The sequence below is a fragment of the Bacteroides ilei genome, assembly GCF_900128495.1.
In the GTDB taxonomy this organism is placed as follows: domain Bacteria; phylum Bacteroidota; class Bacteroidia; order Bacteroidales; family Bacteroidaceae; genus Phocaeicola; species Phocaeicola ilei.
Window position 1 is genome coordinate 2,692,691 of the sequence record NZ_LT635801.1, and the last position, 57,671, is coordinate 2,750,361.

Below are 57,671 nucleotides of genomic sequence, written 5' to 3' on the forward strand. Positions count from 1 at the left end.
TTGTAGAATATCTTTTTCAGACACATACCCGAAGGTATGTACCTTGTTTTGCTCTGTCCAGGATGCCGATTTCTTTACCTTATTATTATAAAGTATTGACGGTTCTTTCATTCAATCACAACCCCAAGGGGTCATGACCTTCTTGTACTACATCTTGTTTGTTTATCTAAAGTCTTTCAAAGATCCTGCTTCCTTTTCGAAAGCGGTTGCAAAGGTAAGGCGGATTTTTCTAACATCCAAATTTTTTCGAAGATTTTTTTCGGAAAAATTTTTCAGCGCGTCTCCATTGTATGTAAACAACAATGGAAATTCAGGCCGCGGATTCCGGGCTTATCCTTTCTCGCTCCCTTGCCTCCATGCAAGGTAAGATACTCGGTGCAGCGCCTTACGTCCGCTCTCCGCTTACACTGTGTCAGTCTCAGATTTGCATCTTTACCGCGTTTCTCTCTCGAAAGCGGTTGCAAAGGTACGCACTTTTCGGAATTCCGCAAGCCTCACGCCGAAAATTTTTCCCGATTTTATGTAACGAGATTGTAACACGCTGGAAGGCAGGAATATAGGGAGGAAGATTTTTCCGGAGGCACTGAAGGGGCCTTTACGGAGTACACATACTTCTATTCGGGCGCACGCATGCGCAATGCGCACGGGCGTGCGGAAAAGAACCTGGAATTTCCTGAAAACACCTTCATCTTCTGCAAAATTCAACTTGGAATCATACACAAAACGACTTCATCTTCTACGGAAAATGAACGCACGTTTCAAACAAAACGACAAGGTGTTTGGAAAACTTGCTTCCCTAAGATATTCCAGCATAGAAAATACCATAACTTACAAAGCCAGTAAATAAAAAGCTTTTCAACAACCCACCGAAATCAAACTACAATTTCTGGCCGTTATTCCTCTTGTAATAAAGAGCCATTATCGGTAGAATGCCCTGTGACATTCCCGGATAAGACAATGTGCACACCGGCAAACAACAACGATTCCAATAAAAAGAAAGTATCCCCTATCCGAATACGGGAATAATTAACCTTCCCGATCAATGAGTAGCCTGATACCAGGATGTATTTACCCAACCGGCAGCTTGGGGATTTGTACTTGGAGCCGAAGTAGTGATTCCCGAAAAGACATGAATCGGCAACGGACCGCTTCTTGCAGAATAAAATTTCTCTGTATGAACCATATAGGGCGTAACTTTGGCCAATTGACGGTCGAAAGCCTGAAGCAAACCCGGATGGCCGGCACATAACTGCCTTACATAATCACCGAAATCATAGAAAATGACCGGATCATATCCATCCATACGCTGCACAGACCCGTTACCAGAATTATCAAATGTACAGATAGAATTGATCTCCTTCATCAAAGCCGCCATAGCATCCAGCTCGGAACAGTCGGTAACACCCAATGTGCCATAAGGATATTGGTAACTGGAATAGAAACGGTAAAATTCATCACAAACAGACCGGTAGTCCGGTTCACCGAGCAAATACTGTAAGAGTAGAATAAGGCATGCCGAAAGCCATCACCTCGGTAGGACAAGCTATCAGATAATCAGTTACATGACGCAGTTCATAAGCTACTTCAATAGACGACATGTAACAATCGTCAAACAAGATAAACTCCATCTTCAGCCCGGCACGTGAAATACTACCTGAAAGTGTCGTGATATCCGTCTGATATACTGGTGTAAGTCCACCGAAATAACGCGTCAACGGCCCGCCGGTATACTCCCAATGAGGTTTGAAAGGAATATCCGACCTGCTGCCTGTTCCATATACCGGAAGCCAACCCATTCCATGACAACCGATGACCATAGCATATTCAGCTGCAGGAGCAAATGATTTCATATCATTAAGGATGGAAGTCAGTCCGTTTTCTGTAGTAAAAGCGGGAGAAGTATATTTTTTCAAGGTTTCGCGGACAGATTTTCCACCTTCATATTTCAGTTCAAACATAACTGCCTCCGAAGCCGAAGTAGAGATAAAAACGATAATCCTTTCATTTTTCAATCCGACCCGGGCTACGGCATTTTCCATATCAGAAATATTATCATAAAAATAAGATGTCAGATTACCCGACCAGGGCATATACATGAAAAGTGTCTTCCGGACAGACGGCGCATCCGGTTCATCATTGCTCTTTCTACAAGAAAAACTGCCCAAAACAACCAGTAAGACAAAAAGGAAATAAGAAAATTTTTTGAGTAGTTCCATAGCAAATGCGAAATTGGTGAACGGCAAATATAAAGAATTTCACATAAATATGCAACGCATGAGATTATGATTCTTTCTACGGAATTTCTTTTCATTATCCGCATCGGAACCGTCATTACCGGAAATGTGTCTAAAAATTATACACCAAGTGTCAAATTATTAGACATAAGTCAAAATAATAAATATATAACTAACTAATATACAACAAATTAAATCTATGGCATACACTTTGCTATATAATCATAAAACCAACCAATTGAAGGAGTTAAAAACAAAATACATTACCGGAGTCACCGATAAGCTTTACCGGGTACTCTAATGCGAAATTCCCTAATCGGAAGTACAGCACTATCGGAAAGCGGCCGGCAATCCGACAGTAGACCCGAATTCGGGACAATTCCATTATGAATAAATAATAACAAATTAATAATTACCATTATGATCAAGATTGAAAACTTATGCAAGACATTCCGTACAACGGAAGTAGAAACCATCGCCCTGAATAAGGTTAACCTCGAAGTAAAAGAGAAGGAATTCGTAGCCATCATGGGACCATCCGGATGTGGAAAATCTACCTTGCTGAATATACTCGGCCTGCTGGACAACCCTACTTCGGGCAACTATTACCTGGACAACAAAGAAGTGGGACATTTGAAAGAAAAAGACCGTACCAACGTCCGGAAAGGCAATATCGGTTTTGTATTCCAAAGTTTCAACCTGATTGACGAGCTGAACGTATTCGAAAACGTGGAACTTCCGCTTACCTACCTCAACATTCCAGCCGACGAACGCAAGAAAAAAGTAAACGAAATACTGCAGCGCATGAACATCAGCCACCGTGCCAAACATTATCCGCAACAGCTTTCGGGAGGTCAGCAACAGCGTGTAGCCATAGCCAGGGCCGTCGTTTCGGGACCGAAAATAATTCTGGCCGACGAACCTACCGGTAACCTGGACTCCAAAAACGGACAGGAAGTGATGGAGTTGCTTACCGAATTGAACAAGGAAGGCACTACCATCGTCATGGTAACCCACAGCCAGCGTGATGCAGGTTTCGCCAGCCGTATCATCAATCTTTTCGACGGACAAATTGTATCTTCCATTGCTGAAATGTAAAATCAACATGTAATGATAAAATATCAAGAAACATGAAACAAGCATTACAGTTCCTTCTCCACCGAGGAAATGCAAATATGATAAAAATACTCTGTCTGGGAGTAGGAATGGCCATTGGCCTTGCAATGTTGGCTGAGGTGATATTTGAAAGGAGCTACGATACCTTTATTCCACAGGCCGAAAATACCTATCGCCTCGGAGAACTATATCAGGCGGAAGTAGGCAAGGAAGTACGCTACGGACAGACAGCCGGAGCTCTCGCCCCCGGACTCAAAAAAGAGAGTCCCTATATTGAGGCAGCAACACGCTTCACTCCCATCGAATCCGGCATGGAATTGCTTACGGAAACGAACAAAGAAATCCAAGCCAACAGCTACTTGTGCGATACCGCCTTCTTTGATGTATTTCCGCGTAAAATTCTGATGGGAGAAGATCCTCACAAAGGGCTTGCCCAGGCTAACAATGCCTATATTTCGGACAAGCTGCTCAAAGTGCTGGGCCATGATATCCTCGGAAAAACATTGACATGGAAAATTTTTCCACAATTCAAGATAACCGTAACAGGAGTTTTCGAGGCACTTCCCGAAAATACCCATCTGCCGCAAATGGATATCCTTGTAGCTATGCCAACCATCGGACAATTGATGTGGGACGGCAGCAACAACTGGGTGGGGAACGACCGCTACTCAAGCTATATCCGGCTCAAACCAGGATACCCGATCGAAGATTTCGACAAACAGGCACAACAGATTTTCATTTCACATTGCCCTCCGGAAAATCTTGCCCAAATCAAAGCTGCACAGATACGCATTTATTCCGAACCGATAAGAAGTATCTTTTCTTCTTCGTCGTATAACCGGATCATGAACATCGTATTCCTCAGTTTTGCCTTGGTCATGCTGGCCGTATCAGTACTGAACTATATCCTGCTCACCATTTCTTCCATGGTGAACCGTGCCAAATCCATCGCCACTTACCGGTGCTATGGAGCCGGATCGGCTAATATCTATAAAATGATTCTGTTCGAATCGGCCTTCCACTGTGTACTTGGACTGATTATAGCCATATTAATTATATTCGGTCTGCAGGATTTCCTGCAGAAACAGACAGGGCACAGCCTATCCGCCCTTTTCCCTCCAGCTACCATACTGATCTGTGCGGGAGTGGTGATACTCGTCCTGCTATTTTGCGGACTGGTACCGGGATATCTCTATACACGTATACCTGTCACCTATGCATACCGCCGCTATACTGAGAGCAAACGCCATTGGAAACTGGCACTGCTATTCTTCCAGTTCCTGCTTACCACCTTCTTCATATCTATCCTGACGGTGATCGGACTGGAATACCATACCCTGACCAATTATAAAACGGGGTTTGCATACAAAGATGTTTTCTATACCTCTGTTTCAGGAATTCCGCAAGTTGAACGTGACCGTTGTGTAGAGGAACTGAAAAAGATTCCTAACGTAAAGGAAGTGACCTGGGGCTATCAGATGCCCAACAACAGTTGCTCGGGAAACAATGTCTATGATAACGAGACCGGTCAGGCTTACATGAACATAGCCGACATGTATGATGTAGGCTCCGACTACCATAAACTATTCGATATTCCGATTATTGAAGGAAATGGGTTCATTCCCGACTGGAAAGATACCGTTACGCAACAAGCCATGGTAAGCCGTCAGTTCGTTGAAAAAATGAACCAGCTGGCCGGATGGAAAGATTCCCCCATAGGTAAGACATTCTTCCTCTCCGGGCATCAGGGACCATCAGTCATCTGTGGCGTATATGAAGATATCCACCTAGGTCCACAGATAGCCGAACAGGTTGAAGAACGCCCTACAGTCATGTTCTATAATCCTCAGCCCTGCTATCAGGTTTTCATCCGCCTGAAAGAAATGACTCCTGAAAAGATTCAGCAGATACAGAATATCGTTACCCGTACCATGCCGAGCCAAGACAAGAAAGTATATAGTCTGGGACTGGAAATGGGGAATATGTACGACTCCATACTTCATGTACGCGATTCCGTACTTTTTGCAGGCATCTGTATCTTGATCATTGCATTGATTGGTCTGACAGCCTATATCCGTGATGAAGTGGCCCGACGCCGTGCAGAAATTGCCATCCGCATTATCCATGGAGCCAGCGTAAGCAAAATACAGCAGCTGTTCCTGAAAGACCTGCTCAGAATTGCGGTTCCGGCAACCCTTATCGGAGCATTGCTTGCTGCCAAAATCGGCTCCCGCATGTTACAGCTGTTTGCTGTCAAAATATCCCTGTCCTGGTATCTGTTTGCAGGCTGTGTCCTTGTCGTACTGATCATAGTTCTGGCTGTATCTTCACTGCTGGTGTTGAAGGCCTCCCGCATGAATCCGACCGAAAACCTGAGGTCGGAATAAACATTAATGGCATACCCGTTCGCAAACGGATATGCCATTACTATAATATTTTTATCTATAGATTATCAAGCCTGACGTCCCATCATTTTCTCGCAACGTACATAAACGGACACACAAACCAGTCCCAGCATAACGACAAAGACACCTACCAAAGCCGGATAACGGTACCCCATTCCGGCATCAATTGGAAGGCCACCTGCATAAGCGCCTAAAGCGTTTCCCAGATTGAATGCGATCTGCACACAAGCCGCCCCCATCATTTCACTCCCACGTGAATTCTGCAGCAACAATAACTGCTGGGGAGGTGAAACCGCAAACAAGGCAGCAGTCCCGACAAACATCAACAATACAGAAAGCACGGGATTCCCGGCAAAGAAATAAGTACCCAGCAATGCCAGAATCATGACCACCTGCGTCATCCTGATAACAGGCGCCAACCCGTAAAGATCGCCAAACTTTCCGCCCACCAGATTACCGATCGTCATTCCCAGACCGGCAAACATCATAATCAGTGTCATATTCTCGGGCGAGAAACCGGCTTCGTGAATCATTTGGGGAGTTACATAACTGAACCAGCAGAATACACCCCCGTTACCGAACATGGTAGTCAGGATAATCAGCCACGGAGCAAGATGAGTCAGAAAACGGAACTGCCCCTTCAACCCACTGTCCGGCAATGCAGGTAAACCGGGTATCCATTTCCAAAGCAGAATATACACCAAAATACCCCATACCGCATTAAACATGAACGGCAGACGCCATGAGAACATATTACTGAACATGGTACCGAAAGGAACCCCGAACAAATTGGCTATAGTCATCCCGGCAGTCATCAACGAAACAGCCTGGGATGCTTTTCCCTTATCGGCAATCTTCTCTGCCACAATGGATCCGACACCGAAAAAGGCTCCGTGAGGCAATCCGCAGACAAAGCGCATGACAAGCAAAGTCCAATAATTGGGAGACAGGGAAGCAAAAAGGTTTCCCAAAACATAGATAGCCGCCAATCCTAAAAGGATCTGTTTCAACGGACGTGTACGCGCCACCAGAACCATCAACGGAGCTCCCACACATACCCCCACGGCATAAGCCGAAATAAAATGTCCTGCCTGTGGAATACTGATACCCAGATCATGGGCGACATTGGGTAAAACACCCATCATCACAAACTCCGCGATACCCAGTCCCAACGTACCGGAAGCCAGTGCCAACAAACTTTTTTTCATTCAATTATATCCTCTTATTCTCTGATTTCTAAAAGTGTTGCAAAAGTAATGCTTCCAATTGAAATGAAAAATCAACACAACCGACTTCCCTTCCTTTCTTTCCAAATTACTTGATTTAAATCAATAGCGAACAGATGATACCGACATCAGAAAGCCGTATGGTAATTACGCAATTCTTTCCGGAGTTGAAGTGCCAATCCGTCGGTCATGTCATTAAGTAACTCCCAAAACTGCGGACCGTGATTCATTTCACGGGTATGAGCCAGTTCATGCAGAATCACATAATCCATCAAATGGGCTGGAACCAGCATCAAATAACAGGACAAATTGATGGTCCGGGAAGCAGTACAGCTTCCCCATCGGCTCCGTGCCGCATTAATGCGCACTTTTTTATAAGGAAGTCCGACACGGTCCGACCACATTTTCAACAATTCAGGTAAATAGGCTTCGGCACTACGTTTCATGGCACGGACAATAGCGCTACGCACCAGTTTCTGTACTCCTTCATTACTGAAATCCGTATCAGACGGACAATATATTTTCATTCCGTCATCAGTCTGCCTGACAGTAAAGCAATGCACTTTACCCGGTTCCAAAGTCAGCCGGAAACATTCGGTCTGAATAGAAAAATCAAAATCGATACAAGGCTTTTCAATCTTCTTATAAGATTCCAGCAGGCGGGAACGGTATTGGCCTATCACCTCCATCACATATTCGGTCTTACTATACGGAGGCACCGTAAGATACAGTCCGTCCGGTTTGACCCTCATCGAAATATTACGGGCCAAACGATGAGTACGAATGATAATCTTACCAAACTCCTTATCCGATATGATACGTTTTGTAGCCATCCAAAAACAAAGATATTAAAATCCCTATAAAAAATCTTCATAAAAACAAGAAAGGATTACTGCTCACGCGGTAATCCTTTCTTATGTATTGAGTTAGTAATTTAAATTTGAGAGAATTGAAACTTCACAGCCTCATCACGTTTTTTATTTATATAAGCACTAACTATTTATATATAAAAGCAAATGAAAATGTTCTAAGTGTTATTTCTCTATAGGAGTCTTCAACGGAACCTTAAGAGGAGCCTTCACCGTATCAGTCTCATACGCCACCTGTGGATCGTCCGTCTTATTATCAAACTGATCGTATACATAAACTACACCGTTTTTCCCATCCCCCATAGAATGTTTTACCACTCCGCCGATAGTAAACAGCAGAGCCATCACAGCCGCAGCCTTGAACAGAGGCATAAAACGGGATTGGAGTGTAAGACGTTTTGCCTTCACTACCGGACGTTCTATCTCGGCAAGGACACGTTCATCAAAATCATCTCCCAGTTTCAGCTCTTTTTCTGCTTCCTGATAAGTAAACAATGACTTATAACGAAGCAGATAGGAAGGGATCTCCTTCTGATGGAAAAAAGCACGGAGAATCTCTTCCTCTTCCAAAGAGGTCTCGCAATTCCAGTACCGCTCCAAAAGTTGTTCAATATACTTATAATCCATAGGTATCAATTTCGTTATATTTCATTTTTATCCGTTGCCGCGCCCGAAAAAGATTCACTTTGACCTGCTCTTCCGTAAGCTGCAACACATCGGCTATTTCTTTGTAACTTTTCCCCTCTATATCCCGAAGCTGGATAATGGTCCTTTGCTTTTCGGGAAGTTCATTAATCAGACGATGAATAATCTTCAGCTGTTCTGTCTGCTCGAACTTTCTGTCGGGAGTCAATGCGTCAGGTACATCCTGCGTTTCCGGAGTCAGCTCCAGATTCTGGGCCTCACCCTTCTGGCTACGGTCAATCGCCAGATTCCTGGCAACCGTAAGGCAATAAGCCTCAACCGAATCAAGCTCTTCCCACTCATCACGCTTATTCCAAACCCGAATCATAGTATCTTGCACAATATCCTCCGCTTCGGCACTATCGAGTGTAATTCTCAATGCCAACCTATAAAGCTTGTCCTTAAGCGGCAATATATCGTTTCGAAAACTAATCTTTCGCATCGCTTTCTATACTAATGACGGGTGAGTAGAACAAAAGTTACACTCACCCGCCTATTTTTTCAATTTATTTTTTGATAATTGTTCCCGCATCCGCGTTAATCGTTGATGCAGAGGTTATTACAACCTGACTGACTCCGGCCTCAACTGCAGAAAAAGAATTTTCCAATTTAGGAATCATTCCTCCTTGAATCACTCCTTCAGCAACATATTGTCTGAAGAGTTCAGGCGTAATGACCGGTATTACACTATCATCGTCATTTTCATCGCGAAGCACACCCTTCTTTTCAAAGCAGTAAACCAACGTCACATCAAAGGCCTGAGCCAATGCCTTGGCTGTTTCTCCGGCAATCGTATCGGCATTGGTATTCAGCATATGTCCTTCTCCATCATGGGTCAAAGGAGCCATCACCGGAACAAATCCCTGACTGATAAGGTTGGCAAGCACTCCGGAATTCACGTATTTTACATCACCGACAAAACCGTAATCCACATCCTTTACGGGACGTTTGACCGACCTAATCACATCCAAATCGGCACCTGTCAGCCCCACAGCATTCACCCCTTTACTCTGCAGACCGGCCACAATATTCTTGTTCACCAACCCACCATAAACCATAGTAACCACTTTCAAGGTTTCCAAATCGGTAATACGCCGGCCATTTACCATCTTACTTTCAATTCCGAGCTGAGCCGCTATTTTTGTGGCCGAGCGTCCGCCGCCATGTACTAAAACCTTATATCCCGGGATAGTCGAAAAATCGGTCAGCAACCGGTTCAATGTCTCAGCCTCTTCTACGATTTTTCCACCTACTTTTATAACAGTCAGTTTTTCTTTCATTGCATCCAAAATTTATACATCATTCCAAATAAGTATATCCATACAATCCTGAACGATAATTGGCAAGGAACTCTTTGCCCTCCTCGAGCGAAATCTTACCTTCCTTCACCGACTTGGTCACCCATGTTTCAAGCGTACGGACCAGTTTCTTTGGATTATACTGTACATAATCCAGCACTTCAGCCACTGTCTCACCGTCAATAACCTGATCAATGGTATATCCATTATCATCCACACTCACATGCACGGCATTCGTATCGCCAAACAGATTATGCATATCACCCAGAATCTCCTGATAGGCTCCTACCAGAAATACTCCTATATAATAAGACTCTTTTCCTTTAATAGTATGTACCGGCAAATCATGAGTTACATTACGGCTCGTTACAAAATTGGCAATTTTACCATCCGAATCACACGTTATGTCTTGCAAAGTAGCCGTACGGTCCGGCCGTTCGTCAAGACGTTGGATAGGCATGATAGGAAAAATCTGATCGATGGCCCATGAATCCGGCAAAGACTGGAACAAGGAAAAGTTACAGAAATACTTATCAGCCAGCAGCTTATCCAAATTACGGAATTCATCCGGGGCATGTTTCAGTCCCGATGCTATACGGTTAATTTCACGACAGACAGACCAAAACAGACGTTCAATCTGTGCACGTGTCTTCAAATCCACGATCCCGTGGCTGAACAGATCCAACGTTTCTTCACGGATCTGCTGTGCATCGTGCCAAGCCTCCAGCATACGGGGCTGGCTCAGATTATCCCAAATATCATATAATTCATGAACCAGTTCATGATCATCCGGTCCTACTTCAAACTCTTCATCCATTTCCGGCAAAGAAGCTGTTTCCAGCACCTCAAAAATCAGAACCGAATGATGTGCCGTAAGTGAACGGCCGCTTTCCGTAATGATATTCGGATGAGGTATATTGTTCTTGTTGCTCGCGTCTACCATAATGGAGATGGAGTCATTGACATATTCCTGGATAGAGTAATTTACACTGCTCTCACTGGTAGACGAACGTGTCCCATCATAATCTACCCCCAAACCGCCACCTATATCGACAAACTCTACAGGAAATCCCAGTTGATGTAACTGTACATAAAATTGGGAAGCCTCACGCAAAGCAGTCTTTATACGGCGAATCTTGGTAACTTGACTTCCTATGTGGAAATGAATCAATTTAAGGCAATCCTTCAACTCCTTCTTTTCGATAAAATCAAGCGCTTCTAGCAATTCGCTCGAAGTCAGGCCGAATTTACTGGCATCACCGCCACTGTCCTCCCATTTCCCACTACCCGAAGAAGCCAGCTTGATACGTATACCAATATTCGGACGGACGTTGAGTTGTTTAGCCATACGTGCGATGAGACGGAGTTCATTCATCTTCTCTACAACCAGAAAGATACGTTTTCCCATCTTTTGGGCCAGCAGAGCCAGTTCAATGTAACTTTCATCCTTATAGCCATTGCAGATAATCAACGAATCAGAATCCGTATTGATTGCTATCACGGCATGAAGTTCAGGCTTCGATCCGGCTTCAAGTCCCAGATTGAATTTCTTCCCGTGGCTGATGATTTCCTCAACCACCGGACGCATCTGATTTACCTTAATGGGATAGATGTTAAAACTCTGTGCCTTATAGCCATATTCTTCGGCAGCCTGTTTAAAACAATTGGAGATCTTTTCGATACGATTGTCCAGAATATCAGGGAAACGTATCAACATGGGAGCAGTGACATCCCTTAACTGAAGCTCATCGACCAGTTCCTTGAGATCGACAGCCACACCATCCTTTCGAGGAGTTACCACCACATGACCTTTGTCATTAATACCAAAGTATGAAACGCCCCACCCTGTAATATTGTAGAGCTCTTCAGAATCTTCAATGCGCCATTTTCTCATTTCACAACATAAAAGTCTAAGTTTATAACTTATTTTTATCTAATAAATTTTTCAAACGTTGTACCGAGTCCTTTATTTCTTCCGAACTTTCCAACAACTCGGCATTAAAGCGATATTTGGCCCGGGCATAAAAAGGCATACGCTGTTCCAGTGCACCGGTTATTACGTTCATCAGTTCATCATCGGTCTTGTCGGCCAAAAGCGGACGCTTTGCTTTAGCTACCTTCAAACGGCGGAACAAGACTTTCGGATCTACATCCAGAAACACCGTATCACCCACACGGTTCATATATTCCATGTTATCAAAAAAACAAGGCGTACCTCCACCCGCCGCAATCAGTACATTCTCGAACTCACCGACTTCATGCAACATTCTTTTTTCCACTTCACGGAATCCGTCCTCTCCCTTCTCGGCAAAAATTTCCCGGACCGTTTTATGGAAACGTTCTTCAATATACCAGTCAAGGTCTATAAACTGCAACTGTTCGGCCTGTGAAAAGGCTTTTCCCAACGTAGTCTTGCCCGACCCCATATAACCGATCAAAAAGATTCGTCTCATTACTTTTTTCTTGTAACGCCCCGCGTCTTACGGGTTTCTGCTTTTTCTTTCTGTAACTCAATAACTTTAAAACAAGCTTCCAGGCTCAAATCGGCCGCTTCTACCTTATCGGGTATCTTGTAATTCTTCTTCTGATAAGAGATATAAGGACCGTAACGTCCGTTCAGAACCTGCATATCCGGATTTTCGGCAAAGACCTTGATTACACGTTTCGCTTCCGCCTCCTGTTTCTCCTGTATCAGTTTGATAGCATCATCCAGTGTCACTGACATCGGATCGGTTCCTTTCGGAATAGAAACAAAACTGTTGTTAAAACGAACATACGGTCCGAAACGTCCGGTTCCTACCGTAACAGTATGGCCTTCATATTCACCCAACGTACGGGGAAGCTTGAACAGATCCAAAGCTTCTTCCAGTGTAACGGTCTCCAATGAATATTCTTTCTTCAACTGGGCGAAACGGGGTTTCTCTTCATCATCGGCTGCACCGATCTGTACAACCGGCCCATAACGGCCTATCTTCACTGAAACCGGCTTGCCGCTCACCGGATCGGTTCCCAGCAAACGTTCACCTACTTTATGTTCCATCTTGGAATTCATCGTCTGTTCTACCTGCGGATGAAAACCTTCATAGAACTGTTTCATCACATTGGTCCATACTTTCTCACCTTCGGCAATTTCATCGAACTCCTTCTCGACACTGGCCGTAAAATTATAGTCCATTATCTTGGGGAAGAACTCTTTCAGGAAATCATTGACCACAATACCTACATCGGTAGGCAACAGTTTGGCTTTCTCACTGCCCACCATTTCTGTTTTCGTACTTTCCTCAATCTTTCCATTCTTCAAACACAGAATCTCATAATTACGTTCTACTCCTTCACGATTTCCTTTCTCCACATATCCACGTTGCTGGATGGTAGATATTGTCGGAGCATAAGTTGACGGACGACCGATACCCAACTCTTCAAGCTTACGCACCAGGCTAGCTTCCGTATAACGGGGAGGACACTGGGTAAAACGTTCCGTTGCTGTAATTTCTTTACAATCCAGCATCTGACCAACTTCCAGGGCCGGGAGCAGACGTCCTTCGCCCTCAGGCTGTTCCACATCGTCATCATGCGATTCCTTATATACACGCAGAAAACCGTCGAACGTCACAACTTCTCCTACAGCAACAAACGTATCTTCATGACCGCTGATAGATATCACTGCCGTAGTCTTTTCCAGTTCGGCATCAGCCATCTGTGAAGCCAGCGTACGCTTCCAGATCAAATCATACAAACGTTTCTCCTGGGCCGTACCTTCAATCGATTCATGTGCCATATAGGTCGGACGGATTGCTTCATGCGCCTCCTGAGCTCCCTTGGTCTTTGTCGTGAAATGACGGGTATGTACATATTTCTCACCCATCAGTGACAAGATTGTTTCACGGCTTGTATTCAGTGCCAGATCCGACAAGTTGACTGAATCGGTACGCATGTAGGTTATCTGTCCGTTTTCATACAGCCGTTGTGCCAACATCATAGTCTGTGCAACCGTATATCCCAACTTACGGGCAGCTTCCTGCTGCAACGTAGAAGTGGTAAACGGAGCAGCAGGTGACTTCTTCATCGGACGGGTATTGATATCTTCAATAGTAAACTCTGCATCCTTACAACTTTCCAGAAAATCCTTGGCCTCTTTCTTTGTTTTAAAACGCCGGCCCAGTTCCGCCCTGACTTCAGATCCCGAAGCATCGGTAAATATAGCGGTAACCTTATAGGAAGCTTCGCTCACAAAAGCCTGGATTTCACGCTCACGCTCCACAATAAGCCGTACGGCAACCGACTGCACACGTCCGGCCGACAACGAGGGTTTGATTTTCTTCCATAATACCGGAGAAAGTTCAAAACCTACAATACGGTCAAGTACACGGCGTGCCTGCTGCGCATTCACCAGATTTACATTAATGTCACGCGGATTTTCAATGGCTTTCAGAATAGCGTTCTTGGTAATTTCATGGAATACAATACGCTTGGTCTTTTTCGGATCCAGCTCCAATACTTCAAACAAATGCCATGAAATAGCTTCTCCTTCACGGTCCTCATCGGATGCCAGCCACACCACATCAGCTTTCTTCGCTTCCTTCTTCAGCTCGGCGACCAGTTTTCTTTTATCTTCCGGAACCTCATAAATCGGAGTAAAATTATTTTTTATGTCGATACTGAATGCTTTCTGCTGCAGGTCTCGAATATGGCCGTAACTTGAAAGCACTTTATAACCATTTCCCAGAAATTTCTCAATGGTCTTTGCCTTCGCCGGAGATTCGACTATTACTAGATTATTTTGCATAATTCGATGTATTCCATTTATAAATTCTCAGCAAATGTATGAAAAAAGACGAAATACACCTTGTAATACAAAACGTTTCTGCTTTTTTTCGTAAATTTTATCCATAAATGCAATAAAAGCTGTAACAAAAGCACACAAAAGGAATGAAAAGACAAAAAAACTGCCATTAATCCCGCATTTTTCATTCATGCGGGACAAATGGCAATCTCCATTCTTCCAACAACAGTTACCCCAACGTCAGAAACGACAGCTGATTCCGGCCATCACATTGAATCCCTGGACCGGATAACCGGTAGAAGTTATATAATCTTTGTTCAACAGGTTATTGAAACGTACAAAGACGTTCAGACGTTCCAAAATGCTGTACGTAGCCGATACCGACAAGTTATTCACCGGATCAAGCCTTTCTGCCCAATCTGTTTTCACACGACCCTCATACTGATAGGCTATACCTGCATGTAAGCCGTCCAGCAATTTGAAATCGGCCGAAGCATCCAATGTAAACTGAGGCTTGAGCATCAGGAAATTATCGGTTCCATCTTCAGGATTCCAGCTGTTATACTGCCCGGCTACCGAAAAATCGAACATTCCTCTGTAACCATATCCGATTCCAGCTCCTACATAAGCAACCCGGGCATCACCCTGCCCCAGCATTGTATACAAAGCGTCCGGCACAGAAGAACCGGTACCTGCAAGATCAGCATAATTATCGCCTACCCCCGGTAAAGCAAATACTTCATCCTTCAAAAACTTATATCCCCCATACAAATCAAATTTCAACCCTGTTACCGGGGAAGCCTTCAAGCCGGCCGTAGCATCCAGATACGTATAGGTGGAACGGAGCGGTTCATACAGCATCCAATAGGGAGTGATTTCATTCAATCCAAAAAAATCATTCAGACGGGCACCGCCCACAGCATGTACAAACACCACATACGAATCGGCAAAGGTATAGTCCAACTTCACGTCCGGAGCCGCCTTTATGCCACTGCCGTTCGCACTTTGCCAGTCCACATGTGCCCCCAACCGTAAATTCAGTTCATCGGTCCGATAGGTATAATAGGGATTCAACTGCAACAGCGTGTAATCTTTCCAATAGGCATCGTACATTACATTGTCCATGACAAAAGCCACATCAATACGCTGGCCATCATTGATGGTCCCTCCTACAAATCCTTGCGTATGGACTGTATGCTGTGAAGTTTCCGGAAGGAACCGGGTATCATGCCTGTATCCAAAGCCACGGAAACCTGTCTGCAAGGCAAAATCAAGCGGGAAAGCATTCTCTTCCGATGCAATCCCTACATAACCTTCACCCATCGAATAACGCTGTGACACAGCCGATGAAAGGACGGAAGACGGTTCCGATGCGCTATAAGGCATATAATTAAAGACCTGTGACCCGAAAGCTCCTCCAAGCATCAGACTGACCTTATCGAACCGGTGCCTGTAACCTAGTGACACATCGGTACGGAAAAAACGTGATTTCCAATCCCATTCTCCTTCGTTCAGGGAAGCCACATTCCCGCTGAATCCATAAAAAGACCCCATGACATCCAGTCTGTCCCTATCGGTCATATTCCAAAGATACGACAGTTTGATATCGGTATTGTTACGGTTTCCATACGACAAACGTACATAACCGGGCAGCGCCTTATCCTGTACCGGACCATTCGAAACAAGCTCCATCGGGGCCGACTGCCATCCCACCAGAGGACGGACAGACATTGCATAATCGATATCCTTCTTTGCGACAGCCGGTTCCTCTATCTTCGGAAGGACATTCACCTTATAGGCATCCATCACTTCTGGATTATATTGATTTTCGACCACTACCGTACGGTTCAACGTCGAGTCTTCCGGCTGGCTTTGAGCAAACAAGACACCCGCAGGCATCATTGCGCATAATAATATAGCTGATATATGTTTCATATCTTTAATCACTTGTTAAGTTTAGAAAGTCGCGTCTCTATCATCTCCGCAATATCGTCATCGGCCTGATAATTCTGTTTCAAGGACAACAGATACTGCTTGGCATCCAGATTACGCCCCAGTTTCATATAAACATCTGACAGCAGGACGAAGCTACGTGCCAGCCAGTATGCATGAGGAGTGCTCACATCGATATAATCAAGTATCTCCTTCTCTGCCTCGGCCGTATTCCCTTCATCAAAATAATACTGTGCCAGCAGGTATTTGGCTTCAGCTCCATAAACGTTACGTGTATCTTTCGCCAGCACTTCCAGATCCTTTACCGCCTCTGTTCCCTTTCCGTCTTTCAACAAAGCTTTTGCCCGGTAATAACGCGCTTCCGTTTCAAGTTCTGGATTCAGCTTGTTCTGCGCCAGGACAGAAGATGCCAGTCCAACGACTTCCTCCGGTTCATTCAGCATCCAGGCACAACGCAAAGCACCGGTCAACGCCTCAATGCGCGCATCTTGGGCTGTCGCCTTATCGGCCATTTGCCTATAAATGTTCAAAGCCTTGGCATAGTCCTTGTCCGTATAGGCCATATCGGCACTCATTGCCATTGCTTCACCGGCATATTTATTGTCGGGATATGCCAGGACCTTATCCAGATGCACGGCCGCCTCCCGGTAATTCTTTTCATTATAATCAATCAGACCCAGATAATAATGGGCATCCACACTGAAAGCACCTTGGGGGAACGACTGCAGATAACGGGTAAAACTACTTTTAGCCTCTGCCAGATTCCCTTTCATATAGACACGTTCGGCTGCGGTATAGGTAAGCGAATCACGTTCATTCACATCAAAGTTGGCGCCACCCGGAATAGAAGAGGCAAACGCCATATAATCATCCACCTTGTTCAGGTCTACATAGATTGATTTCAAGTCACGCTGAGCCATCCGTGCCTCATCGCTGCCCGGATAAGAGGTTATCACCTTCTTATAGGCAGCAATCGCCTCATCATAACGGTCATTCTGATAATACAACAAACCTATTTCACTGGCTGCCTTACGGGCCAGCGGACTATCGGGATAGCGCTGTAACAATGTAGAATAACGTTCTATCGCATCCTTGCTGTCTTCCAACTGAACAAAGGCACGTCCCTGTTCATACAAGGCATCATCGATATACTCCGATGACGGATAGGTTGTAAGCATCCGGTTCAATGCCTGTATCTTTCCGTTATAGTCACGCTGCAACCCCAATACAAAGGCTTCCTGGAACAACGAATAGTCTCCAAACGACGGATCTGCCTCAACGGCCTTGGCGTACAGCCGGCGTGCCTCATCAAACTGACGTGCATAAAAATTACAGTCGCCCATGCGGTTATATGTATCGGCAATTACGGCTTTCTGTTTCGGAACGGACGACTCGGCACAACGGGTAAACCAGGTCAGAGCACCGGCATACTGCTTCTGCTTGAATGCCGTATAGCCCAGATTATAAAGTGCCAATGCATATTCCTCAGTGGTCTTTCCCGTAGCAAATTCCAGATACATGCGTAAATCGGAGGCTGCTCCCTGATATTGTTCCAGACGGTATTTCGATTCACCGCGCCAATAATAGGCATCGGCTTTCGTCTGACGGTTATAACGTCCCAGTTCCAGAGACCGGGTAAAATAATCTATCGCATTTTCAAAAGCAGCCTGTGCAAAAGCCTGGGTACCCATACGGAACAGCAGCTTCTGCTTGGCTTCCAGAATACGGTCGCTCGGATGACTGATCTTGGCAATGGAGTTCAAGGCCGCCTGATAGCTGCGCGTATTCATATAGACTTCAATCAGATAGTCATTCACCTTGTCGGTATATTGTGACCCGGGATATTCATTCAGGAAACGTTCAAAGACTGTGACCGATTCGGCAAACGGAGAATAAGATGTTTCATGGATACTCAATGCGTAATTGTAAAGCGCCTGTTCCTTGATTTCCCTGTCATAATCCATCGTAGACGCCTGTTCGAAAGCCATACGAGCACGATCCCGGTCTTTCAGCTGCAGATAAGCCAGTCCCATATGCAGGTAAGCGTTCTGGGTCAAGGCATCCTGCCCTGCCGCAGCCTCTCCCAGGCATACGGCCGCCTTTGAATAGACATGCGTATAATAATAGCTCATACCCAGGTCATACAATGCCTCCCGTGAAGCACCGGCCCCCACTTCCCGCTGATAAGCCTCCAAAGCATTCGCAGCCTGTGCATACTGTTTCATCTTGAAATAAGCTTCACCCTGGATACGTTTCATTTCAACGGCCTTTTCCTGCCCGGGATAAGTTTCCAGATAAGTGGAAGCCACCTCAAGAGCTTTCCGGGAATTACCTTTCACGAGATTGATTTCCGCAATATAGTACGGCGATAAAGCCGCAAATCCGGGAGAGGCGGAAGCCTCTTCAAAACCCGCCAATGCCGAATCATAACGTTTCTCTACATAATCGATGTATGCCAGATTATAGACGGCATCCATATAATATTTACGACTGACTTCCTTCAGTATATTGAACCACAACGCCGCATCCTTCAACCGGTCCATCCGCAGATAAGCTGTGGCAAGGCGCAATGCACAGGCATTCCGTTCGCTGTCATCCAGCAGTTCGATATCGCAGCCTTTAAAACTGGCCACAGCTTCCGGATACTTTTCCGCAAAGAAATAGGCGGAAGCTATCAGAGACTGGACACGATTAGCATATCTGGACTCAGGATAATCAACCAGATACTGTTCCAGCTGAGCGATACAGTCAGGAGCCTTCAGCTCATAAGCGGTACAGGCCAACATGTATGCGGCCTCGTCCGAAAAGGAGGTCTGAGGTTCCAGTTCAATATACTTTAACAAAGTCTGCTGTGCCGCCGCATAATCATGACGCAGGAACAATGTCTTTCCGTCATCAAACAGCCTACGGGCACCGGTCAGCGGCTCCGTCTGTTGCGCTACCGCCATCATGGGCAGCAGGCACATGGCACCCGCTATCAACGCATGTTTTCTATTCTTCATATCAAGATTTCTTATTGTTTCATTTCTTTTTTATATCCCTCCAGGAAACGGCCCACCCCTTTCCGTATGGAATCCAGTCCGAATTCTTCCGTACAGATCTGCTCCAACGGCATCCAGAAAGAATCGGCCACATCGTCCATTGCCAGCAGACGGCTGTCGTCCTTTACCCGGCAAAGGAAAAACAAATCCAGCGTATGTACCAGAAATCCGGAATACAAATAAGTATTCGGCAATGTGAACAGGTATTTTGCCTCTGTCATTTCCAGACCGGTTTCTTCACGTATTTCCCGAGCAATGCCTTCTTCGGCAGTTTCATACAAGTCAATGAAACCTCCAGGCAGGTCGAGTGTTCCTTCCGCAGGCTCTTTTCCCCGGCGGCAAACCAGCAGTTCACCCTTTCCATTCAAGATAAAGGCCACTACAGCCGCACTTGCATTGAAATAATAGACGAAACCGCAGCTTGCACAAATTTTCGACTTTTCATCGTTCTCCTCAAAATGGGATGACCCACATTTCGGACAATAGTTAAACAATTCCAACGGATGCATAGTTCCAGAATTCATAAGATTCTACAAAGATAAGACAATTGCCGATATTGCAACCGGAATCGGCTGAAAATACAGCTGTTACAAGCTGACGCCGTTAAACGTACATGAATCAAGGATCAGATTACGTACACCGGTCACATTGTTTATTCCCGGATCGGTAATCCCCTTCAAATGACAATTTTCCAATAAGACCGTCCCTACACACGTCCGGTCTTCCAGTCCGTCGACCCAAATACCGTACCTGCTCTTGTCGCAGGTTACATTCTGCAATACGATATTGGTGAAAAAAGGATAATAATCTCCCGAAACCACCTTCTCATATTTCAATTCCAGTTTCAATACAGCCTGTCTGCACTCGGAAATCTTCACGTTACGGATATAAAAGCCGTCGACCACACCTCCCCGAAGCGCATTCGACTTTATCCGGAAAGGCCGGTCCATCCCGGCACTTCCTACCACACAGTCTTCCATCCACACATTATAACAGCTGCCCGATATCTCACTGCCTACAGCTACAGCCGCATGCCCATCCTTCATGATACAGTTGCGGACAATAATATTCCGGCTGGGAACATTCCAGGCACGCCCGTCGTTATTTTTCCCGGATTTGACAGCGATGCAGTCATCACCCGTATTGAAGACACAGTCCTCTATCAGTACATTTTCACAAGATTCCGGATCACAACCGTCATTGTTCGGCCCATGGCTGTCCAGTGTAACCCCCTTCACCACAATATTTTTCGACAACAGCGGATGCAGCAACCAGAACGGAGCATTGTGTAACGTCACGCCTTCTATCAGAATCCTGTCGCATTGGTAAAACTGGATAAACTGCGGACGCAGTTCGTCCTTCTCGTCAAAGATGCGTTTCTCCAACGGTATCCTGTTCTGCTCACAATACTGGAGTTTTTCCTTACCCATCAAACGTCCCAGTTTCTTGTCGGCTTCCGACGTCCGGGCACGTTTTCCCCACCAGTTTTCCTTTGAGGCCTGACCGTCGAGAATGCCCTTCCCGGTTACTGCGATATTGGTCTGCCCCTTGGCATAAATCAAAGGCGACTGTGCCATGCAGTCCACACCTTCCCAGCGGGTCGCTACAGCCGGAAAATAATCGGCCGGATCGGTAGAGAACTTCAGTACGGCTCCTTCTTCCAGATGCAGGTTCACATCCGAAAGCAAATGGATCGGACCGGTATAGAAAACCCCTTCCGGGATGACAACCATACCTCCACCCTGTTCATGACAGTCGGAAATGGCTTTCCGGATTGCCTCGGACACATCTTTTCCATTCTGAGCTCCGTACCGTACAATATCGAACCTTCTGTCCGGAAACGTCGTACGCAATATTGCACCTTCCACCTGTTCTTTCTTCTTCCAGACAGCATCCATATCCGACAACCTCACATCCTCTTTTCCGCCTGTTATGCCACTGCCAGCCATACATACCGACGGAAACACAATGCAGACCCAAAACCATAACATTCTAAACATATCTTTCCTCATTTACAGTCAGCTAAAATTTCTCAAATATATAAAATATAATAAGCCCGGCAGCCAACACATCCATATTTTAAATGAAACCCACATAAATTATGTATATTTGCCAATTAAAAATCCTGATTATATGCTAGAAAGAGACTATATAAAACGACTGATACGCCAGTTTTTCGAAGCAATTGAAAAACTGAAGGAAGAACGCGACAAGAAAAATACCCCCGAACTCCAATTACAGGCCAACAGCATGTACCGTGCTTTCTTCATGCAGCCTGCCAGTTTTTTTTATGAACAGGATGTAGAGTTCATACTCATGCAGCTACAGAACGATTTTCCGGAAAAAGGTTTCCTTCCGAGAGTGGAGATGCTGTCAGAATTATTTTACTTTGACTACACCCTGCAGACCAATCCGGAAACAGGTAATATGCTGTTGAAAAAATCCTATGAACTATTGAGTTACTACGATACTCATTGTGACACATTTTCTTTTGAAAGACGAAAAAAAATTGCAGAAATCAAGCAATTAATCTACTAATAGCTATATTTTCACTCTTTTTTAGAAAAAAAACATAATTACTTAAAAAAGTTTAGCTATATTTGCTTACAGAATGATACTAAAAAAATAAGATTGCTTATCTTTATATGGAAAAAATTGACAACCTAGACAAACAAATTCTTGAGATTATATCTCAGAATGCACGTATACCGTTCAAAGATGTCGCAGCAGACTGCGGTGTATCCCGTGCGGCAATCCATCAGCGCGTACAACGCCTGATTGATTTGGGAGTAATTATCGGTTCCGGGTACCATGTAAACCCGAAAAGCTTGGGGTACAGTACTTGTACCTATGTGGGAATCAAACTTGAAAAAGGTTCGATGTATAAAAGTGTAGTGGCCGAGCTTGAAAAGATTCCGGAAATTGTAGAATGTCATTTCACAACCGGCCCGTATACCATGCTAACTAAACTGTATTCAACAGATAATGAACACTTGATGGAACTGTTGAATTCCAAAATTCAGGAAATTCCGGGTGTAACAGCTACAGAAACCCTGATTTCTCTGGAACAGAGTATCAAGAAAGAAATTCCTATCCGCAAAGAAAACGAAAACAAATAATGGATTGGCTGAACACCTATCACGTGGGAGGTATCGTCATCGGCATCTGTACTTTTCTGATTATCGGATTGTTTCATCCGGTAGTGATAAAAGCCGAATATTATTGGGGAACCCGCTGCTGGTGGATTTTCCTGCTGCTAGGCATTGCAGGCATCACCGGTTCCATACTGATAAGTGATATCCTGATTTCAACACTGCTGGGAGTATTTTCATTCTCTTCCTTCTGGACCATCAAGGAGCTGTTCGAACAGCGGCAACGTGTTCTGAAAGGCTGGTTCCCGATGAATCCGAAGAGGAAAAAAGAATACGAATCATAATTATTCTGATCAGACGGATATATAAAAATCCCTTTATGAGTACCTCCTTTTTCCATAAAAGGCAGGAATCATAAAGGGATTTTCCATTTAACAAGGCGTCTCCGCCATACTGTCTTGAAGTTTTTACAAGGACAACTTGAAATATCCGTCAATATATCAAGACATTTTTCCGGGAAATTCAAGATGTTTCCACAAAAGACCAAGTTCTTTTTCCACACCTGGTTCCAGCCGGCAACACTTGATAGTTATAAGCTAGGAGATTTTGAAACCGGAAGAAAGCTCTTCTGTCTTCTTCTCCTGATCCTCAGGATGGTAGGTCTGCAAGGGAAGTTCTCCGGTAAGGGCACCCACCGCATTCATGGCCAAGGCTCCCATTTCGTCTTCTCCCGGAATCACTACAATAGGAGCAAGTCCTTCTATCCATTCACGGAGCATAGATACACAATATTCATTATAGGCAATGCCACCTGTCAGGATAATGGCATCGGTATGCCCGTGGAGGGCCACATGCATGGCACCTATCTGCTTGGCCACGGTATAGACCATTGCCTCAAGCACCAGTTTATGACGTTTGCCTCCGGCATGGGCCCAGCGGATAATTGTCGGCACATCGGTTGTTCCCAAATGGGCAACCAGTCCTCCCTTCCCGTTCAACATCTTATGGACTTCCTGCCGGGTATACTTACCGCTGAAACACAAGTCAACCAGCTGTCCGGCCGGGAGGGTCCCGGCCCGTTCGGGACTGAAAGGTCCTTCACCGTTGATGGCATTATTTACGTCGACAACCTTTCCATGATGATGGGCGCTTACCGATATTCCTCCACCCAAATGAGCCACGACCAAGTCAAGGTCTTCATATCTGCGCCCTATGCGGGTAGCATATCTACGGGATACTGCACGGCTGTTCAATGCATGAAAAATAGAGACACGGGGTAACTCGGGTACACCGCTGATACGGGCAATATCCCTCAGCTCGTCCGTCACCACAGGATCGGCTATAAAGGCCGGACAACCCGTCTGCTGCGCCAGTTCATCGGCAATCAGAGCCGCCAGATTGGACGCATGTTCTATTCCGGCATGCCACAAATCATGCTTGATGTGCCCGTCAATCCGGTATACACCTCCCGAAGTCGGCTTCAACAATCCCCCACGGGCAATGACCGCATCAAACTGCATCGGGATGCCGGCGTCTTTCAAAGCCTTCAAGATACAGTCCCTGCGATAATCATATTGCTCATTGATGTGGACAAACTGCGACAGCTCCTTTGTCGAATGTGAGATACTGGACTTCCATACCGGCGTATCGTTCTCATAAACAGCCAACTTGGTGGATGTCGACCCCGGATTTATTACTAGAATCTTCATAACTTAATCATTTTGGGTTCCTGCAAGGCAAGCCAATACCAGGCTGAAGAATTTGGAATTTCCTGAATCGCTGCGCGAAGGGACTACGACCGGTGCAATCGTCCCAGTCAACATTCCAGCCGTATCGGCATCGCCGAATAAAGTAATAGTCTTATAGAATACATTCCCGGACTCTATATTCGGGAATATCAGAATATCCGCATTTCCCACTACCGGAGAAGACAAGCCCTTGATTTCACCGCTATGCGCATCGCAAGCAGTCTTCGCATCCATAGGCCCGTCCATAAAGACCGGTCCGAAAGCTCCTTGTGAGGCCTCGTCTCTCAGCTGCATGTAACTCAACGTATGGGGAAACTTTTCACTGACCTTTTCCGAGCAGTGCAACAAAGCGATACGGGGCTCCACACACCCCAGTTTACGGCACAATCCCACATCATTATGGATAATGGCCCGATATTGCTCTAAAGTGGGACGGGGAATAACCGCTGCATCCGAAAAAAAGAGCAGTTTATGGTACAACGGAATCTGTGCCATAGCCACATGACTTAAAATACCTCCCGGCGGAAGCAGACCGTTTTCCTTGTTCAGAACGGCACGAAGCAAGTTATCGGTATTGATCAGTCCTTTCATCAGGATATCCGCCACACCGGTCCTCACCAGCTGCACGGCCAACGCCGCAGCCTCATCAGGCGAACCGGCTTCATAGATATGGACAAAATCGGGAGAAGCACACTGCATATGACGTGCCAGCTCCTGATGTCCTACATCAACAACCAACAGAAACTCGGCGATTTCTTCCCTCAATGCACGGATAATTACATACTCTGTATGCGGATCGTTCGGACAAACAACCGCAACCCGGCGTCTATAGTTGCGTACCCGCAAACTATTAACCATTTGGGTAAGTGAACGGAATGGCTCCATACTATCAGATTTTAAACAAATATGAGAAATAAATCTGATTTAATCTCTATATTTGCCATGTTTCTCTGAAAGATTTAACGTATGAAAACATATACAAGCTTTGACATAGATGCCGATTATAAAAATTTGCATAACAGGTTCCCGAATCATTACGAACGGCCGGTCATCGGAATCACCGGAAATTTCAGTGAAGGTAACTTAATGTTAGCTCCAGGCTATTATACTTCCATTCTGAAAGCTGGAGCCGTCCCGTTTATCATTCCACCCTTCGATGATTATAACATTCTGATAAATCTGTTGGACAGCCTGGACGGACTGTTGCTGACCGGAGGAGGTGATATAAATCCGCTTTTCCTGCATGAAGAGCCCATCAGGGAACTGCATGGGATCAATCCTTACCGCGACCGGCAGGAACTGATGATAACCCGTCTGGCAGCTAACCGGCAGATCCCGATTTTAGGAATATGCCGTGGCATACAAGTCATGAATGCCGCATTCGGAGGAACTCTATACCAGGACATCCACGTACAGATGGAAGGGACACGCATCAAGCACGATCAGGATCTGGACAGGGCCTACGCCTCACATACCGTAAAGATAGAAAAAGACAGCACATTGGCCCGGATCATGAAAACGGATACACTGGCAGTCAATTCATTCCATCATCAGGCTGTGAAAGAACCGGCCCCCGGCTTCCGGATTTCCGCCCGTGCTACGGACGGAGTGGTCGAAGCCATTGAAAGTTCCGAATTCAAATCGATGCTGGGCGTACAGTGGCATCCTGAATGTTTCATTATGAATAACGACGAATGCATGATGCCTTTGTTCGACTGGCTGATACAGGAAGCGAAATCTTTCCGCCAGGCAAAAGCATTCCACCGGACAGTGCTGACTTTGGACTCACATTGCGATACTCCCATGTTCTTCGACCAGAATATCAATTTTGCTACCCGTGATCCGAAAATCAAGGTCGACCTGCATAAAATGAACGAAGGACGCCAGGACGCCACCATCATGGTAGCCTACATTCCACAAAAGGAACGTACTGACGAAGCGTTGCTGGCTGCAACAGCCAAGGCCGACCAACTGCTGAACGAAATAGAAAAAATGGTTGCCTTGAACTGTACGGCTGTCGACATAGCCTATACCCCCGCCGACCTTTACCGTCTGAAGCATGCCGGCAAAAAGGCAATTATGCTGGGAATAGAAAACGGATACGCTATCGGAAAAGACATATCCAATGTGGAACGGTTCCGTAAAAGAGGGGTTGTCTATATGACACTCTGCCACAACGGGAACAACGACATCTGCGGATCGGCACGCTACAATGACGAAAATCTGGGTGTAAGCGAATTCGGTGAGAGCGTTATCAGAGAAATGAACCGGGTAGGCATGATGGTCGACCTGTCACATGGTGGCGAAAAGAGTTTCTATGACGCATTGGAAATCAGCAGAATGCCGATTGTCTGTTCACATTCATCCTGCAGGGCATTATGTGACCATCCCCGCAACCTCACCGACGAACAGCTGAAAGCTATCGCCCGGAAAGGAGGCGTGGTACAGGTCTGCATGTATGAAGGATTCTTACGTAAAGAAGGCAAAGCCACCGTATACGATGCCATCGAACATTTACACCACATGGTAAACATAATGGGAATCGAACACGTAGGTATCGGTACCGACTTTGACGGAGACGGCGGAGTCATCGGCTGCAACGACTCATCCGAGCTCATCAACCTGACCCGTAAGCTACTCTATGAACGCTACAGCGATAAAGATATGCAGCTTATCTGGGGAGGAAACTTCCTGCGCGTAATGGAAGAAGTGCAGAAAGGATCACTCCTTGATACGGATCAGCACATTGGCTAGAATTGCAGTAATGCCACCGGTAGTGATACCCGACGAAAAAATATTCCGTACAGTTTCGGGAAGCTGACAAAGGATATCCGGAACCAGTTCCACACTCAAACCGAACGAAAAGCTCAATGCCATCACGAGGGTAGCTTTACGGTCAATATTCTGAGATGCGATGATACGGATACCGGCAGCCGCTACGGTACCGAACATAAGTAAGGTAGCGCCTCCCAATACAGGTTCAGGCATCAGGGAAAAGACCAGTCCTACGGCAGGAAACAAACCCAGCAAGATCAGGAATCCGGCAATGAAAAAGCCTACATAACGGCTGGCGACGCCCGTCAGTTGGATCATCCCGTTATTCTGCGCAAAGATGGAATTTGGAAATGAATTCAGTATACCGGCCAGCATGGAATTAAATCCATCAGCCAATATACCTCCCGATGCGCGTTTTACGAACGTTTCACCCTGTACAGGTTCACCCGAAATCAAGGAATTGGCGGTAATGTCACCATAAGCCTCTATTGCCGTAATCAGATAGACCAAACCCAGCCCGATAATGGCCGAAATATCAAAAGATATGCCGTATTTGAACGGAATAGGAATATTGAATCCACCGTAATTCTGTACCGAACTGAAATCGACCATACCTGAGATCCACGCTACAGCATATCCGATAACCAGTCCTATCACAATCGAACTCATACGTAGATAACGGTTCGAGCTACGGTTGAAGAATATAATCAATATAAGAACCAGTGCCGCCAGTCCCACATGCTGGAATGCGCCGAAAGTACCGTCGGCCCGGGCTGCTTCCCCTCCTCCGCAGGCCGAAATACCTACCTTGATCAGGCTCATGCCGATCAAAGTGACAACAATCCCCGAAACAAGCGGGGTAATGATCCGGCGTGTATACCTCAACACACGACTGATAAGCATCTCTACCGATGAAGCGGCAATACATGCCCCGAAAATACTTGAGAGCCCTCCGGTAAGCCCTGCTGAAATGATCGGGCCAATAAATGAAAAGCTTGTACCCTGGATACATAACAGTCCGCAACCGACAGGACCTATACGGCGGCATTGGATGAAAGTCGATATACCGGAAGCAAACAAAGCCATCGACACCAGGAAACTGCTGGTCTCCAGATCAAGCTTCAACGCTCCGGCTATAATCAGGGGAGGAGTAATAATCGCTACAAAAATGGCCAACAAATGCTGCAAAGCAGCAAAAATAGTCTCTTTCAAAGGCGGACGGTCATACAAGCCGTAAATCAGTCCGTCACCCGGAACAACCTTCTGTTCTTTTTCCATCGAACTATCCTTATTTCAGATTATAATAATATCAGTCCTTAATCTTAATTTCACAATTATCCAGACTCTCAATAATGGCCAAAGATTCCACATGAATCCCTTCATTACGCAGATAATCACCGCCATGCTGAAAAGATTTCTCAATCAGGAAACCCATGCCAACCAATTCGGCACCTGCCTTACCGACCAGGTCGATAATGCCTTTCGCCGCATTACCGTTAGCCAGGAAATCATCGATAAACAATACTTTATCGCCCGGACACAGATAATCCGCACTCACACAGACATCGTATGAACGGTCCTTGGTAAAAGAATAGACAGAAGTTGTCAACATACGCTCCATCGTACTCGGCTTTTTCTTTTTGGCGAATACTACAGGCAGTTCCAACAAATATCCTACCATAATGGCAGGAGCGATACCGCTTGCTTCAATCGTAAGAATCTTATTGATACTGGTTCCCGCAAAACGGCGTACAAATTCCACCGCCATGGATTTCATCAGAATAGGATCCATCTGATGATTGATAAAATTGTCTACTTTCAGGATCCCTCCCTCAAAACATTTACCGTCCTGTAAGATACGTTCCTTGAGTGCCTTCATATCTAAGAAATTTTTAATTTATTGCAATGATTTGCAAAATTACACCTTTTATCCTATTTGCGAGGCATCCATGCGGAATATTTAGACTGTAAAGATGTTTAAAGGGAGGAAAAATACCCTGGACGAACTATCAAGGCTGGTCCGACTCGTCTTTTATCACGATGTCATCCAGAACAGTACCCGTATTCCAATCGGCTACTTCCCCTACTTTAATGACCAGTCCTTCCTTCTGGACCGTAACCGTATATTGGTAGAGTTTTCCCGATTCAAAATGCTCGGTTACTTCTGTCGAAGCCGTATAAGACTTTTCACCACGCACATAAGACAAGGTCAGACTTACCGCTTCTTCGGCTGTTGACGGATTCAACAGGACAGCCAAAGTATATCCCGATTCCGGAACAACAGCAGAACCGCAATCTACAGTCAGCTCATTCACAGAAGGTTCTCCCTCATCTTTCTGTATCCGGTTCCTGACCATATCATAAGTACATTTACTTACAATGTCGGTACCATTCAGATTCAGTCGGGTCAAAGACAAATCATCGTCATTTCCATTTTTGAAAATCAGTCTGACCAGACTATACTTATGCTGGAAAGCAGACTCACCGGTAAAGCTTACGGTACCGCCCTGGGATGTGGTATAGCTGCACGAAGTACGTGCCACCAGAAAGTCGTATTTACCCAAATCATCCAATTTTCCGGTCTGCCGACTGATATCCGGCATAGGAATTGAATTACGTACCGCAACCGTTCCTTCCTCATAAGGATAAAAGGCATCAAAAACAAACTCACTGACTAGGTCAGGCCAGAACAACTGGGAAGAAGAACTCCAGTTACCACCTTCACGAGTCCATAAAGTAGGCGAATCCACATCAGGCATAAAGAATCCGATCCGGTCTCCATCGACGAAACTTGTCGTCTCTCCCGATATTACAGTTCGTGACAACTGAGGATTCGATACAGATGCCTGTATACCCAACGTCTTTCCTTCCGACGGCTGGTCGGCCGATTCACTCTGTTGGCAGGAAGCCAACATTCCTAAAGCCATAACCATGCATGGCACAAATCTGAAAATGTTCATAGATATTAAATTTTTATTTCTCGTTACACTTTATGAAACGTAAAAAGTCGAAATTTTATAGCCGGTTAATCAATTTTTCTTTTGAAAAAAAGCGGAACACTTCTTTTTTCCATATTTTTGCCGCAAGCGTAAAACAAAAAATATTTTAGTAACATGAAAAAACTTTCATCACTTCTTATCCTTTTTCTGTTGTCGGTAACATTTGCTTATGCACAACAAGCCAAATATGTATTCTATTTTATCGGCGACGGCATGGGGGTAAATCAGGTACAAGGAACGGAACTTTATCTGGGAGAACTGGCAGGTAAGATCGGTATTTCCCCTATCGGCTTTACCCAGTTTCCATATGCAACTGTCGCAACGACTTTCTCCGCAACTAACGGAGTCACCGACTCTGCAGCGTCAGGAACAGCTCTGGCTACAGGTAACAAGACAAAAAACGGAGCAATCGGTATGGAAAAGGATCTGACGACTTCAGTAAACAGTGTAGCGACCTGGGCCAAGGCAAGCGGCAAACGGGTAGGTATAGCAACCAGTGTCAGCATTGACCATGCAACCCCCGCAGCTTTCTATGCACACAATGCAAGCCGCAAGAACTATTACCAGATAGGACTGGACCTGTTCAAAAGTGGCTTTGATTTCTATGCCGGTTCCGATTTTCTGGATCCGGCCGGCAAGGACAATAAATCCGGAGTATCCGAGAATCTATATGACATGATCGAAAAAAACGGTTATGTACTGGCCAGAGGATATAAAGATTATCTGAAGAAATGCAAGAAGGCCGACAAGATGATTCTGTTCCAGACCCAGGAAGCATCCGACATAGACCGCTATTCCATTCCTTATGCCTTAGACCGCAAGAAAGGTGCACTGACCTTGGCCGACATTACACGTTCTGCCGTCAATTTCTTGTCGAAAGACAGCTCAAAAGGTTTCTTCCTGATGGTTGAAGGTGGGAAAATTGACTGGGCCTGCCACAGCAATGACGCCGCAACAGCCTTTAATGAAGTAATTGACCTGGACGAAGCAGTGAAAGTGGCATACGAATTCTATGCCCAACATCCGGATGAAACACTGATTGTAATTACAGCCGACCATGAGACCGGAGGTTTCGTTTTAGGAACCGGTTCCGATAAATTAAACCTACAGGTATTGAAGAACCAGAAGGTAAGTGAAAGCGGTTTCACACAGATTCTGAACAGTCTCCGCAAAAAATATAACAACAAGGTTTCGTGGGAAAATGTACAGAAAGCTTTGAAGGAAAACTTCGGATTCTGGGAAAACGTCAAACTGACAAAGGAACAGGAAGAACAGCTGTATGCCACTTACCAGAAGACATTCCAGGGAGATGCTGTAACCATGGAGAAAAGCGAATACTCACAGGACGAACCGTTGGCAGCCGAAGCAAAACGTATCATTGACGAAATAGCATTGGTAGGATGGACCAGTGGAGGACATTCTGCCGGATATGTACCTGTATTTGCCATAGGTGCAGGAGCAGAACAATTCCAGGGACGCCTCGACAACACTGATATCCCTGTCAAGATAGCTCAAGCAGCCGGCTACACAAAAGAATAACTGCCCTATCAGTCAAACGACAGATAAGGTAATAACCTTTCAAGGTCTTTCTCAGCAAACTCTTCCATCATGGACAACTGGGAAAGACCTTTTATATTTCCTCTTTTCCTGCGGTATTCCAATATTGCCCTGGCCTTATAAAAATCCATATATGGATGTGAGCGCAACTCATCAAGCCCTGCCCTATTGACTCTGAGCTTTTCTAGCTGAGGATTTTTCACCACAAACCAGTGGTTCAGTTCCGCATCCAGATAAGGTATTTCCTGTAATTGCGTGACAGCATAAAATCCTCCCAAGCGTTTCCGGTAATTCACTATCATCCCGGCCAGTCCACGTCCGATACCAGGAATACGTTTCAAAGATGCCGTATCGGCCAGATTCAGATCAATAACAGTACCCTCCGCATATTTGTCACTTCTTACCGGGACAAAATCTGCCGTATCCCTCTCTTCCTTCAAGGAAGTAGAAACAGACGATTGCACGTCAATGACAATATATGGTTTCAACTTCGAAAAAGAAGCTTCAGACAAGCCGTAAATACGGGCAAACGATTCCGGTGTACGGAATATGCCTCCTTTTTCCCGGTAACGGAGGATATTACGCACGACAAAAGATGGAAGTCCTAAAGAACGGAAAGTGGAAGAATCGGCCTTATTCGGATCAAAAGGACGGAGAACGGCTGCCTGAGGGAGTGGACGGATATCATGAAAAACCGATTTTTCTCTATACAACGAATCCTTCATGCTCAGATGCGACAGAAATGACTTTATTTCTTCATCCTCAGTCAGAACCGGCAGAACATGTGCCGGCATAAGATACTTCCTTCCTACAAGAACTATCGACAGCACCAAAGCCACGGCAAGCAGCACAATGATCGCCCTTCGTTCCGATTTTGAATAATAGAAGAAGTCCTTCCACATACATATTTCTAGAACAGACCCAATTCATTCAAGAAAATCGCAGCAATACCAATGGGCGCAATATATTTCAGGATGAATATATAAACCGGATAATAACCGGCCTTCAGACTCCCGTAATTAGTGACCTCATCACGTACAATCTGACGGTTCAATACCCATCCCACAAACAATGCGGTCATCATTCCTCCTATCGGCAACATTATTTTTGCAGTAAGGAAATCAAGCGCATCAAAGAAATTCATGCCTGCTATCTTATAGTCACTCCATACCCCCAAGGCTAAAGAAGCCACTATACCGATAATCAGACTGCCGGCAGTAACCATACGGGCAGCTTTACCGCGGGAGAAATTAAATTTTTCGTGCAGAAATGCCGTAGAGACTTCATGCAGGGAAATGGTGGAAGTCAATGCAGCCAGAGCCAACAGGACATAGAACAGAATGGAACAGACATACGCCAAAACCGGAACTCCGCTGAATGCCTGCTGGAATACATTAGGCAACGTGATGAAAATCAATGACGGACCGGCATCGGGCTGTATACCCACAGAAAATGCAGCAGGAAAAATAATCAGGCCGGCCAATACCGCTACAAAGGTATCAATAACTCCCACACTCATAGCTGTATGTCCCAGCCGGGTATCCTTCCCGAAATAAGATGCATAGGTAGAAAGGCATCCCATACCCAGACTTAACGAAAAGAAAGCCTGCCCCATAGCACCCAGGAATACAGACGGAGTTACCTTACCGAAATCGGGTTTCAACAGGAATTCTATACCTTTTTCCGCTCCGGGAAGCATGATCGAACAGACAGCCAAAAGGAGTATCAAAATGAACAAGACAGGCATCAACACTTTGGATGAACGCTCAATACCCTTCTGGACTCCCTTTACAATAATAAAATGTGTAAGCAGAATAAATACAAATAACCATACTAACGGGCGGAAAGGATTTAACGAAAAATCCTGGAACATGGTTATAAACTCAGAAGAACTCCGTCCGGCAAACCGGTTAGTTACAGCCTGGAATATATACTCCAAAGTCCATCCGGCCACGACTGAATAATATCCGAGAATCAGGAAACCGGTCAGTACACCTAAATATCCGATGTATTTCCAGCATCCCTTAGGAGCCAAAGCCTTAAAAGCCTCTCCAGTACTGGCTCCTGCATGACGGCCTACAGTAAACTCTGCTATCATTATAGGAAGTCCGAACAGAAAGACACATCCCAAATAAATCAAAATAAACGCAGCACCTCCATGATTACCAGTCTCATAAGGGAAACGCCATATATTACCCAATCCGACAGCCGAACCTGCCGCTGCCAGAATCGCACCTAACTTACTTCCAAAATTAACCCGCTCTTTCTGATACATAATAAACCGATAAAATTATAATTTAATATATATAACGGCACAAATATACAAAAATATCGTATTTTTACGGGAAAATTTTTATTCTTATCTATGAAACAGCTTTTAAGAAATTTTCCTGTCACTCTGTTCATCATAATCGTAATTTGCTATCTTTCATTCTTTACCCCTCCCAAAACAGATATGGAAGAGATTCCCTACATCGACAAAATTGTCCACCTTTGCATGTATGGAGGGCTTACAGGTGTAATCTGGTTTGAATATATCTGGCATTACCGGGAAACCAAATGGAAAAGTCTGTACATTGGCGGAATTCTGTTTCCGGTCTGCATGAGCGGAATCATAGAGATACTGCAGGGGACCTGCACAACCGACCGCAGCGGAGACTGGCGTGATTTCATAGCCAACTGTGTAGGTATTGGCCTGGCTTGTATTCTAAGCCGATATCTGGTCATGCCCCTGATCAGAAAAAAACAATCCGATAAATAAAAAAACTCCGGATCCATTTTCCAATGAACCCGAAGTTCTATATATCAACGGAAATCCTTTAAATCTTCCTGAAGCTTCTGTCTGGTAAAATAGATACGGCTTTTTACCGTACCTAACGGTACTCCCAACTTATCGGCTATTTCACGATATTTGAATCCCGACACATACATAGAAAAAGGAATCCGGTAATCTTTAGGCAAATCATTTACGATGCGGTGCATTTCCTTTAAATCATATGAGCCCTCTACCGGATCGATCTCTATGTCTATACCCTGATTCAGATAATAAAGGCTATCCGTCTGGTCAACATATGTCTGGTCACGTACCGCTTTCCGGTAATTATTGATAAAAATATTACGCATAATGGTATAAATCCACCCCTTGAAATTCGTTTCCGCAGTATATTTGTCTTCATTATGCAACGCTTTCAATGATGTTTCCTGCAAAAGGTCATTTGCCTCCTCGTGGTCTGATGTCAGTTTATAGGCAAAATGTAAAAGTTCACCCTGTACGTTCACTAGATTTTGAGTAAAAGTGGCTGCTCCCATATTCATTTTTGAAAAGTTAATATTCTTCTGATCCAATCACAGTGCAATATTACTCTGAAATATGATGACAGACAGCCTGATATCTGTTACACAAAGGGGTAAAAGCTGTCAGATGACAGCTTTTACCCCCTAATATGATAGTTTACAGGTAATCAAATTTTCCACATGACACGAATTACCGGTTCCAGTGGGTATAAGGATTTTTCATCAAGAATGAATTATAGTACTTTACCTGCCCCGTAACCTCTTCACCCAGAAAATCGGGACGTTCAAAATCTTCATTCTCCGAACCAAGTTCAACTTCGGCTACGACCAGCCCCTGATTCTCTCCGTAAAATTCATCCACTTCGAAAACATGCTGGCCGACCCTTACCAGGAAACGGGTCTTGTCAATCATGCCCGGCTCACACAACGACATCAGTTCCTCGGCTTCCTGCAAGGGAATTTCCCGTTCCCATTCATACCGGCTGATACCCGAACTGTCCGATGCACCCTTTATCGTCAGATAGCCTTTCCCGTCTCTGATACGTATGCGCACCGTCCGTCCCCTTGCACTGCAGATATAACCTTGCTTGATATGGCTGCTGCTGAAAGCCTTTTCCCGATAAGAATTATCCTTGACTAGAAATTTACGTTCTATTTCCTGTGCCATTCCGCTATTATGCAAGTGTAAATCCCACAATAATCAAGATAGCCAGAACAATCAGGCCAATACACATGTTTCTGATCAGACGTTTGGCTTTCTCTTCTTCACGCTTACTATATCCGTGCTTACGGTTATTATTATTCTTTCCCATAGTCTTAACATTTTAGGTAAAACATATACCCAAAAATACAATAATATTTAAAGAAAAGCCAAAAACTCTGATTCTTTTTATACTTCACGGTCAGAGAACTCCATCAGATAAGCCTTGATGAAACCGTCTATCTTACCGTCCATCACTCCATTTACATCCGATGTCTGGAAATTAGTACGATGATCCTTTACACGCCGGTCATCGAATACATAACTGCGGATCTGAGATCCCCATTCTATCTTTTTCTTTCCAGCCTCAACCTTGGCCTGCTCTTCCATACGGTGTTTCAGCTCCTTATCATACAGGATAGAGCGCAACTGACGCATGGCATTTTCCTTGTTTTTAGGCTGGTCACGGGTCTCCGTATTCTCAATCAGGATTTCCTCTTCTTCCCCGGTATACGGATCTTTATACTGATAACGCAGACGGACACCGGATTCAACCTTGTTCACATTCTGTCCGCCGGCACCGCCGCTCCGGAAAGTATCCCATGACAACCGGGCAGGTTCTACGACAACCTCAATCGAATCATCGACCAACGGAGTCACAAAAACCGATGCAAAAGAAGTCATACGTTTTCCCTGGGCATTATACGGAGACACGCGCACCAGACGATGCACACCGTTCTCACCTTTCAGGTATCCATAGGCATATGCACCTTCAATATTCATTGTCACAGTCTTGATACCAGCCTCATCACCTTCCTGCAGATTGGCAATAGAAAGTTTATAACCGTTACTTTCGGCCCAACGCATATACATACGCATCAGCATAGACGCCCAGTCCTGACTTTCCGTACCACCGGCTCCGGAATTGATCTTCAGGACACAATCCATCTGGTCGGCTTCCGAACGAAGCATATTTTTCAGTTCCAGCTCTTCTACAGCCTTCACCGCTTTCGAGTAAGCTTCATCCACCTCCGCTTCGGTTACCAGCTCATCCTTATGGAAATCGAAAGCCAGTTCCAGTTCGTCGGCCAAAGTCTTCACTTTCTGATATCCGTCAATCCATCCCTGCAATCCCTTCACCTTCTTCATCTGGGCTTCAGCCTTCTTTGCGTCATCCCAAAAACCGGGAGCCTGGGTACGGAGCTGTTCTTCCTCTACCTGTACTTTCTTGTTCTCGATATCCAGATAATGATAAAGAGCCTGGGTACGTTCCTTTACGTCTTTTAATTGTTCTATTGTAATCATCTTGAATACTTAAATATCTATTTCAAAATGCAAAATTACACATTTTTAGCCAAGTACTGAAAAACGGAGCCCGAAGAATTACTCTTCATACATCTTTTCTATTTCCGCCGCATAATTCTTCATCAAGACAGAACGTTTGATCTTCAGCGTATTGGTTAGCTCCCCTTTCTCCATACTGAAAGGCTCGGGCAACAATACAAACCGCTTGACCTGTTCATAATGGGCAAATTCCTGTTGCAAGGTATCTATACGAGTACGGAAAAGATCTATGATTTCCTGTTTCTGCAACAGGTCCTTACGGTCGGTATAACTGATATGATGATCTTTCGCATACTTCTCAACCTGATGATATTCGGGTACAATCAAAGCCGATACGAATTTACGCTGATCGGCGATAATAGAAATCTGGTCAATATAACGGTCGACAACCAATTTTGTTTCAATAGCCTGGGGAGCGATGTATTTACCGTTTGAGGTTTTGAACAGATCCTTGATACGGCCCGTCAGATACAGGAATCCATCCTTGATATATCCTGCATCTCCGGTGTGGAACCAGCCGTCTTCGGTAAAGGCTTGCTCCGTTATGGCTTCTTTCTTATAATAGCCCTTCGTTATGGTTCCTCCACGCAGCAATATTTCATTATTTTCGCCGATCTTGATGTCTACTCCCTCCAAGACACGGCCAACAGAACCTATACGGAAATCACCGATCCATTCACAGGATACGGTAGCCGTACTCTCAGTTAATCCATAACCGGCAATCATATTGATTCCTACAGCATGTACAAACTCTTCTACCGCAGGAGGGATAGCGGCCCCCGCTGTCGGGAAGAAATTTCCGTTCTCGATACCTATAATCTTCTTCAAAAGGCTGAAGATAGTCTTTTCATAGAATCTATATTTCATACGGAGCATCATCGGCGGGGTAAGCCCATTCATCAGATAAGTGATATTATGTTCCTTACCTACCGCAAGCGCGTCAAGCATCAGGCTCTTCTTCAATCCCGAAGCCTCATTGATCTTCTCCAGAACGCCCGCATACACCTTCTCCCAAAAACGGGGAACACTGCACATGGCAGAAGGACGCACTTCCTTGATTGTCTTCTGGATATCTTGAGGACGAAGATTTATACACAACAGACAGCCTCTATTAATGCAGAAATAAGTCCATGCCCGTTCAAAGATATGCGTAAAAGGCAGAAAATTCATAACTACGTCCGATTCATCCAATCTGACCAGACGCCTTCCATTGGCCTCAAATGCCGCCTCATAGCAGGAATGATGTAACATGACCCCCTTCGAATCGCCAGTGGTACCCGATGTATACAGGATGTTGGCCAAATCCCGGCTTTCCGATTCGGCCGTACGTTTATCAACCTCCTGCTGGAAACTTCCATCGGCTCCTTTAGCCAGAAAATCGTCAAAATAGACGGAATTGGTATCCGAAGCAGCCTTCTCCACTTTCGGATCGAATATAATAATCTGTTTCAAGGTCTTACAAAGGTTTTGTACCCGGAATGCGACATCATATTGATATTGTTCACCCACAAACAGGTAACGGATTGAAGCATCTTCAAGTATATAGTGGACCTGGGCTTCGGAACTGGTCGCATATAAAGGGATTGAAACCACCCGGCTTCCGAATGCCCCGAAATCGACATACAGACACTCGGGCATATTTTGTGAAAATACGCCTATATTTTCCTGCACTTCCACTCCCAAAGCTACCAATGAATTCGAGACACGCTTCACTTTCATAGCAAACTGATTCCATGTAACCGGGATCCAGCTTCCGGTCGTATAATCGCGATACTTTAAGGCAACACGGTCATGATATTTTTCTGCCTGGCGGTAAACCAAAGTAGATAAATAAGAATTAGTCATTTAAATTTTAATTAATTTATTATCGCTGAACGCAAATATAGAGTTTAATTTGGAATAAATAAAGTATCTTTGCCCTACAAAATAAATAATCTTTATGTTTGAAACTGGTTACTATACTTCCGAAGCACTCACTTTGCTTCAGGCACTGATCGGCATCCCGTCTTTAAGCAGAGAAGAAGAAGCTGCTGCCGACTTTCTACAGAACTATATTGAGGAAACTGGAATCATGACAGGACGTTTCGGCAACAACATCTGGTGTATCGGCCCGATGTTTGATGTCAAGAAACCCACCATTCTGCTGAATTCCCATATCGATACTGTCCGTCCGGTAAACGGATGGCGCAAACAGCCGTTCACTCCCAAAATAGACAATGGCAAACTATATGGGCTGGGGAGCAACGATGCCGGAGCCAGCGTAGTATCATTGTTCCAGGCATACCGTTACCTGACTTCCACCGAACAAAGCTACAACCTGATTTTTCTGGCTTCGTGCGAAGAAGAAGTTTCCGGGAAAAACGGGATTGAAAGTGTATTGCCCCAGCTTCCCCCCATCACATTAGGAGTAGTAGGAGAGCCGACGGAAATGTGTCCCGCCATTGCAGAAAAAGGCCTGATGGTACTTGACGTGACAGCCAGAGGAAAAGCCGGACATGCAGCCCGGGACGAAGGAGAAAATGCCATATATAAAGTATTGGACGACATCCAATGGTTCCGTTCATACCGGTTTCCCAAAGAATCTCCACTATTGGGACCTGTAAAAATGAGTGTCACACAAATCAATGCCGGAACCCAGCATAATGTTGTACCCGACTTATGTACCTTCGTTGTTGATATCCGCAGCAACGAATTCTACTCAAACGAAGAATTATTCAAAGAAATCACGGCACACATCAGTTGTGAAGCCAAGGCACGCTCTTTCCGCCTGAATTCATCGCACATTGACATCAACCATCCGTTTGTACAACGGGCCATCGAACTGGGTAAAACACCTTTCGGATCACCCACCCTGTCCGACCAGGCCCTGATGCCTTTCCCCTCCGTAAAAATCGGTCCGGGAAAATCATCACGTTCACATACAGCAGACGAATACATCATGCTGAACGAAATTGAAGATGCCATCACTACCTATATCCGGATTTTGGACGGACTGAAGTTATAATTTGTTTAACACCAAATCGAATCAGAATGAAATTCCCTAAATGTCAATCGGCTGTACTCCCTTTATTGTTGGGAACCGCCCTTTTCATCTCATGCGGAAGCAGCAACAAGAAGAACGTCCAGGAAAATATAGAGGAGGAGACATTCATCAAAGCTCCTGAATTCAATGCCGACAGTGCCTATACCTATGTCGCCGCACAGGTTGCATTCGGTCCGCGCGTCCCCAACACTGCCGCCCACCGCTCATGCGGCGAATATCTGGCAAAAAAGCTGGAACAGTTCGGAGCAAAAGTCTACAACCAACATGCAGACCTCATGGCTTACGACGGTACGATCCTGAAATCACGCAATATCATCGGAGCCTATAAACCGGAAAGCAAGAAGAGAGTTATGCTATGTGCCCATTGGGACAGCCGCCCTTATGCTGATGCTGGCGAAGAGAAATTCCACCATACTCCGATAGACGGAGCCAATGACGGAGCCAGCGGCGTAGGAGTCCTGTTGGAAATCGCCCGTCAGCTCCAGAAACAGTTGCCGGAAATCGGTATTGATATCATATTTTTCGATTCTGAAGATTACGGAACTCCCGATTTCTACCAAGGCCAGCATCAGGCCGACACCTGGTGTCTGGGATCACAATATTGGGGAAGAATCCCTCATGTAACAGACTATAAAGCCAGATTTGGTATCCTGCTGGATATGGTTGGCGGCAAAAACGCCACCTTCTATTATGAAGACTATTCCAAACATACAGCCAATAAAGCCATGAAAAAAATATGGAAGGCAGCCGATACGCTGGGATACGGAAACTTTTTCATCAAAGCAGACGGCGGACCAATCACCGACGACCACATCTATGTACACCAGTTACGTCAGATTCCCTGTGTTGACATCATCGACTTCAATCCGAATACCGAAACCGGGTTCAATGAAGCATGGCATACAGTCAATGACAATATGGAAAGAATTGACAAAGCGACCTTACAGGCCGTAGGACAAACCGTTATGACAGTAATATACAACGAAAAATAAAGATAGGACATAATGAAAACAATTAATGAACTTCAGGATGAAGTAATTGAAGAGTTCAGCGATTTTGATGACTGGATGGATAAATACCAGCTGCTGATTGATCTAGGCAACGAACAGAAACCACTGGACGAAAAATACAAGACAGAACAGAACCTGATCGACGGATGCCAAAGCCGGGTATGGCTGCAGGCAGATCTTGTAGACGGGAAAATTGTATTTCAGGCAGAGAGTGACGCTCTGATTGTAAAGGGCATTATCGCATTGCTGATCAAAGTAGTATCAGGACATACTCCTGATGAAATCCTGAACTCCGATCTTTATTTCATTGAAAAGATCGGCTTGAAGGAACATCTTTCTCCTACCCGGAGCAACGGACTGCTCGCAATGGTAAAACAGATGCGGATGTATGCCCTGGCTTTCAAGGCAAAACAGGAAGAACAGAAATCCTGAGCTACAGCATATAATAAAAGATTGAAGCCTCGGAAGTTATCGCTTCACGAGGCTTTTTACATCAGCCGGTTTATAAAACTTTCCCTAAAAGATTATCCTTCCTCCACGATCATGCTTTCCGGCATTTTATCAGAACCCTGTCACCGCTAACCAAAGTCGTTGCAAACAGATAAAGGTCACCTCCTTCCTTCAGCTTCAGTTTTTTTCTCAACTCGGCTACTGTAGCCGGGAAATTACGGACTGTAAGATTAGCCTTATCCACTCCCTCCAGAAATGCTCTCAACTCTCTCTTTCCAAAACCCGAAACACCGATTACATTAAAACGTCGCCCCGGAAAATCGACCAAAGTTTCCGATGTGTACAGATGGCTATTGGAATGTAATTTTTTGACTGCATATCTTTCGGATAACAGACGGTAAGGTGCGGCCTTCAATAAAGCAACTCCCGGTTCATACAAAAAAGATTCTACACAATCAGCCAGTACACATGTGGCATCCTTTTCCTCCTTCATGGTAAAGCGGAAAGGCGTTGTCAACGAGTTATCAACAATCTGTTCACAACTTATCACCACCTCATTCCCCCTTTCCAATACCTCAGGAAAGACTTTCCGAAGAATAACGACCAACTCTTTGCACTCGTTATTAACAGCTATAACATGTACTTCACAGACATGTTTCAATTCACGCAACGCCGAAAACAGATCCAACATGGGAGACAGCTTGATCATAACCGTACGTCCCTTTTCAACCAATAATGGTTCTAGAGCACAAACGTCCGGTTCACATTCGGAAATAGCTACAGTCTTTCCGCCGTAAATATCCCTGCGGGCCGGATCCAGAAACAGACAATCGACAGGATCCATTCCTTTCAGATATTCAACCCCGTCAGCCTGTCGGATCTGGATATGCCCCAATCCCAACAGTGGGAAATTATGGCGGGCCAATCTGCAAAGGTTGTCCTGCTGTTCCACATAATATACTTTCTGGAACTTTTTTCCTATAAAGGAACAATCCACCCCCAGTCCGGCTGTCAAATCGGTAAAGGTATCCCCATGCACCAATGAAGCCTTATAACATGCTGTTATTTCGGAAGAACATTGTTCCATCGACAAATGTGGAGGATAAATTATACCTTCCGTCCGTGCCCAGGAAGGAATCTTTTTACAGGCTATCTGCCATCCGGCAATCTGGACCACCGCTTCGGAAATATCTACCAAAGGATATTTGCCCGATTGCAATGCCAGCTTCCTGACATCGTCCATACGATGCTCTTTTATAAAATGTAGCGTTTCGGGAGACAATAAATCCATAAAAACATATTTTCTGTAAAGATACGTTTTTTCCGACAAAACATCCCTTTTCACAAAGGGATACAAAAAAAGGGATATGTTTTTCACATACCCCTGCATTCCATTATAAGATTGTCTTAATATTCGTCCTCGTTGAAGAAACTTATCTATATTGGTTATCAATATATTATAAATTAATCAATGAAATTTACACAAACAAACTGCACTATCTGAGACGGGCTGGGGCGATGGAAAGAATAGTTGGACAAACAAAACTATACTTTATGGAAACATAATTATAAAAATTATAGTTCCGTATTAACCTGCAATTTGAACTTTGCCGTCGACTTCTGTGATTTCGTCACTTTTTAGCATCGCTTTATAAACACTCTGAAGAGAGGTTATGATATTCTCTCCTGTACGTTTGAAGCCAAATTCTCGCGCTGTAACAATAAACAAATCATCAGGAGTGATACCATAACTATTAGTTACTATCACCTTCATCGCCAAGGCCAATTCTTCGTCGCAGATATATGCGATTGGACGGATATAATCATCCTCAGGATTTGGAATCCTTACTCTTATATTGTCAAAACCGGCTATCCGCACAAATTCTTTTTTATCAACAGAAATTTTACCTTTCAAGTAATTCTTAAATATAAAACTAACATCATTGCGCACAACAGAGGTAACCTTTTGTCTACCAAATAATGGAGCGACGCGGCGGCATAACTCTTCAAAATGTATTGGCTGTTCTATCGAAATGACATTAAAAATTGTATCATATATTTCAGTGGCACCCTCTTCTCCAAAAGGATTTGCACGTTTATACATGTCAAATCCATACCCGGGCTCCTGACTTTCCGCTGACTCAATGATTTCTTCAATATCAACTGGAGGTATGACAGATTGCCCTATTTGACAACTCTCGACAAGATGGCTACTTATAGTATTAGCCCCCAATGCTTTTTCAATAGCATTAACGAGCTTTTCTTCTTCTGTTGTCTGGTCTTTTATCCAGTCGGTTGACCATATGCGATATATTGTCCATCCCATATCTTCAAGTATGGTCTGACGCAGTCTATCCCTTTCTCGCGCAGTCCTTGAACTATGATAGGTTGCGCCATCACATTCAATTCCAATGACAAATTTACCTGTATTGATTGGGTCTTTGACGGCCATATCTATACGGAAGCCCGAACATCCTACCTGAGTTACCACATTATAACCTTTAGATTGGAGAAAATCGTATACTGCCTCTTCGAATGGAGAATCAAAATCTAAATTATAATTATATGTAAGTTCTTTTTCCAGAGCGATAATGCCTTGTTGCGCAAATTCAATATACGAACGTAGCATCCTCACACCCTCTGAAGATGTTTTGTCAAGATCTATATCATTCGCAGTGATTGAACCAACCAGCTTTACGTTGTACTTGGCTCGGGTGATTGCGACATTCAGACGACGGTATCCGCCTTCACGGCTTAATGGTCCGAAGTTCATATACATAATATCTCTGCTGTCTTTAGCATATCCTATACTAAAGATGATTGTATCACGTTCATCACCCTGGACGTTTTCCAGATTTTTTATAAAGAATGGTTCTTCTTTGTCCTCTATAAAGAATTTGTCAAATCTTGAATCCTGCAGTCGTCTTTGGCGGATAGCAGCATCCACGGCATTCTGTTGAGCTTCGCTAAATGTCACTACGCCTAATGAACGATTCGGATACTTGCGGAAATGTTCAAAAACCAAATCAGCAACTTTTTTAGCTTCAATGATATTATTCTTTTTTCCTCCTCGGTCATATACTCCGTCCTTAACATAAATATATTCCACGCCGGTGTCAGGCGCACTTTCTATCGATGAAGGGAAAGTAATAAGCTGGCTATTGTAAACCTTGACATTCGAGAACGCAATAAGATGTTCATCACGGCTTCTATAATGCCATCTCAAGCTTCGCTCAGGCAAAACAGCTACAGCTTCATCAAGGACTGATTCAAAAGCTCCGGCATCCTCGCTTTCTACAGTCTCATCGGAATCAATATCATAGTCTTCATCATTAAGTGATGCCGAGAAGAAACTTGTAGGTGGAAGCTGCTTTGTATCTCCGACAATAATGGTCTGTTTGCCTCGCATTATGGCTCCAATAGCATCCTCAGTATGAACCTGCGATGCCTCATCAAAGATGACCAAATCAAAGTTGTAACTTTGAGCTTCCAAAAATACACTTACAGATAGAGGAGACATCATAAAGCAAGGACGCAAAGCCGTGATGAGATTTGGAATTGTCATAAAGAGCTTGCGTAATGGCATAAGTCTCCTTTGCTTGTTAAGTTCCCTTTTCAATATTGCAATCTCATCCCTTGCAACATTAATTGAATTGAAGTCCGGAATTCTACTTAATGCACGTTCTCGAACTCGTGCTCGTGCAATTTTGAACTGCCCTTTATCTAACTCACAGAATTCGCTAATAGTTTGTGCTTGTATTCTTCCCCTGAAATCTTGCACGGCAGGAAACTTTGGAAGAATTGCATCAAGCCAAAGACGATAAAATCTTTTAAGATATGCATCCGTAATGTAGTTGGAATCTATTTCCAATCCCTCAACTTGTTTAATAAATGTACCAAGACCAAGTTTATCGCACTTTTCTCTGTTAGAACAGTAATCGACCCACTCTTCCAACAAATACTTTTTATCGCGGCAAAGAGACATCCTTCTGGAAAGATCTAGGATATTTGTCTGATAAAAATCTTCTTCATTGTTAAAAAGAGATGCAAACCAGTCTATATATTCACTTGCTGAATCTATAAGTGCGGATATTTTTCCGCTCGTATCGCCACAATAGGATATAATATTTTTATCATTGCATACAGCTTTAACAAACGAATCAGGTAAACTATACTGTGTCGCAAGTTCTTTTAATCCAGCAGCGTATTTAAGAGCCTCTATCAATTCATCCCAATTCGTCTCAAGTCCGTTATAAAAATCTTTGTAAAATCCTCTGATTTTGTCTTTTTGTCTTGCCAGTTGATTATTCAGACCTTTCAATGAGATTGATAAATCCAAATCAGAAATGGCTGATTCATAATCGCACGGCGTATTGCGAATATTCATTAAGGCATTGTACTCTTCAATGAATTTTTCAGCCAAAGATATAGTCTCAAGTGAGTATGTATTAATCTTATCCCATATGGAAGTTTCGTCGATTTTAACCTTGAGAATCGCTTTCAATATCCTTAATTGCTCATCAATATAACTTGACGAACTTTGCATATTGAATTGCGAAATCTCAGAGGATGGCAACTGTCCGCAGGATGTAATTCTGACGAATTCTGGCGTAACTGAATGCAGTTGATCTAGGACTTTTCTAAATGTGTCTATAGCCGATAAAACGATATCCCACTGAGTGTTAACGCCTTGATAATATTCACCATAAACTTCCTCATATTGATGTTTGTCAGCATCAATTATGGTTTGATTATCTGAAATAAGCTTGAGAGAATTCAAGGTAGATAAAGCATCTTCATAGGACAACTTCCCACCTTGAGACAAATAAGAAGTCAGATGTTTAAGGTCATTGTGGTAACCTTTCTTGAACACTCGCAAAAATGAACTATAATCACCTCTAAATCTTTGTAAAATAGGATAGAAATCCAAAGATAATATTTCATTGTCAAAACGAGATAATATGCTCTGTCGAGCATTGATGAGAGAGTTGTGGCAAGTTTTATGAGCTTCCAAGTCTGACTTTATACGATTGAGGTCATTTGTGTCAAACCATTTTCTCGTAGGCCTGATATTTACAATCTCTCCTATTGCGGACACTGACTTTACAAATGAAATTATTTGATTGATAGTCTTTGGCACCGGTATTCCTAATTTTGGACCAAGTTTCTCCGCAGATGTAAACAGATCGTTAAGCTTAGTTGTCGCCTGTAATAGATCAGAATGTATTCCATCTATGTTTGATGTTAACTGGTTGCCATCTTCGCTATTGATTCTGTTTTGAAGTTGCGACATAAAAGAGGTTAAATTATCTTTGCATTTTGTCGCATCAAAAGACAGTCTCTCTGTGTTATATATTTCCTTCAGTTTTTTTTGAAATACGCTGAATTTCCTCAACGGATTCTTTATATTCACACGCCTTCTTTATTAATGAATCAGCATTGTGATCAAATACCCATTCCTCTGGAATTACTGGGGACTTGGCTGCAAAATTCAGTATTTCAACCAGAGTGGCGTTTCCATTCAAAGACGGATTAACCTGAATTCCTAATTTAGAGCAAGCAGACGAATGCTGTTCGCCCAACTTGTTCAAAAGAGATGTCGCTTGATTGGTCTTTGAATCAATATCGTGACGTAATTCATTTGACAAATATCTTACAGTCGAATTACGCCAAACATTATTTAAATAATCCTCACTTCTTTTGCTGATTGTTTTGGATAATTCACCAAGCACATATATTCTTTCATTCAGAACATCGTTTGTTGTGTCATCAACATTGTCTATCGGGAAAATAACATCAGGGGCATTTCCCAGTTTTGCCAATCTTCCTTGTATTGTGTAGATGGAAACATTTAGGCCGGAAGCAGGCGTATGTAATTCCTCTTGGTATTCATTGAGCACATTTCGCTTCCTTTCTAAAAGTTCAAGTTGCGCCAAGGCTTCTTCTCGAACACGAGTACGGTCTACATTTATAGAATTGGCAAGTTCGTTCAGGATTTCTTTCTTATTGGCTTTATGGCTGTGAAGTGTTAAGCAGAAATCGGCAAGACCTACACTCGCCAAGCGGTTATAAACCACTTGCAAAGCTGCCATTTTCTCTGAAACAAATAGAACTTTCTTTCCATCAGCAATGGCTTCCGCAATAATATTCGTAATAGTCTGGCTCTTTCCTGTTCCTGGAGGGCCTTGTAAAACAAAGCTCACTCCTTTTTTGGAGAGCAAAATAGCGTCTTGTTGGCTTGAATCAGCATCTACTACTTGAAATGTATCTATAGGCCTTACCTGTTTATCGTGGTCAAAATTATTAAGTTCATCAGGTATCTGTTGTATTGTGCTTTGTTCTCCGACGATGGCTGAAATTACGCCATTGTCATTCAGCTTTTCCTCATTTCTCTCCAAGTCTTTATACATATTGATTTTGAGGAATGACAAATTCGCCAAATGAACACTTCTCTCTACACTCCAATCTTGATTCTCTATTTTAGAAAACAATCTTTCCATGTACTCTTCAGGAGAGTCGTGTGCAGAATCAAATTCCGGAACACTAATGCCGAAGTCATTATCCAGTTTGTGTGCTAAAGTAGGATTAATCACGATTTCATCATCGTGCAGTGTAAGTCTGTAAGGAGAAGTAATAGATTCTATTAAAAGTCGTACAGGAACTAGAATAATAGGAGATGAAAATATTTGGGACGATTCAGGCTGTTCCTTCCATTTAAGCATACCAAAAGTGAGGTACAAAGTATTAATGCCTTGCTCCTCAATAGATGTGTTAGCTTTATATCGTAATGATTTTAAGGTCTTCTGCAGTTCACCGATAGGTTTATTGGTTTCGATGTCGCCTTTAATGATTGTGTCGCATATTTCTTCGCCATCGTCAGAGATTTGTACTTTTTTAGCATATGGAAACTCTAACTCTTTTTCATTTATGACAAGCTGATCCCATAACTTGTCAAATGAAGGAGACGTAATTGTAACATTATTACGCTTCCCTTCAAGAAAATTTATAAGTCTGTTTCTTTTACCGAAATCAAGCAGTTGCTTCTTCCAGATCTCTACTCGATTATGCAGTTTTTGTCCCATATTACTATTATTCTCTAATTATCTGATTGTCAATTATAAAACTTTATCACAAAGGTTCAAGCAGAACTATATAATTTAGAATGGAAGATCATCATCCATCTTCCGTTCGATATTATCAAACCTTGTCCAAAGATTATTCAGTACAATTATTTTGCGGTCTTTTGATAGTTGATTCCACCACTCATAAAAGCGTTCAACCTGATTCACCTGAACCACGGCTTTTGTTATATACCTAAAATTTCCAGAGACAAAACATGAAATCAAATCTTTATTGCTTTGCAGGTATGTTTCAAGTATAGATTTTTGTAACAGGTCACTGAGCTTAGCTGTTATTATTTCCAAGTCTTCAACATATTTGGTGTCTTCATACATTTTAGTACAAACGCCTGTAAATGAATCAGCCATATTAGAGTATATGTTTTTTTCATCTTTAGAAAACTTGACTAATAGCGAATTCTCTGAAGTGACATTCCTAACCACTTCTTGGAAAGATGAAATACGATTGTCTGGATTAGGAGGTATCATACTTTCCAACACTACTGAATACTTAAATAGTTGCGATATGTTATTATCACCTATAAGTCGTTCAAAGAGCTTTCCGACGAAATACACTTCAGTCTTGTGATCGTAAATATTATTAACGAATTCTTCCGGTGTTGAGTATGCCCAGTTAAGACTGACACTCTTGGTGCAATCAATTGCTTCCTGAGTAGTTTTCCCAAAACCAAAATCAATTATTTTAGGGATGCCGTCCGTTGAGACCAATATATTTCCAGGCCTGATATCACGGTGCATAATACCATTATCCTCAAGATATTTGAAGCCACTTATGGTCTGAACAAAAATATCGTTGATAGCTTTTGGATTAGCTTTTATATACTCGTCTATGTTGCACCCTTCAATATATTCCATCAGGATATATCCGGTTGTATGTTCCGGATACAGATGATATGAAAAGACGCGGACAATGTTCGGATGATTTATCTTGTATAAAATCTTGATTTCATTGACGAAATGCTCATAATATTTTGTCTTACATTCTGAAAAATATGGCGAATATTTTTTACAGACAAATCGTTCATTTATTGTTTCGTCTTTGATGAGTATAGTTCGTCCGGTACCTCCTTGTCCCACTTCCTTAAGGTATTTATACTCTTTTGATTTGATAAATCTTATAATATCATTTTTCATATGAAATCTACTCTACTTTTATATCCGGTAGGCAGTTTATAAATCCTACTATTTTGAAAGGTTGAGCTATGTATTTATTTCTTCTTGACAACATATTTCTGTTTAGGGTCTGTTTTACTTTCTGTAGAAGTCATTGTCAATACATCACCAAGTAATGGATCAATGTAAAAGCGCTTCATCCTGTATTTGTCGGAATATCCCAGATGTTCTGATATTTCCTGTAGAGTGCGAGGCTCTTTACAATAGTTCATCAGTTCCTGTATTGTTTCCTGCCTTTTCTCGTCTCTTGACTTTACTCCTTGACTTTTTACTCCTTGACTTTTTACTCCTTGACTTTTACTCCTTGACTTTTCGTTTTCCATATATTCAGAATTCAAGGAGTAAGAAGTCCAACGACCTTTGTTGACGGGTACGAGCATACCTTTTCCAACCAAGGCATACAACGTTTTTCCGACTTCCAATGGATTTTTGCCGAGTAATTGCTGCATACGGAAATTTGATGTGCTTCCTTCGGTAAAGGCTGTGGCCAAAACTAATTGCTCCTCCTTGTTAAGTTTCTCGTAGTCGCTACCATAAATATCGTGAAGTGCTATGTGGCATTCGTCTGGTATCAATGATGCCATAGTGAGTGTTAATTCCACCAAATGCAAATCCTGATTTTCAATAAGACAAGGCTGACGCCAATTTTCCTTTTTCCAAGCATTTAATATTGTCGGAAATCCAGAACCTATGTTGTCACCAAAACCTATCATCCTGAACATTGCCTGCATATTCGGGTTGCGGGCTTTGGAGTGTCCTCCGGCATAAATATCCATTACAGGAATTTTCAGGGAGCCAGGATTGGAAAAGACAAAACAATCATCGTGCTTCTCAACTTTCAACACTCCGGTTATCATATAGTCAGAATGTATCACAAGATTGGTCAATGCTTCTCGCACTGCTTTATGAATGGCAGTGTCATCTATTCGCTCCATACCTTCCAGTCTGAACGGGCGCTTCAAGTCTTTGATTAATTTGGACTGCACGGTCATAAAGAAGTTGTACAGATTGTTTTCCCATCGTCCATCGTATGTCAGTCGGTCACTCCAGCGGCTATCTGGCTGCAGGTTCGTCATGTCCAGGTAGTCCATACGAATATTGTCAAACCGCTCTCTAATGGACAAGCCTTTACCGAACATCAGCAAACCGGCAAGGGTCAATCCCTCCCGATGTGTATTCCTGTCAATTATATAGCCTCCCATATTCAGCAAGAAGTCTTTGTCTGAATAGTCGTTCCAAACATGATCCATGTTAGCTGTGCGGAATCTGTTGCGGTATGCTGCAAGAGTATTAGCATCGATGTCATCCATCGTGTAATTCTCCATAAGAATAGAATCATTGCCGCTGTCGTTGGCATCCCGAATCATTGCCTTTACATCATCTTCGGTACAATGATAGTCTCCCTCATAGTTCCGTTTGAAAGAGCCGTTCATCATATTACCATTGATATAGATTGGCCTTTGTCGGTAATCTACTTGCGGAATATTGATAACCAATAGAGAACGTCCTTCATATTCAACTATATCAACATCTTCTTCGATAAGGATATTTCGGTTTACTTTGTTGCTATTCAAGGTATCGAAGAACTCCTTTTTCAGTTTCTTTGGATTATTAACACCTGTTATTTCAAATCTTTTTGCCGAGTCTGGTTCTTCCATATGCTCGGTTATGCCAAGCACGATGATTCCTCCTACAGTGTTTGCGAAGGATGAATAAGTCTCCCAGACTGATTTAGGAATTTGATTCTCGCATTTCTTACATTCGAATGAAATGCGTTCTCCGACCTGAAGTAAGGTATTTATATCTGTTATATCCATCTTAGTCTTTTTTTGATTGGTTAATTAGCGTCCTTACATCAACATCGAGAATCCTTGCTATCTGCAAAAGGGTTTCTAACCCTGGTTGAACGGAGTTTGTACACCATTTAGAAACGGTTGTTTGGTCTTTATGCAGTTGCTCGGCAAGCCATTTTGCCGTCCTTTTTTGTTCTACCAATACGACTTTAATCCTATTGATGTCTGTTTTGGGGCTATCTGTCATTGCATTGTTGGTTTTTGAGATTGCAAATATATAATTTAAAATAGAATATTTGAAATAATTATATGATTATTTGGTGTAATAATTAGCGCGTAACGCTAATTATTTTGATTTATCCAATACTCGAGTCAAAGCCTAAAACGACAAAAAATATCCTTTATTAGTTGCTCTTTATCACCTTTTGTATCCTTTTCTCGGCATTATTACTAATCGTAAGGCATGAAGTAAGCACCTTCTCCGATACACCTCTTCCTCCTCATCCGGTCTGCGACCATCCCAACGAAGGTCTGAGTCGGAATTACCACCGCCTCCGGAAGAAACTGATATCGGTTGCCCACTGATGAGCGCATCAGCTACTGTAAAAATCATATTGCGAACTGAAGGTATAACCAACTGGCCGAGCAATGTATTCAGCTCTGACTCCATATTTTCGTTTGTGTCTGAAAGAATTTTATTCTCTCGTCTCAACTGATACAGTTCTCCGTAATCCGCCAAAGCATTGTATTGGGCGGCTTCGACCTGCCGGGCTGCATCATTTCTGTATAGAGATTCTACCTTGCGGACAATCTCGGTGAACTGCTTGGCGATAAGTCTATTCTGTCGTTCAATCCATTTGTCTGTACCAAACAGCGGCACTTTCTCTGTTATTTGCGGTGGCGTGAAATCAACCTTGTGGTTACGAAATGGCTGTATAACAGAACGGGCTTTCGCTACATCCTTTGTCAATTGTTCCAATTCATCTTCCTTTGCATGGAGTTTATTGGATTTGTCTTCAAGTTTTTCCTGATACTCGGTAATGAGTTTCTGTATGTCCGCCTTCTGCGCTTCATACCTGTCAAGAGTTATCTTGCCGGACGCGAGAGCTTCATCGATTTCTTTAAGCCGGTTCCTTCCGGCAAGCATTTCCCGTTCAAGTTTCCGTATCATTGTCTGAAGTCCCTTGACTGCTTTCTCTGCTTGTTTCGCATCTTTGGACAGTTTTCGGATATAATCGCGTTTACTAAGATGGCTAACGTTCCGGCCTTCAATACTATCACCACGTTCCAACCCATACTTGCTACCGACCTCATCATAGAGTGAGGTGTGCATTTCACGAAGAATCTGTCCGTATTCGTAGCGGGTCTTGCCAAACTTAGCCGACCACATGACACATTCGCGTCCACTTTTGGAACGTTGTCCGACAGGAACGATCAAAGCATGGATATGCGGACTGCTCTCATCGAGGTGAACCTGGAAGCCGATTATATTTTCCTGTCCGTATCGCCTGGCGCACCAGTCATAGACATCTTTTGCCCATTGTTCAATTTCCGGACATCGTTGGAGATGGCTGTTATCTGCACCCTTATCCAGATTTACGGTTTGGGTTCCAAATGCCATCTCAAGTGTACGGTCATGATTGCCGCCGAAGATAAATTTCGCACAACAATTCGGTTGAATCTTACTGTCCGGCTTGAAAGGCTTCCAACCCAACTCGGCCAGTCGTTCCTGTAAACGGACTTCAAGCGATTTCTCTTGATAGCCTAACGGATGAACTTTCCCATCGGGCCCAATCTCGAAATTCAGTTTCATTCGGGTCTTGTCATAGTGATTGGTCGGATCCTGATTCTTTCTGTCAATCTTGTCGTCATTCCAATGCCTTTCGTTTTCATTCGCCTCTGCTGTGCCGAATGACTTCCCGGCTTCAACATGCATGGCCTGTTTAATATCTGTATTCATATATGGTATTCTTTTGATAAATGATTAATATCTGAGCTTGCTCTTGTGCCAGTCCGCTCTGCGGAACAATGACCGGATTTTATTGCCGCCAGGCAAAAAGTCCTTATTGTGTTAAGGACTTTCTATAAATTCTCGGAACAAGTTCCTTTACTATTCAATAAGTTCCAGATCCAGTTCATCAATGAGCAACTGCAATGCTGGATTACGTTGTATCATCTGATGGAGTATCTGTCTCTTTGATGGTGAATACAGAAAGAAGTCTGCAATGTCCAATCCTTGGCTGCGTTGCTTTTCATCGGATGTACATTCCAAAACATTGGACACAACAACCCGTTTACATATTCCAGACAACAAAGCAGACTTTTCTTTCCATTGTTCGGTTGCTCCTAAATCAGGGATGAGAGTAACTTCCCTGCCTTTGAGAACCTGCATAGCTTCACTGTTGAAACAACCATTCTTTCCACCTGTTGCCAGCCATATATAATCGGGGATAAAATGGCTCATTACAACAGCGGTCTTTTCACTTTCCACCAGCATTACCGGAGACGATGAGTTAATAAGAAGATGTTCTCCAAACAGACATTGCTTCAAATGGAAATCCTGCAACTTCAACTCGGAATGCGCCCAGCTGACAAAAGCCTGAGGCTCTTTAACCCGATGCCCTGTCTCGGCATTATAGCACATTACCTTGCCGGTTCTTACCTGTCCATTTATATCTGTCTGCCAGAAAACCGTTGCGCCTCCCCATTTTGAAGATGTCCCTATGCGATACATTTCAAACAATCTGCTTGCCTCATTTTCGCCAAATACATGACAGAAATACTGATATAAGGGGTTGATTGAATAATGTGACAGACTCCTTAACACATAAGATGAAGGAATATACGAAGGAACAATACAAGACGGAGTTTTCTCTGCCGTCTTATAAGGGGCAGAAAGAAGTGACTTGCCGCTTCCCTCATCCATTTCCAACACATCAGGATTATCCTTGAAGTATTCCTTAGGTGTATAGTGGTAGCCACAACTGTTTTCATGATCACACTTGCCGACATTAGCGGGAAAGCTAATGCTGCCTTGTTCATCAATATACCTGACAAAACACCGGTTTTTACCACAGTTCGGACAAGTAGTCTTGCTTCCAGGGCGGTATTTCTGCAAATGGAATCTGTATTCACTCATGGTCCTCTGATTTTAGTGTGGTTGCACTCTGCACTTTTGCACTTTGAGAAGATTGCACGGTATCCTGGCAAGATGAAAGTGCAATGGTGCAAGGTGCATCAGTATTTTCTGTCATAAGTTTGCGATAGACTCCATGCTGAAGCTTTTCTATAAGAGGGTGTTTAAGCCGGCATAATTGGTCAAGCGCATAATAGACGGTACGTCGGGACATATCAACTTTTCTACCGGCAATAACAGCATCCCCGGAAGTGAACCGATCTTCCAACAGAGAAAGCCACGCTTCCTTAGTTTCGCCGATACTGTTTATGACAATGGCTTCCTGGAGCCTCCTGTATGTTTCCTCATAATAATCAATCATACGGATTGCCGATTCTACGGAGTCCCGCTCAATATATTGCATATCTCCACTATCAGTAGCCCATTTCATTACCTGAAACAACAGGGCAAGACGTGCTACATGGCCGTTGAGTTTCATCTTGCGGCTTTCAACATCCGCATCATCCTCAATGGCATTTACAGCATCGATAATTCCATTGTACCATTCATAAAAGTATTCTTCAGCATCGTCAGACATTGTAAGGATACGGGGATTGACCGTTGTACCCTTGTCATCAAGGATACAGGGGATACTTAGGATTCTGTTGATTATTGTCCTCCATTGATTCATGATGTCAGGACGGGCTGTATTCCGTTCTTCCCGTCTCCATCCGGATATCTTCCTGTTTTTGGGGTAGACAAACAAAAAACGGTCAAGCAATCCGTTGGCAAGGAACTCTGCACGGAAGACTTCCTGCAGCATATTTGTCTGTACTGAACCGATGACATTTATACATGGATTCTTGATTAGAACAGGACGTGATTCTGATTTGCGGATAATCTTTAACGGCTGTCCGCTATAAGCTGTCAGCAGATCTTCAATGAGGTTGTTCTTGCTGTTGTACCTTTTGACGGAATTGAACAAAGCCAGGATTTCATCGACGACCAATGTTATCCCACGCTGATTATGCTGATGAATATTCATCATCGCCTCCGGGGTAGAATCATAAATGACCGTCGTTACAAAATTCGGTTTCTTGAGCAGTTGTTCTTCCCCGTCACTTCCGTGCTTGCCTGCTGACATGGCTCTTTCATATTCATCATATTCCTCGTTATATTTCTCATGCAGCCGGTCATCATACTCATTAATCGGCTTATAGATAAAACCGAGGGGAGGAGTCTTTCCGAGCCCGGGACGTCCGACCAGCATCATATAAAGGGATGGGCAAGTTTTCCACTCGCCCTTTATACGGATATGACAAGAGTTGCCTATTGCAGTAGCAACAGCAGAAAGAATAATAGACGCAGTATATTCCACATTGAAATTTTCGTATCTGGCAAGATTGAGGATAATCTCCTGTATCTTGTCCGGGAAGGCATCCAACGGAAGACCTGTTTCCGGAACGCCTTCCACTTCCGAACGAAGCATGTTGGTCAAATGAATGGTGTCAAACATAGCCACCTCCTTGCTGTTTTGGAAGTTCATCACTAATAGCGAAAGCTTCATAATGGAAACGACGCAGAAAGCGGTCTACGTCTTCCTGCGTGTACCAGTATTTATCACCTTCACGCGAGTAGCCGAGATAACCGTTGTCTCGCAACTTTTTAAGATACTTATCTTTAATGTTCAACATCTCCATCAAAGACTTGTTATCATAAAGACGATGCCCACTTTCATGAGCCAGAGGCGGCAGTTTCTCCTGTTTCTCTACTATGCTGAGAATCTTTTCAAGCAGTTCCCGGTCGCATAGTTTCTTTTCTCCATTTAATTTTTGAGCCATAGTTTATCGTATTATGGCTTAACCTTCCTTATGCACACTCGGACTGTAAGCCGGGTTTACGTGCTATGATACGACTGTGCACATCGTACCAAAAGCACGATGCAAAGGTTCAAACTCCTTAGGAATCTTGGTGTTAGAATGAATTAGATACTATGTTAGAGATCGTGTTAGAGTTGTATATAACACGAAGGTGATGAGCTTATAACCTGCTGCTTGTCAAACAAAAAAAGAGTAGCACATTGGCTACTCAAATAACTTGTCAATTTTCTCAAATCCTGTGGGCGCAGCTTTGTTTTTTCGGGTATGCCTTGATTGAGTCAAATCTTTCATGTTAAATAACTTATCTAATTCAGTACCCGGAAATAATTCCACTCTGCCAGGCATCCAGTACATCTTCTCATCATATATTGTTTTTTCAGGATAATCTTCGCAATAGATACGTCCGCACATATATGCAAGAAGGACTTTGTTCAAAGTCCACTCATAATGGTCATCGTTGATAATGATATATTCTTCTTCAATGGCTTTGGCAAAGATCTTTCTTGCCAATTCAGTATCAAGCCGAGACGGTAAAGTCACTTTATGGTGATCTGGAACCATATCTTCTTGCACAGATTCAGTTTCTACGATTTTCTTTCTCTTTATTCGCTTCTTTTGATGCAAGTCCTCTGCTGCATATATCAGCGTTATTGCACATCCGATAGCGGTACTGATTCCCACAATGACAGCCGTGCCGGTTTCTGTTCCCCAAGATGGACGAAGCACCCCTAAGCCAAGAAGGATGAGGATACCAATAATGGTAGTGAGTCCTACTCCCCAGAATACCTTACGGCTGTTTAACTTGTATATATAGGTTACAACCAGTACAATAAGGAATCCTGCTATCAGGATACATGCAACTCGAAATGGCAATGACATCATAATTCTTTATCTTTTCGCAGTGATTATATAGTCAAGTTGATTAATTCTCCGCTTAGTTTTGCCACCTC

At 43.7% G+C, this 57,671-nt stretch carries 47 protein-coding genes and 1 pseudogene (1 of these 48 cut by a window edge); 11 read left to right on the forward strand and 37 right to left on the reverse strand.

Annotated features, from left to right (window positions below):
• Positions 1-1,039: 1,039 nt before the first annotated feature.
• A pseudogene (locus BQ7489_RS11490) lies at positions 1,040-2,216 on the reverse strand (clostripain-related cysteine peptidase).
• Positions 2,217-2,654: 438 nt separating this feature from the next.
• On the opposite strand from BQ7489_RS11490, the gene BQ7489_RS11495 reads away from it, so the two are divergent.
• Entirely contained in the window at positions 2,655-3,332 is a 678-nt protein-coding gene (locus tag BQ7489_RS11495; protein ID WP_072531112.1) for an ABC transporter ATP-binding protein, read from the forward strand.
• A gap of 32 nt (positions 3,333-3,364) precedes the next feature.
• On the forward strand, positions 3,365-5,737 hold the full coding sequence (locus BQ7489_RS11500; protein ID WP_072531113.1) for an ABC transporter permease: 2,373 nt from the start codon (positions 3,365-3,367) through the stop codon (positions 5,735-5,737).
• A 65-nt stretch (positions 5,738-5,802) separates the two neighbouring features.
• On the opposite strand, the gene araJ is transcribed toward BQ7489_RS11500, so the two are convergent.
• From araJ to BQ7489_RS11560, 12 genes are all read right to left on the reverse strand, one after another.
• Complete coding sequence (gene araJ, locus BQ7489_RS11505; protein WP_072531114.1) at positions 5,803-6,963, reverse strand: MFS transporter AraJ; 1,161 nt, start codon at positions 6,961-6,963, stop codon at positions 5,803-5,805.
• A 146-nt stretch (positions 6,964-7,109) separates the two neighbouring features.
• Positions 7,110-7,814, reverse strand: coding sequence for a M48 family metallopeptidase (locus tag BQ7489_RS11510; protein WP_072531115.1), 705 nt, complete (start codon positions 7,812-7,814; stop codon positions 7,110-7,112).
• Between the two features lie 201 nt (positions 7,815-8,015).
• Positions 8,016-8,477, reverse strand: coding sequence for a hypothetical protein (locus BQ7489_RS11515; protein WP_072531116.1), 462 nt, complete (start codon positions 8,475-8,477; stop codon positions 8,016-8,018).
• Entirely contained in the window at positions 8,467-8,976 is a 510-nt protein-coding gene (locus BQ7489_RS11520) for an RNA polymerase sigma factor (RefSeq protein ID WP_072531117.1), read from the reverse strand. Before BQ7489_RS11520 ends, BQ7489_RS11515 begins: the two co-directional genes overlap by 11 nt.
• A 64-nt stretch (positions 8,977-9,040) precedes the next feature.
• Positions 9,041-9,814 (reverse strand): acetylglutamate kinase, encoded by a 774-nt coding sequence (argB, locus tag BQ7489_RS11525; protein ID WP_072531118.1) that lies wholly within the window; start codon positions 9,812-9,814, stop codon positions 9,041-9,043.
• Positions 9,815-9,833: 19 nt separating this feature from the next.
• Positions 9,834-11,726: a biosynthetic arginine decarboxylase gene (gene speA, locus BQ7489_RS11530; protein WP_072531119.1), complete on the reverse strand. Its 1,893-nt coding sequence runs from the start codon at positions 11,724-11,726 to the stop codon at positions 9,834-9,836.
• Between the two features lie 22 nt (positions 11,727-11,748).
• On the reverse strand, positions 11,749-12,285 hold the full coding sequence (locus tag BQ7489_RS11535) for a shikimate kinase (RefSeq protein WP_072531120.1): 537 nt from the start codon (positions 12,283-12,285) through the stop codon (positions 11,749-11,751).
• Positions 12,285-14,618, reverse strand: coding sequence for a type I DNA topoisomerase (gene topA / locus BQ7489_RS11540; RefSeq protein WP_072531121.1), 2,334 nt, complete (start codon positions 14,616-14,618; stop codon positions 12,285-12,287). The genes BQ7489_RS11535 and topA overlap by 1 nt, the downstream gene beginning before the upstream one ends.
• 237 nt (positions 14,619-14,855) lie before the next feature.
• Positions 14,856-16,550: a TonB-dependent receptor gene (locus BQ7489_RS11545; protein WP_072531122.1), complete on the reverse strand. Its 1,695-nt coding sequence runs from the start codon at positions 16,548-16,550 to the stop codon at positions 14,856-14,858.
• A gap of 8 nt (positions 16,551-16,558) precedes the next feature.
• Positions 16,559-19,570 (reverse strand): tetratricopeptide repeat protein, encoded by a 3,012-nt coding sequence (locus BQ7489_RS11550; RefSeq protein ID WP_072531123.1) that lies wholly within the window; start codon positions 19,568-19,570, stop codon positions 16,559-16,561.
• Positions 19,571-19,581: 11 nt separating this feature from the next.
• The gene (locus tag BQ7489_RS11555) at positions 19,582-20,118 is read right to left on the reverse strand and encodes an NUDIX hydrolase (RefSeq protein ID WP_072532161.1); all 537 of its coding nucleotides are present in this window, start codon (positions 20,116-20,118) and stop codon (positions 19,582-19,584) included.
• 78 nt (positions 20,119-20,196) lie between these two features.
• Entirely contained in the window at positions 20,197-21,609 is a 1,413-nt protein-coding gene (locus BQ7489_RS11560) for a glycoside hydrolase family 28 protein (protein WP_239496949.1), read from the reverse strand.
• 133 nt (positions 21,610-21,742) lie between these two features.
• Here BQ7489_RS11560 and BQ7489_RS11565 point away from each other — a divergent pair, with 133 nt between their 5' ends.
• The 3 genes from BQ7489_RS11565 (at position 21,743) to BQ7489_RS11575 (ending at position 23,045) form a co-directional block, all read left to right on the forward strand.
• On the forward strand, positions 21,743-22,147 hold the full coding sequence (locus BQ7489_RS11565; RefSeq protein ID WP_072532163.1) for a hypothetical protein: 405 nt from the start codon (positions 21,743-21,745) through the stop codon (positions 22,145-22,147).
• Positions 22,148-22,254: 107 nt separating this feature from the next.
• A complete protein-coding gene (locus tag BQ7489_RS11570; protein WP_072531124.1) occupies positions 22,255-22,728 on the forward strand; it encodes an Lrp/AsnC family transcriptional regulator in 474 nt (157 codons plus the stop codon).
• On the forward strand, positions 22,728-23,045 hold the full coding sequence (locus BQ7489_RS11575; protein WP_072531125.1) for a DUF4491 family protein: 318 nt from the start codon (positions 22,728-22,730) through the stop codon (positions 23,043-23,045). The genes BQ7489_RS11570 and BQ7489_RS11575 overlap by 1 nt, the downstream gene beginning before the upstream one ends.
• A 252-nt stretch (positions 23,046-23,297) precedes the next feature.
• On the opposite strand, the gene buk is transcribed toward BQ7489_RS11575, so the two are convergent.
• Positions 23,298-24,410 (reverse strand): butyrate kinase, encoded by a 1,113-nt coding sequence (buk, locus tag BQ7489_RS11580; protein WP_072531126.1) that lies wholly within the window; start codon positions 24,408-24,410, stop codon positions 23,298-23,300.
• A gap of 3 nt (positions 24,411-24,413) precedes the next feature.
• Positions 24,414-25,334 (reverse strand): phosphate acyltransferase, encoded by a 921-nt coding sequence (locus BQ7489_RS11585; protein WP_072531127.1) that lies wholly within the window; start codon positions 25,332-25,334, stop codon positions 24,414-24,416.
• Between the two features lie 81 nt (positions 25,335-25,415).
• Here BQ7489_RS11585 and BQ7489_RS11590 point away from each other — a divergent pair, with 81 nt between their 5' ends.
• A complete protein-coding gene (locus BQ7489_RS11590; protein WP_072531128.1) occupies positions 25,416-27,203 on the forward strand; it encodes a gamma-glutamyl-gamma-aminobutyrate hydrolase family protein in 1,788 nt (595 codons plus the stop codon).
• Here the strand turns inward: BQ7489_RS11590 and BQ7489_RS11595 are convergent.
• From BQ7489_RS11595 to BQ7489_RS11605, 3 genes are all read right to left on the reverse strand, one after another.
• The gene (locus tag BQ7489_RS11595; RefSeq protein WP_072531129.1) at positions 27,171-28,502 is read right to left on the reverse strand and encodes a nucleobase:cation symporter-2 family protein; all 1,332 of its coding nucleotides are present in this window, start codon (positions 28,500-28,502) and stop codon (positions 27,171-27,173) included. The genes BQ7489_RS11590 and BQ7489_RS11595 overlap by 33 nt on opposite strands.
• A gap of 31 nt (positions 28,503-28,533) precedes the next feature.
• Positions 28,534-29,103, reverse strand: coding sequence for a xanthine phosphoribosyltransferase (xpt, locus tag BQ7489_RS11600; RefSeq protein ID WP_072531130.1), 570 nt, complete (start codon positions 29,101-29,103; stop codon positions 28,534-28,536).
• Positions 29,104-29,233: 130 nt separating this feature from the next.
• Entirely contained in the window at positions 29,234-30,184 is a 951-nt protein-coding gene (locus tag BQ7489_RS11605) for a fimbrillin family protein (RefSeq protein WP_072531131.1), read from the reverse strand.
• Between the two features lie 153 nt (positions 30,185-30,337).
• Between BQ7489_RS11605 and BQ7489_RS11610 the strand changes: the two genes are divergently transcribed.
• Positions 30,338-31,762 carry an alkaline phosphatase gene (locus BQ7489_RS11610; protein ID WP_072531132.1) on the forward strand — a complete coding sequence of 475 codons (1,425 nt, stop codon included), beginning with the start codon at positions 30,338-30,340 and terminating at the stop codon, positions 31,760-31,762.
• An 8-nt stretch (positions 31,763-31,770) separates the two neighbouring features.
• Here BQ7489_RS11610 and BQ7489_RS11615 read toward each other — a convergent pair whose 3' ends face one another.
• Both BQ7489_RS11615 and BQ7489_RS11620 read right to left on the reverse strand, forming a co-directional pair.
• On the reverse strand, positions 31,771-32,682 hold the full coding sequence (locus BQ7489_RS11615) for a ComEA family DNA-binding protein (RefSeq protein ID WP_072531133.1): 912 nt from the start codon (positions 32,680-32,682) through the stop codon (positions 31,771-31,773).
• 8 nt (positions 32,683-32,690) lie between these two features.
• Positions 32,691-34,055, reverse strand: a complete 1,365-nt coding sequence (locus BQ7489_RS11620; protein WP_072531134.1) for a sodium-dependent transporter — start codon at positions 34,053-34,055, stop codon at positions 32,691-32,693.
• Positions 34,056-34,145: 90 nt separating this feature from the next.
• Between BQ7489_RS11620 and BQ7489_RS11625 the strand changes: the two genes are divergently transcribed.
• Entirely contained in the window at positions 34,146-34,541 is a 396-nt protein-coding gene (locus BQ7489_RS11625) for a VanZ family protein (protein WP_072531135.1), read from the forward strand.
• A 44-nt stretch (positions 34,542-34,585) separates the two neighbouring features.
• Here the strand turns inward: BQ7489_RS11625 and BQ7489_RS11630 are convergent, their stop codons facing one another.
• The 5 genes from BQ7489_RS11630 to BQ7489_RS11645 all read right to left on the reverse strand — a co-directional run bounded on the left by BQ7489_RS11630 (position 34,586) and on the right by BQ7489_RS11645 (position 38,963).
• The gene (locus BQ7489_RS11630; protein ID WP_072532164.1) at positions 34,586-35,089 is read right to left on the reverse strand and encodes an RNA polymerase sigma factor; all 504 of its coding nucleotides are present in this window, start codon (positions 35,087-35,089) and stop codon (positions 34,586-34,588) included.
• Between the two features lie 175 nt (positions 35,090-35,264).
• Positions 35,265-35,741, reverse strand: coding sequence for a CYTH domain-containing protein (locus tag BQ7489_RS11635; RefSeq protein ID WP_072531136.1), 477 nt, complete (start codon positions 35,739-35,741; stop codon positions 35,265-35,267).
• 7 nt (positions 35,742-35,748) lie between these two features.
• Positions 35,749-35,886: a hypothetical protein gene (locus BQ7489_RS17665; RefSeq protein WP_204352752.1), complete on the reverse strand. Its 138-nt coding sequence runs from the start codon at positions 35,884-35,886 to the stop codon at positions 35,749-35,751.
• A 77-nt stretch (positions 35,887-35,963) separates the two neighbouring features.
• Positions 35,964-37,079 (reverse strand): peptide chain release factor 2, encoded by a 1,116-nt coding sequence (gene prfB / locus BQ7489_RS11640; protein ID WP_072531137.1) that lies wholly within the window; start codon positions 37,077-37,079, stop codon positions 35,964-35,966.
• A 78-nt stretch (positions 37,080-37,157) separates the two neighbouring features.
• Positions 37,158-38,963 (reverse strand): AMP-dependent synthetase/ligase, encoded by a 1,806-nt coding sequence (locus tag BQ7489_RS11645; RefSeq protein ID WP_072531138.1) that lies wholly within the window; start codon positions 38,961-38,963, stop codon positions 37,158-37,160.
• 94 nt (positions 38,964-39,057) lie between these two features.
• Between BQ7489_RS11645 and BQ7489_RS11650 the strand changes: the two genes are divergently transcribed.
• From BQ7489_RS11650 to BQ7489_RS11660, 3 genes are read left to right on the forward strand one after another with little or no spacing between them, the layout of a single operon-like run.
• Positions 39,058-40,122: a M20 family metallo-hydrolase gene (locus BQ7489_RS11650; protein WP_072531139.1), complete on the forward strand. Its 1,065-nt coding sequence runs from the start codon at positions 39,058-39,060 to the stop codon at positions 40,120-40,122.
• Positions 40,123-40,148: 26 nt separating this feature from the next.
• The gene (locus tag BQ7489_RS11655) at positions 40,149-41,153 is read left to right on the forward strand and encodes a M20 family metallopeptidase (RefSeq protein WP_072531140.1); all 1,005 of its coding nucleotides are present in this window, start codon (positions 40,149-40,151) and stop codon (positions 41,151-41,153) included.
• A 12-nt stretch (positions 41,154-41,165) separates the two neighbouring features.
• Positions 41,166-41,603: a SufE family protein gene (locus BQ7489_RS11660; protein WP_072531141.1), complete on the forward strand. Its 438-nt coding sequence runs from the start codon at positions 41,166-41,168 to the stop codon at positions 41,601-41,603.
• A 109-nt stretch (positions 41,604-41,712) separates the two neighbouring features.
• On the opposite strand, the gene BQ7489_RS11665 is transcribed toward BQ7489_RS11660, so the two are convergent.
• The 12 genes from BQ7489_RS11665 to BQ7489_RS11720 all read right to left on the reverse strand — a co-directional run.
• Positions 41,713-42,912, reverse strand: coding sequence for a THUMP-like domain-containing protein (locus BQ7489_RS11665; RefSeq protein WP_072532165.1), 1,200 nt, complete (start codon positions 42,910-42,912; stop codon positions 41,713-41,715).
• A gap of 297 nt (positions 42,913-43,209) precedes the next feature.
• Entirely contained in the window at positions 43,210-47,034 is a 3,825-nt protein-coding gene (locus BQ7489_RS11670) for an AAA domain-containing protein (protein WP_162617806.1), read from the reverse strand.
• The gene (locus BQ7489_RS11675) at positions 46,970-48,703 is read right to left on the reverse strand and encodes a DUF4011 domain-containing protein (RefSeq protein ID WP_072531143.1); all 1,734 of its coding nucleotides are present in this window, start codon (positions 48,701-48,703) and stop codon (positions 46,970-46,972) included. Before BQ7489_RS11675 ends, BQ7489_RS11670 begins: the two co-directional genes overlap by 65 nt.
• A 75-nt stretch (positions 48,704-48,778) precedes the next feature.
• On the reverse strand, positions 48,779-49,894 hold the full coding sequence (locus tag BQ7489_RS11680) for a protein kinase family protein (RefSeq protein WP_072531144.1): 1,116 nt from the start codon (positions 49,892-49,894) through the stop codon (positions 48,779-48,781).
• 74 nt (positions 49,895-49,968) lie between these two features.
• Positions 49,969-51,750, reverse strand: coding sequence for an RNA-binding domain-containing protein (locus BQ7489_RS11685; RefSeq protein ID WP_072531145.1), 1,782 nt, complete (start codon positions 51,748-51,750; stop codon positions 49,969-49,971).
• A 1-nt stretch (position 51,751) separates the two neighbouring features.
• Positions 51,752-51,973 carry a helix-turn-helix transcriptional regulator gene (locus BQ7489_RS11690; RefSeq protein WP_072531146.1) on the reverse strand — a complete coding sequence of 74 codons (222 nt, stop codon included), beginning with the start codon at positions 51,971-51,973 and terminating at the stop codon, positions 51,752-51,754.
• Positions 51,974-52,144: 171 nt separating this feature from the next.
• Entirely contained in the window at positions 52,145-53,686 is a 1,542-nt protein-coding gene (mobV, locus tag BQ7489_RS11695; protein ID WP_072531147.1) for a MobV family relaxase, read from the reverse strand.
• A 150-nt stretch (positions 53,687-53,836) separates the two neighbouring features.
• On the reverse strand, positions 53,837-54,865 hold the full coding sequence (locus BQ7489_RS11700) for a DUF6371 domain-containing protein (RefSeq protein ID WP_072531148.1): 1,029 nt from the start codon (positions 54,863-54,865) through the stop codon (positions 53,837-53,839).
• Complete coding sequence (locus tag BQ7489_RS11705; RefSeq protein WP_072531149.1) at positions 54,858-56,357, reverse strand: DUF3987 domain-containing protein; 1,500 nt, start codon at positions 56,355-56,357, stop codon at positions 54,858-54,860. Before BQ7489_RS11705 ends, BQ7489_RS11700 begins: the two co-directional genes overlap by 8 nt.
• A complete protein-coding gene (locus BQ7489_RS11710) occupies positions 56,350-56,682 on the reverse strand; it encodes a helix-turn-helix domain-containing protein (protein ID WP_072531150.1) in 333 nt (110 codons plus the stop codon). Before BQ7489_RS11710 ends, BQ7489_RS11705 begins: the two co-directional genes overlap by 8 nt.
• Before the next feature lie 243 nt (positions 56,683-56,925).
• Positions 56,926-57,603 carry a hypothetical protein gene (locus BQ7489_RS11715; RefSeq protein WP_072531151.1) on the reverse strand — a complete coding sequence of 226 codons (678 nt, stop codon included), beginning with the start codon at positions 57,601-57,603 and terminating at the stop codon, positions 56,926-56,928.
• 23 nt (positions 57,604-57,626) lie between these two features.
• Positions 57,627-57,671, reverse strand: partial view of a site-specific integrase gene (locus tag BQ7489_RS11720; protein WP_072531152.1) — the end only. It continues 1,311 nt past the right edge of the window; only the last 45 of its 1,356 coding nucleotides appear in the window; its start codon lies beyond the right edge, outside the window; its stop codon occupies positions 57,627-57,629.

Excerpts from the sequence above, each read along its gene's own strand:
- BQ7489_RS11615 (WP_072531133.1), bottom strand. The coding sequence starts at position 32,682 with ATGTGGAAGGACTTCTTCTATTATTCAAAATCGGAACGAAGGGCGATC.
- BQ7489_RS11585 (WP_072531127.1), bottom strand. The coding sequence starts at position 25,334 with ATGGAGCCATTCCGTTCACTTACCCAAATGGTTAATAGTTTGCGGGTA.
- BQ7489_RS11710 (WP_072531150.1), bottom strand. The coding sequence starts at position 56,682 with ATGGCTCAAAAATTAAATGGAGAAAAGAAACTATGCGACCGGGAACTG.
- BQ7489_RS11625 (WP_072531135.1), top strand. The coding sequence starts at position 34,146 with ATGAAACAGCTTTTAAGAAATTTTCCTGTCACTCTGTTCATCATAATC.
- BQ7489_RS11550 (WP_072531123.1), bottom strand. The coding sequence starts at position 19,570 with ATGAAGAATAGAAAACATGCGTTGATAGCGGGTGCCATGTGCCTGCTG.
- BQ7489_RS11605 (WP_072531131.1), bottom strand. The coding sequence starts at position 30,184 with ATGAACATTTTCAGATTTGTGCCATGCATGGTTATGGCTTTAGGAATG.
- BQ7489_RS11590 (WP_072531128.1), top strand. The coding sequence starts at position 25,416 with ATGAAAACATATACAAGCTTTGACATAGATGCCGATTATAAAAATTTG.
- BQ7489_RS11555 (WP_072532161.1), bottom strand. The coding sequence starts at position 20,118 with ATGCATCCGTTGGAATTGTTTAACTATTGTCCGAAATGTGGGTCATCC.
- argB (WP_072531118.1), bottom strand. The coding sequence starts at position 9,814 with ATGAAAGAAAAACTGACTGTTATAAAAGTAGGTGGAAAAATCGTAGAA.
- BQ7489_RS11520 (WP_072531117.1), bottom strand. The coding sequence starts at position 8,976 with ATGCGAAAGATTAGTTTTCGAAACGATATATTGCCGCTTAAGGACAAG.
- buk (WP_072531126.1), bottom strand. The coding sequence starts at position 24,410 with ATGAAGATTCTAGTAATAAATCCGGGGTCGACATCCACCAAGTTGGCT.
- BQ7489_RS11685 (WP_072531145.1), bottom strand. The coding sequence starts at position 51,750 with ATGGATATAACAGATATAAATACCTTACTTCAGGTCGGAGAACGCATT.
- prfB (WP_072531137.1), bottom strand. The coding sequence starts at position 37,079 with ATGATTACAATAGAACAATTAAAAGACGTAAAGGAACGTACCCAGGCT.
- speA (WP_072531119.1), bottom strand. The coding sequence starts at position 11,726 with ATGAGAAAATGGCGCATTGAAGATTCTGAAGAGCTCTACAATATTACA.
- BQ7489_RS11620 (WP_072531134.1), bottom strand. The coding sequence starts at position 34,055 with ATGTATCAGAAAGAGCGGGTTAATTTTGGAAGTAAGTTAGGTGCGATT.
- BQ7489_RS11715 (WP_072531151.1), bottom strand. The coding sequence starts at position 57,603 with ATGATGTCATTGCCATTTCGAGTTGCATGTATCCTGATAGCAGGATTC.
- xpt (WP_072531130.1), bottom strand. The coding sequence starts at position 29,103 with ATGAAGGCACTCAAGGAACGTATCTTACAGGACGGTAAATGTTTTGAG.
- BQ7489_RS11535 (WP_072531120.1), bottom strand. The coding sequence starts at position 12,285 with ATGAGACGAATCTTTTTGATCGGTTATATGGGGTCGGGCAAGACTACG.
- BQ7489_RS11660 (WP_072531141.1), top strand. The coding sequence starts at position 41,166 with ATGAAAACAATTAATGAACTTCAGGATGAAGTAATTGAAGAGTTCAGC.
- BQ7489_RS11560 (WP_239496949.1), bottom strand. The coding sequence starts at position 21,609 with ATGTTTAGAATGTTATGGTTTTGGGTCTGCATTGTGTTTCCGTCGGTA.
- BQ7489_RS11515 (WP_072531116.1), bottom strand. The coding sequence starts at position 8,477 with ATGGATTATAAGTATATTGAACAACTTTTGGAGCGGTACTGGAATTGC.
- BQ7489_RS11545 (WP_072531122.1), bottom strand. The coding sequence starts at position 16,550 with ATGAAACATATATCAGCTATATTATTATGCGCAATGATGCCTGCGGGT.
- BQ7489_RS17665 (WP_204352752.1), bottom strand. The coding sequence starts at position 35,886 with ATGGGAAAGAATAATAATAACCGTAAGCACGGATATAGTAAGCGTGAA.
- BQ7489_RS11610 (WP_072531132.1), top strand. The coding sequence starts at position 30,338 with ATGAAAAAACTTTCATCACTTCTTATCCTTTTTCTGTTGTCGGTAACA.
- BQ7489_RS11690 (WP_072531146.1), bottom strand. The coding sequence starts at position 51,973 with ATGACAGATAGCCCCAAAACAGACATCAATAGGATTAAAGTCGTATTG.
- topA (WP_072531121.1), bottom strand. The coding sequence starts at position 14,618 with ATGCAAAATAATCTAGTAATAGTCGAATCTCCGGCGAAGGCAAAGACC.
- BQ7489_RS11595 (WP_072531129.1), bottom strand. The coding sequence starts at position 28,502 with ATGGAAAAAGAACAGAAGGTTGTTCCGGGTGACGGACTGATTTACGGC.
- BQ7489_RS11500 (WP_072531113.1), top strand. The coding sequence starts at position 3,365 with ATGAAACAAGCATTACAGTTCCTTCTCCACCGAGGAAATGCAAATATG.
- BQ7489_RS11570 (WP_072531124.1), top strand. The coding sequence starts at position 22,255 with ATGGAAAAAATTGACAACCTAGACAAACAAATTCTTGAGATTATATCT.
- BQ7489_RS11565 (WP_072532163.1), top strand. The coding sequence starts at position 21,743 with ATGCTAGAAAGAGACTATATAAAACGACTGATACGCCAGTTTTTCGAA.
- BQ7489_RS11655 (WP_072531140.1), top strand. The coding sequence starts at position 40,149 with ATGAAATTCCCTAAATGTCAATCGGCTGTACTCCCTTTATTGTTGGGA.
- mobV (WP_072531147.1), bottom strand. The coding sequence starts at position 53,686 with ATGAATACAGATATTAAACAGGCCATGCATGTTGAAGCCGGGAAGTCA.
- BQ7489_RS11650 (WP_072531139.1), top strand. The coding sequence starts at position 39,058 with ATGTTTGAAACTGGTTACTATACTTCCGAAGCACTCACTTTGCTTCAG.
- araJ (WP_072531114.1), bottom strand. The coding sequence starts at position 6,963 with ATGAAAAAAAGTTTGTTGGCACTGGCTTCCGGTACGTTGGGACTGGGT.
- BQ7489_RS11705 (WP_072531149.1), bottom strand. The coding sequence starts at position 56,357 with ATGTTTGACACCATTCATTTGACCAACATGCTTCGTTCGGAAGTGGAA.
- BQ7489_RS11635 (WP_072531136.1), bottom strand. The coding sequence starts at position 35,741 with ATGGCACAGGAAATAGAACGTAAATTTCTAGTCAAGGATAATTCTTAT.
- BQ7489_RS11510 (WP_072531115.1), bottom strand. The coding sequence starts at position 7,814 with ATGGCTACAAAACGTATCATATCGGATAAGGAGTTTGGTAAGATTATC.
- BQ7489_RS11665 (WP_072532165.1), bottom strand. The coding sequence starts at position 42,912 with ATGGATTTATTGTCTCCCGAAACGCTACATTTTATAAAAGAGCATCGT.
- BQ7489_RS11680 (WP_072531144.1), bottom strand. The coding sequence starts at position 49,894 with ATGAAAAATGATATTATAAGATTTATCAAATCAAAAGAGTATAAATAC.
- BQ7489_RS11575 (WP_072531125.1), top strand. The coding sequence starts at position 22,728 with ATGGATTGGCTGAACACCTATCACGTGGGAGGTATCGTCATCGGCATC.
- BQ7489_RS11675 (WP_072531143.1), bottom strand. The coding sequence starts at position 48,703 with ATGGGACAAAAACTGCATAATCGAGTAGAGATCTGGAAGAAGCAACTG.
- BQ7489_RS11645 (WP_072531138.1), bottom strand. The coding sequence starts at position 38,963 with ATGACTAATTCTTATTTATCTACTTTGGTTTACCGCCAGGCAGAAAAA.
- BQ7489_RS11630 (WP_072532164.1), bottom strand. The coding sequence starts at position 35,089 with ATGGGAGCAGCCACTTTTACTCAAAATCTAGTGAACGTACAGGGTGAA.
- BQ7489_RS11700 (WP_072531148.1), bottom strand. The coding sequence starts at position 54,865 with ATGAGTGAATACAGATTCCATTTGCAGAAATACCGCCCTGGAAGCAAG.
- BQ7489_RS11495 (WP_072531112.1), top strand. The coding sequence starts at position 2,655 with ATGATCAAGATTGAAAACTTATGCAAGACATTCCGTACAACGGAAGTA.